Source organism: Nostoc sp. CALU 546 (assembly GCF_048836525.1).
In genome coordinates this window covers 57,672-106,446 of the sequence record NZ_JAWJTF010000021.1, presented here as the reverse complement: position 1 = coordinate 106,446, position 48,775 = coordinate 57,672, and the positions used below count along the sequence as shown (strand labels likewise).

The following is a 48,775-nucleotide window of genomic DNA, read 5'->3' as shown; positions in this document are numbered from 1 at the left end:
ACTTTTAGGTCTACTGACTGTCATTAAAGGCTGAACTCTCGGTCAGATGCAAGTGCAAGTCTTGCCATTCAGACTCAGAATTGACTCCTTACCTGCCCACACCGAACAAGCTCGATTCTTGTAGAGTGAAGCTGGGAACAGGGTGCGTGCGATTCGTTCTAACCCCAAAAGGTTATGAGCCTACTAAGGTTAGGTCTTAGGTTTTTCCTAAGATAACTCTCATTTGATGTCAGTGAGGCGTTTATTGCCAAGTCTGACCCACCAAAGGCTGGTGTGACTCGAAAACGAACCCCACGGAGGTCAACCACCAAAGTGAAAGCGGGTTGTAAGGGCTTGACTGAAAGGTGAAACAGATTAGGTTAGCAATAACCGAGTAACCAATCGAAGCCATTAGGAGTCGCCACGGTTAGCCAAGTGCGAAACTTCAGAAAAAACCTCCTAGTTCCTAGCAGTAAGGGAATCTGTACCCTCTGACTAAATCACCGCAATAATTCTCGTTCCCGCGTGCCGTCCACGAGGAACAGCCTATGAGTTGGTGATGGGGGAATTGAAGTGACCTAAAGCGACAAACAAATCAAATGTGGGAACGAAGAAAAACGACTTGATGGCTCACAACCTGGTGTGGGAGAAAATGGTTAAATCTCTAGCGTCACAAGTCGGGTAGGAGACGGACTAACAATTATCCGTCAGTTTCAAAAGTAGATGAAATGGAGTAAATCAAGCTATGACATCGATAGCAATATCAGATGATAGATGGAAGAGACTCCCCTGGAAGAAATTCCAAAAGAATCTCTTCAGATTACAAAAACGAATCTACAAAGCTCAAAAAGCAGGGAACTACAAACTAGTGCGAATGCTTCAAAAGCTAGTCCTGAAAAGCCAAGCAGCTAAACTGCTAGCAATTCGTCAAATAACGCAGCTTAATACAGGCAAATGTACGGCTGGTATCGATGGGGTGAGAAACCTCAACTGCCATCAACGCTTGACATTAGCCACACAACTAAATATCAACCATTGGCAGCACGCCAAGCTCAGAAGAGTATGGATACCAAAAACCAACGGAGAGCAAAGACCACTTGGCATACCTACCATTATCGATAGAGTGTACCAATGTCTTGTCAAGTATGCCCTAGAGCCTGCTTGTGAAGCCTACTTCAATGCAAACTCCTATGGCTTTAGACCTGCCAGATGCACTCATGATGTCCAAAAAATGCTATTCTCAAACCTCAACAGTAATGCCAAAGGTTTATTAAAAAGAATACTAGAACTGGATATCGAAAAGTGTTTTGACAGAATTGACCATCAATACTTAATGAGTCAAATCTCATTACCCAAAGCTGCAAAACTAGGCATTTTCAGAGCAATAAAAGCAGGCGTTCTAAAGGAGCGTCAAGTCACGGAAATGGGAACCCCGCAAGGTGGTGTTATTTCCCCACTCTTAGCCAACATTGCCCTTCACGGGTTAGAAGATATTGGACACAAACTAAGATACAAAGTGGTAAATGGTCAGGGTTGGGTAAATGCACTTACAGGCATTAGATATGCCGATGATTGCGTATTTATCCTGGAGCAACAAGATGATGCTGATGCTCTTAGAAAATCAATTGACGAATTTCTGAATATTAGAGGACTAAACGTAAAAGAAGCCAAAACCAAACTAGTGCAGAGTATAGAAGGGTTTGATTTTTTGGGCTGGAAATTCATTGTTCGTAAAGATGGTAGGTTCTTATGTACCCCGTCGGATAAGAACTATAAAACTGTCAAATTCAAAATCAAATCCTCTCTAAAGGACTCAAATTATACACTTGAGCAACGTATAGCGAAGGTATCCAGCATCATCAGAGGTTGGAGAAAATACCATCAATACTGCGATATGAGCCAACACGCGCTGTGGCATACAAGTCACTGGGCATGGAAATTCATTCGCAAACAGGGGCGGTTTAACCGATGGCAAACCAATGGAATTATGAAAGAAGTAGCTCCAACGGTTCCCTGGTCAGCAGCAAAATTTGTCAAAGTCAAGGGAAATAAAAGCCCATATGACGGAGACTTGCTCTACTGGTCTAAACGTAACTCCGTATTATATGACGGAGCTACAGCTAAAACACTTGCCAAGCAGAAATTTAAGTGCCAACACTGCAACCTGTCTTTTTTGCCTGATGACCTAATAGAGTTACATCACGTTGATGGCAACCATAATCATTGGAAGTCAAGCAATTTGGTAGCTCTACATCGTCACTGTCATCAGCACCAGACAATACACTCGTTAAATCAAGGTAAATCTGGGAGATAGTCGAGAGACTTATGAAACTTAAAGCCGTGTGCGGCGAAAGCTTCATGCACGGTTTGGCAGGAGAGGTGTCTGGTGGCAACATCAGCATCGACTCTAACAATCAGACGACCGTTGCGGGTTGACACTGGCGCTAACAGGGAGTTCCTATGATGAAACAGAGCCTAGAAAAGCGACTTAACAAAAGACAGGGCGCAACCCAAAATCCCCTGATCTCACTGGAGTTCATTCCCGCCGAACATGGATTGAGTAACGGCAAAGAGTCTAGGGAATCCAGTAGTCGAATTGGCTACATCTAACGGAACAATCAATCTTTCCGAGGGAACGAATAAAAACGAGTTGTGGGTCTAGGGGCTTTTCGTTCCCCAAGTAGCCCAGACGAGCGGAGGAATCCCCACAATTCGGGTAGGACAGACCGTAATTGGTCTGAGGTGTTCAGAATACACAAACTCTAGAAGAGAAAATGATTAGACACAGTTATAAAACTAGTGAATCTTGGAAAGCCTTACCGTGGAAGAAATTCCGCCGAAATCTTTTCCGCCTTCAAAAGCGAGTGTACAAAGCGGTTCTTGTTGGAGACAAGCGGAAAGCTAGGTTACTCCAAAAGCTTATTCTAAAATCAACCTCGGCTCGATTTCTTGCAATTAGACTTGTATCTCAGTTAAATGCTGGTAAAAAGACGGCAGGTATTGATGGGAAGAAATCCCTCTCATTTGAAGAACGCTTCAACCTTGAAGAACTACTGAAAATGAACAGTGGAAATTGGAAGCATCAAGGACTACGGGAAATCCCAATACCCAAAAAGGATGGGACTACCAGAATGCTTAAGATACCTACCATCGCGGATAGAGCTTGGCAATGCCTTGCAAAATATGCCCTGGAAGCCGCCCACGAAGCAACTTTCCATGCTAGGAGCTACGGATTTAGAACTGGGCGCTCTGCCCATGATGCACAAAAGTACATCTTTGACAACCTTAAATCCCATTCCAATGGAATAGAAAAACGAGTAATTGAACTCGATATCGAAAAGTGTTTCGACAGGATTAATCACTCAGCAATAATGGACGAACTCATCGCCCCCAAAGGCTTAAAACTCGGTATCTTTCGATGCCTCAAGGCAGGAGTAAATCCAGAATTTCCTGAACAAGGAACCCCACAAGGGGGAGTGGTCAGCCCATTACTAGCTAATATCGCGCTCAACGGGATTGAGAGTATACACAGATACCACGCCGAATACAAATTCGGTAAAAGTATCACAGACAACACCTCAGAAAATAGAATTGTCGAGCCATCAATCCGATACGCGGATGATATGGTCATAATACTACGTCCCGAAGATAACGCGATAGAGATACTTGAAAGAATCAGCGAGTTCCTCCGCAAACGCGGAATGAATGTAAGCCAAAAGAAAACCAAAGTTACCGCCGCGACAGATGGGTTCGATTTCCTCGGCTGGCACTTCAAAGTCCAGAAAAACGGTAAGTTCAGATGTAGTCCCTCTGTGGATAACTTCAAAACATTCCGTAAGAAAATAAAACACATCGTCAACAACTCGAATTATGGTGCTACCACAAAGGCTGAGAAATTAGCCCCGGTAGTTAGAGGTTGGAGAGTTTACCATAAGTTCTGCAAGATGGACGGGTCTAGAAACTCGTTATACCACATTCAAAAAAGAGCTTACACGGTATTTAACAAGGAAACCAAGCAAAATCGCTACTCTAGTAAGAAATTACTAGACAAAGCATTCCCAACAGTTTCCTACTCCGAAAACAAACACGTCTCAGTCAAAGGAACAAAATCACCTTACGACGGAGATACAGCCTACTGGAGCGAACGTAACAGTAAGCTCTACGACGATGAAACCTCTAAAGCTCTTAAGAAGCAAAACCATAGATGTGCCTCCTGCGGTTTAAAATTCATCGATGAAGAACGGATTCATCTGCATCACATCGATGGAAATCACGCCAACTGGAAGAAAAATAATCTGGAAGCAATTCATGAGAGTTGCCACGATTACAAGCACATGAGCAAAGGCGCAAGCTAAGAACATCGGGAGCCGTGTACACGGAAACGGGTACGCACGGATCTAACTGAGAGGTGCGGGGAATAATATCTCCCATCGACTCAAACAGATATGGGACGGTGACTATACCGTAAAAATCGAACACCTGAAATCACTGGAACTATTTGATGAAGATTGTAGATTCATGCAGCAGTTATGTTTGAGGTTACGGCAGTTGCATCAAGTGGCGACCCGTGACGAGGCTGTGGATTGGCTGTTGCAGGGGCTTGGGAAACAAGCAAAACCTTATTTATCTTCGTTGCAGGCAAAGCTGCTGGCGGCTGTTGAGAGAGAGTACAACCTTGTTTGGAAGCAGCATAAGTGATGATACAGCTAGTAAAAAGCGATCGCTTTTGGGTCTTTGGGTTGATTAATTTGTGATGGCAGCAAAAGGAAACATTATTGGTAAAGAACATGATTTTTTTCGGAACTTGCTACCATACAAGCTGTCTATCTAACAATACCGAATCACTTATACAGTAACCGGGGCATTGAATCTATGAAGCCCCATGTAAATTTCTGGCGTGAGCTAAAACTGCTCTCTTGTCAAAACTTGAGAGCAGTTTTGTATTGTCAGTCAGCAAAGCGCAAAACTGCCAACAGCTATAAGTGCCGCAAAGAAAAAAGTTGAAGTTTCACTGACTCTTAAAGAGTTACTTCTTGTTTGATAGCCAAGCTCATAGCGATATGTTTCTCGTAATATGCAGCTTCATTGATGAAGATTGGAAAAATGGAAGATTCTCCTTGATAGTCAATTACCTCACCATCAAAACCGAGAAATAATGGGTCGCCAGTATGCAAAATTTCATAGTCTTTAAATTGAATTTGAGGGTAAATCATTGCCCGAATTTGCTGAAGTTCATCTCTGGGATAATCTACAGCTTTCACTTGTTGGTATAGGGTGAAAGTTTTAGGAATTTCAGGTGTTATTGCCTGATTACAGAGTTCGATAAAATCGAGAATTGAACTAATCAAAGCTTCTGTTTGCAAGAATAATTCGGCATTGAGAGTCCCTTGAGCTACTGGACCCACTTCGATAGCAAAGCCCAATTCACAAACACTTCTCAGGTAAGGATGGTCTTGATTAGGTGGGTATTGTAAAATTTTGACTCTAATCAGGGAGCTATTTAGTTGGGAATAATCTAATTTATAATTTGGGCATGGTTAATTTCATTTTCTTTATCAAATCATCAAGTCTTGTGATTATCTAGATAATTTTGAGATGTTCATTCGTTTTTATTAGGAAATAAGGTGCGTTTCCCCTAGTCAGGGGGGTGACTTCCTGGCTTAGGCATCCACCATATACTAGGCAATACTCATATTGACTCGCACGATCACATCGTTGAAATCTTTGTCACCACCATTTGATAAATCCTCAAAGCCAAAGATGTTATTTCCTAACAAGCGAATATGATCTGCCTTATCAGCGTTCGCTCCCAAGAATGGGAAGTAAACTGCTGAATCGTTATTGGGATTGCTATCAAGTAAAGCATCAGGTCTACCATTAGCAATAATAAATGGTGCAAAGATGGAACCAGGTTGGAAAGTTCCTGTGTAAGTTGCAGTCCCTTGGTTATTAACTGTTAAGTCAATCCCTGCAACACGCCCACGAACTGCGGCTTCAGTATAACCAGCCTGTCCCGCGAAAATATCTGCTTTCCCATCTGAGTTGGTGTCAATACCACCATTTTCATCAGCTACTTGATAGAAGCCGATGAAATTGTCGAAAGCTGCTTCTCTGTTGACTACAAAATCAGCTTTTACCTGATTTGTAACATCTCGCAAATCAATAATTTCTCCTTGTGGCTTTCCTTGCAGATTTGTACCGAGAGGTAATGCATCATTAGTAGGCTGAATTTTCACTACCAGATCCTTGAAGTCAGCAGTGCTATTACCATCTGTGTCCTTCCAAGCCAGGGAAAACTGATCGGAACCCAAGTCTGTAATCTTTTGCTTTAAGGGATCAGAAAATAGTATATCTGTAAGTGGGGTGACTCCAGCAAGTACAGCATCAGTTGAGCTGTTCCTTACCAGATAAAATCTCAAGTTCTCACCAGAGTTAAATTCCAGCAGATGTGTCAGATTGTTGGTATTAAATCCATTGGGGAGATTGGCAATAGCAGAGAAAATTACTTTAGCTCTGTTCAAAGCTGCTTGGGCGTAACCTGCTGCGCTTGGTGCAATACCATTGATGTTACCTTGAGCATCGTCAACGGTAAACGCTCCTAGTTCATTGACAAGATTAGAGCTTCGTCCGGTGAGAGTAACTTGAAGTTTTGATTTGCCACTGCTATTAAAGATGTTAAAGATATCATCAGCTATTTTTGAAAGCTTGAAGGTAGGTGAGCTGTTGCTTTGTTCTACAGCTAGTACAAATGTGTCAGTTGCACTTACACCATCATTATCTGTGGCTTGTACCTCAATTGTGAAACTTCCAACATTGGCATTAGTTGCTGTACCGCTAAAGGTGCGAGTAGCAGGATTAAATTTCAGCCAGCTAGGTAAATTACTGCCATCTTTTAAAGTTGCTGAGTAAGTAAGACTATCACCTGCATCAATATCGTTGAAGGTATTGGCATCAAAAGTAAAACTGAAGGCTGTATTTGCTGGAGTGGATTGATCTGCAATGAGTTGGTCGAGTGTTGGCGCATTGTTGACAGAGACAATCGTCAAATTTACTTGAGCCGGACTAGCGGCGTAAGCTGTGCCATCAAAGCCATTCCAACTAAAGGCGATATTACCTTTAAATTGACTACTAGGCGTGAATTTGAGTTTGCCCAAATTACTGGCATTAATCTCCTGACCTTCAGTAACCGCTACGCCATCAAATTCGAGGATGCCATTGTTAGGAAGGGAAGAAATTTGAATTTTGCTGAGGCTATTACCATCGGGATCTTTAAAGGCATTATTGAAATCTTCCTCTGTAAAGAAAATGATGCTATTTAGAGATCCACTTTTACTGATGTTACTCAAGACAGGTGGTTTAAAGTTTAAATTGCTGGGAATTTCATAATAATCGATAAATTGAGTGCTTTGTATTGTACCAGTAGCATCAACAGTCACTAGTTCAAAAGTTGTACTGTTATTTGCATTTTGAAGCAGCTGATAACCAGTCGCGGTTTTTTCAATTTGTAGTAGAACGATACCCAACTGATTTACAATTGCTTCTGTTAGTGGTGTACCATCATTGAGTTTAAGGTACTGTTTTTCTTCTTGTTCATCAATAATATAGCCATTAGAGCTACTGAATAAGCTTGCTGTCCCAACTACATCGATCGCTTCAGAAATTTGATTAATAATTCCATCCCTATTCAAATCTTGTTTCAAGTCAATTTCATAAGCACTCAGATTTGCAAATGAAACTACTTGTTTGGCTATTTTGCTACCATATTGATTTAAAATCAAGAGGGAGTAAGTACTATTGCTATTTTGCCCCATTGCATAATAGTGGGCTGATGGTAACTCTGGAATATTAACAAAAACTCGTTCTACAGCGATTGGCTTCCAATCACTATTATCTTCAACCTCATAACCGTCATTTAAGATTTTTTTCGCTCGTGTTTCGTTCTTATCTTTTAGTTGATAGGTTACTTTTGTTTCTCCAGTTTCTATTTGAGAACCCAAAAATCGGTCTTTCTGTTTGTAGTTAACTAAAGCTAAAGTTACATCCCCAGTTTCTTCAACTACATCCGTTATGCCAATAAACCCATCTTCGTTAAAGTCTTCACTAAATTGACCTTCGTATTCAGCGACCTCAGCACTAGTGTTCAGACCCAAGGTGTGATCTACACCCATGTAATCTTCTACTGCATTAATCTCTGGGGGTTGATAAAAAGTTCCAGAACTAGAACTAGCTGGGTAATAACTACTAGATGCACCCATTTTAAATCTCCAGAGATACCATCTGGGATTGTTAGCATCTGGGCTTTTCCACATCACATCGACAAATCCTCTAGAAACCACATCTCTTTCAACTACTGCATAAGGAAATGAGCCTAATTCTTCTGTAATTGTTCTTAATTCAGTAGGGATAAAAGAGGCTGCGATTGCCTTCCACCCATTTCCGGGATAATTTGCCCCAAAATTATTAAATTGTCCAGAGGGCAGATTTGTGTAGCCTACTGGATAGAGAGAATCATCTGAAATGTCGTAAGATTTAAGGAAAAAATTTGGTATTCTTTCCGCCCGAATTGGGACAACAGGAATTTGATTAGTATATCCAACTTGGGTAGTCACTCTGATTAGTGGATCTCTGACAGCGTAGTAAGCCGTATACTTATTAGGATCATCTCCTAGAGGCTCTATAACCTCATAAAGAATTGTGTAATCATCTTTATCAATGTCTGAATCAATAATTTTTACACGTCCTGTAAAGCCGTCTTGATTAAGATCTTCATTGAATAATCTTTCATAATATCCGAGCCGAAAAGTATCTACTACTTCTCCTTGATTATTGCGTTCTACTAAGCTTCCACCACTAGGGTCATCAGACGGCACTTGCTTATTTAAACTGTCTATACTCCAAAGAGTGAAATCGCCAAGATCATTTTGGAAAATTACTCCTTTATAATTAGGATTAATAATATTATTCTCAGGAAATACAAGCTTTATTGGTTTTCCAGGTAACGGAGTACCTGAAGGATTAGATAAATAATTAGATTCTGGTCTTTCTTGCGCTTGACCTACCCAGTAACCTTGATCATCTTTCCATAAACCTTGTCCAAGTATATAGCCATCTATCAATATCCCAGGTTCAATATAACCTGTGCTGTTTAAGTCCTGCTGTAGTTTGGTTTCATAAGCAGCGACTTTGTTAGTGGTTATAAATGAGGGGATATAGCCAGCCTTGACGTAAGTCTTGCCATTTTCTAGGATTTTTTCTGATTCTTCCCAAACAATAAAAGGCTCAGGGTCGCTCTTCTGAAAAGGAGGTAAAAGCTTACTGAAAACAACTGTGTAGTTCCCCGATGCATCCTCTTCCGCACCGATGGGACAATATTCCCCGTAGGGAGTATTATCAAGCGTACCTTTTGGTTCGGTAATTATATTTCCGTTAGAGTCTCTTAGAATTAGTGCTTTGGACAGCAAATCAGCGCGATTATAGGGATCAACAGGATTATCTGATTCCCCTAACTCACTGGTTTTGTACAATACGTAAGTATAGGTGTTGCCCTCTAGCTTTTTAGCCAGGATGGTATTTCCTTGCTTTTCTAAAATTTCTACAATCGGAACATTATCTGGAGATATTGATAAGGGCGTTGTAATGTCACTTTGAAGATCTGATAGCGGCGAATCTGATGTAGAAAGTGATAGGGGTATAGGTACAGTAAAGCTTAATCTAGGTGCAAGAGAAGCAGGCAGTGTTTTTTGAATATTTCCAGTGCTTAAGTAAGGAATTGGCAATTTGGCAATGTCAAATCTTTGCTCATAAAGCGGGCCAATTGTTTTAGATTTACTAATTCCGAGACCATCAACTGTTGCAGTGGCTTGACCAATAATTAGGTCTGAATAGATATCAGCATACAAACCGGCACTAGCTGTCAGTTTGGGAGAATCAAAACCAATATTGAGTTTAATGTCTGCTGTGTTACCGCCTCTTGCATTTAGTTTTGCTAATGGATTGCTTCCTAAATCTATTTTTGGAAAAGAAGATGAAGATATGAGCGGTATTTTAGATGAAACTGAACCATCTTCAAATTCCAGAGTAGCAAATAAATCGCCGAAGCTAATTCCTGTATCTAATTTGAGATTTATTCCTCCCTTTAATGAGGCTGTAATGAGTTTCCAATCTATTTCAAAAACATCGAAATATTCTCTTGTTCCTGATAAAGGTGTTAGAAAAGGTTTTAGAAGGGGAATATTACTCAGAACCCTAATGAGATCAGCCTCTAAATTTACTATAGGAATTTCATTGTTAATGTTAATCCCATTCGTTGATACTTGCAGTCCTTTTTTCAGAATTTTAACAACTTCATTGTCTGTTGTTGGATAGTCCAGATTTACTTTAAACCCGGCTTCTTTAACTGCTGCTGGTAAATCAACTTTATTCTTGCCAGAATCACTAGATTCTGAACTGGAAAAATCTAAAATTGGATATTTTATTCTTGCATCACTTGTGCTAGTGTTAGGGATCAGTGTGACAGTCTTGTTGCCAAGCTTGCCGTCTAAATACCCTCCAATACCTACCTCAAACCCTGCATACAAGTTATAGTCAGGAGCAGTGAAATTAACAGTAGGTAATACGTTATTAGAGTTGAAATTGCTCTGAAGTTCTAATTGATTTCCAACTAATTTGAGTCCTAATTGACTCCAAGGAAACTCTAAATTGAGAGACCCTAAATCCAACTTCGCCTGCAAGTCTAAACCTGCTGTTAATCGAACTTCTCCTTCAAGTCCTACAGTCTTGCCTAGAATGCTTACAGAATTATCGAAGTGAGTAATCTCTTTATCCTTAACACCGATAAACTTACTGTAATCGATTGTCGGAAACCCTAAAAGGTCGTTAAATTTGATTTCTTTGCTTGCATTAGAAAAATTAAGATTAAAAGCCATAATTCCAAGTCCTATTTGCCTACAACTCAAAAAGCCAGTATATATGGCAGAGAAAAGAGATTTTAACAATTTTCTCTGCTTGTTTTTACTAAAATACAGTAAATTACCAAGTTATTAGGAAACAATGCATAAGTGTAAGCTGTGCTATCGATCTACAGAAAGTCATAGACATCGCCTCGCTTATATCTCCTCAAAGAATTTGGGGCTATGAAAACTGCTTAACTAAATACTTGCTGCCTAGTATAAAGTTTGACGTTTGTAAAGTTTGTAAAAAAGTTGGATCTTATTGATAGATATATGTAAATCTTTTCAAAAAATAAAGCTCATGATGCGAATATCGTACTTAATCTAATTTTTCTACGTGGATAAATGATGTTAGAAGAGGGCGAACGCGCAGGTTTGTGTCAAACAATTTTGAATTTTAGATTTGCGATTTACCATTGTTACTAAGATAAATATTTACATTCTCAATCCTCAAATCTGAGGTTGACAATACCCCAACAGCATATATAGAAGATACCGAAAAACCGAACACTACCGTTACAAAACTAATGATTGCTGCTGTTTTCTTGATTTTATGCATTTAAATTAATTCTCCTTTCGAGGTCTAAATAAGCGGTTTCAAATTTAGTTTGCATACTCATCTGCGATCACTTCTTCTACATTTCCTCTAAGAACTTGGGGTTACAAAAGCTGCTTAACTAAATACTTTACTGCCTGGTATAAAGATTGACGGTCGGAAAAAGGTCGGAAAAAGTCGGGTCTTTTTGAGAGATTTGCGTAAACTTTTGCAAAAAAATAGAGCTAATAGTGCGAATATTGTAGTTCATCACGTATTTTTGAGTCGGTAAATGACAGTTGAAGAGGGTATACCTACAGCGAGCGAAGCGATGTCTAGGGGGGTTTCTCCAGAACGAATCGCACTTGCAGATATCCCCGCTGAACTCCAATACCGTGTCTGATTTCAAGATGTTCGGCATTATCAAAGACTTTTAGCTTTCTGAGGGCGAATAGTACTGAATATCAGGAGAGGGAGTAACTTTATCCACAATCAAGTTGATTTTCATTCCAGAGGTATAGGTTGCTCCAGAACGGGTAGTTTGTTCAACCCGAATTTCATACTGAATCGCTTGCCCTCCTTGCAGCCACGGATCGAAGCGATCGCCTAAATTGACTTTATAAAGATTACCCCAGACTGATAAGCCTTCAGGATAGGGTGGTTGTAGAGCAAATGGATAAGAAACCTCGCTAACTTTGGAGTCGTTTTGGTACAAAATAATTGTGAATTTAACTGCTTTTAGCTCTGGTAGGAGCTTACCTTCATCTAAAAGAGTAAAGTTGCGGGGATCGCGGAAGCGATCAAGTCCCTTAAACTTAAAGCGTCCTAAGCGTTCGGGGTGAATACCTCCAGTGATAGCAACCAGGGTTTGGTTTTGCGATTCACTGAGTTTGTATTCCAATGTGCCGGGAATGTAAAATTGCAGTTGCCCTGATTCCGTAATCACAGCTTTCATCTTAGGATCTCCTAACTCTTGTGGGCGTTTAGCCGCTTGCCAAGCCACTTTAAAAGAACCTTGGACAGTTTGTAACAAGTCGTAAGTATCCCGAACATCAGAAGCATTACCCAGTACACTCCGTAGTCCTGTCTTCTCCAACCAGTTGTTCTTAAGCAGAGGAATGGTTTTATCAGTTAACAAGCTGACGCGATCGCTATAACTGATTTGTTCCTTGGGAATATCATCACCCTGAACTAACCAAACCTGACCATAACTGCCTGGTTGCCCATCTGCACCTTTGCGTCCCTGTTTACCACTCTCCCCATTTTCACAAGTAAAAGTTTTCTGCTCTGACAGACCAATATATTTCCAGCCATAACGGTAATTGGCATCCGGGGGCTGCGGCTTGGGTCGATTTTCTTTTTCATCGTAGAACGCATCGCCAGAACAGCGAAATAATTTTCGTTGGGTTTCTGTCCAGGTGGCGTTAGCTACATTAAGCGGTTTCGCCATTAATGACCAAGTGCAATAGTTTACAGTCCGGCGCGGTTGAGTACAGTTACATCCATCACCAGCCTGTCCGCCATTTCCCCCAGAACCGGCTCTCCCGCCTCCATTACGTAACACCACATTCTTTAGTTGAGAAAGTGACTCAAAGTAAAGAGTGACATTTCCTCCCTTACCACCGTTTCCCCCATCACTACCATTCCCGCCATTGCCACCTCCTGCACCGCATACGTTAGCTGCTTTTTTGGGCTGTTGGCATTCAGAGGCGTGTTCACCAGAGGTAGCAGATTCTCCGGCTTCGCCATCTGTGCCGGAGAGATCAACTGTTTGTAGTTGCTGGCTGGCGCGGATTTTTTGGTCAGATGCTGAGATGCCGTCTTGTCCGGGGCGACCATCTACTCCATCTCTACCAGCTTGACCAAAAGTTTGTACTTCAGCCGCGACGATATTGACAGTTAGACCGTTGAGAATTGTAGTTAGCAGACACAGTTTGATGATGTACTGAAGGAGGTGATTAATATTCACAGTAATAAATATGAGGCTATTATTAAGAGTTAAAGTTTTAATTAATCCATAATTTTACATCCCTTGAAATTGATTGCACTAATATAAGTTATTCTCTGATATAAAATACGATAGCTACATTTCCCGCAGGCATCGCCTAAAATTATTATCTTATGGAAACGGGATCGCTTTTTCGCTTCTTTAGTCTCAAGGAATTACTCTGCAACAATCTTCACTCTTAGACAATCTTTTTACATAATAAAATTAGTCTTTTTAAAGCCCTTGATTATCTTGTAAAGGCAAGTCTTTGATAATATCCAGCACTAGTTGATAAAGCTCTATATTTCCTTGTTGTTGATAAAGTTGTGCTGCCTTTTGGTAATTAGCCAATGCTTCCTGGTTATTTTCAAGCATATAATAAGACTGTCCCCTCAAAAGATAAGCCTTAGCATAGTTAGGGTCAATGCGAATTGCTTGATTATAATCTTTAATTGCTTGTTCATCATTGTCTAACCTAGAATATAACTTAGAATAAGAGTGTCCCCTTAAAAAATAAACCTCAGCATAGTTAGGGTCAATGCGAATTGCTTGATTATAATCTTCAATTGCTTGTTCATAATTATTTAACAGCTCATATGAGACTCCCCGACCAATATAAACCTCAGCATAGTTAGGGTCAATGTGAATTGCTTTATTATAATCTTCAATTGCTCCTTGATAATTTTGTTGCGCTACTTTCGTTAGACCTCTTGCATAAAAATCCCTGGCAGACTGAGGATCACTCAAACGAATAGAAGGATTTACTCCTGTGGGAGTATTATCCTGCTTGATTGAACTGCTACTGGAGATTTGAGATCGCATCGCCAAAAAGGTATTAATTGGAATTCCTGCATTAAAACCTGATTTCTGTGGTATTAAATTTCCTGTTTCTGATTTACTCTGTGTGGAAGTATCTGCGAGTCCATGAATTGCTACAAGTCTTCCAGCCACGTCAAATACTGGACCTCCGCTATTACCCGTCACGGTTCTGGCATCGTAAATCAAACTATAGCCATTGATGGCACTACTAGCACGAGAAACTACCAACCCTTTAGTAAAAGCAAAGTCTCTAGCTGCCCCTGATGTTCCAAATACTGCCGGAAAACCAGCAACAAAAATATCTGCGGCAATTTCCGCTTGGTCAGAATTCCCTAAAGTCGCAACTGGATAATCTTCTGTTGCTTCAAATGTGACTACTGCTAAATCAGCATCATTTTTACTTTTTTGTAAAACTTTAATATCTTTAACAGGATAATCTTTTCCTATAGAAGTGCGAACTGAGTAAGTAATATCGCTAGAACAAACAATCTCTCCTGGTCTGTCTAAAGCATCACATACGACATGATTAGCAGTTAAAACAGTGTAGGTATTGCCTTCTTTAGCAATAATTACTCCTGAACCTCCGGGAGAAGTAGTACCTTCATTGTTGATTTGGACTGTAGTTTTTTTAGCAATTTGGGCAACTTCTTGGCTATTGGCTGCATAAGTAGATGTTGGTAGAGTAACTATTATTGCTGCCACTACTGCTGTACCAAATAGCATGGAGGAATAATTATTGAATTTGTTTGAATATAAACGCATATTTCCGATTTCTCCTACTTATATAAAAACTACAAAATTCAGATTTAGTTTAACTAAAAATTAAATTATTTTAATAACTTTGATTCAGGTTAAAAAGGATCGACACCACATGATCTATAAAGATCCACAATCTTCGGTGGTGGTACATATCCCCCTTGAACAACTTGGTTCATTTGCAAAATTTCCTCATAAGTAAAGCTAGATGTCACCTTTTGAGCCGTACATAAACAGGCTTCCTTATTAAATAATTGTGTACACTCATTCATCCAGTTTTGGACAAACCAATCTGGAAAATTTCCATATTGGGATTTATTCTCTATCGCTAATTTTGTCGCACCTGGAATTTGAGACCATATCGCTATAAAGGTATGAATTGGAATTGCCGCATTAAACCCAGATTTACCTTGAGATGCCGCATCAGCTAGTCCATGAATTGCTATTACTCGACCACTACTATCAAATACAGGACCCCCACTCATTCCCGTAAGACTTAGAGCATCATGCACTAAGCTATAAGCATTTAAAGCATTGTTCTGGAAGGAAATTATTGAGCCTTTGGGAAGATTAAATTCCCTAGCTGCTCCAGACTTTTGAAAAGTAGCGGGAAAACCAGCTAAATAAATATCCTGAGTAACTTTCAATTGTTCGGAATTGGCTAAAGTCGCAACTAGATAATCTTCTGTTGCTTCAAATGTGACTACTGCTAAATCTGCATCATTTTTACTTTTTTGTAAAACTTTAATATCTTTAACAGGATACTCTTTTCCTGTAGAAGTGCGAACTGAGTAAGTAATATCGCTAGAACAAACAATCCCTCCTGGTCTGTCTAAAGCATCACATACGACATGATTAGCAGTTAAAACAGTGTAGGTATTGCCTTCTTTAGCAACAATTACTCCTGAACCTCCAGGAGAAGTAGTACCTTCATTGTTTATTTGGACTGTAATATTTTTCGCAATCTGGTTAATTTCTTGACTACTAATAGCATAAGTAGCTATTGGCAGAGTAACTACTATTGCTGCCACTCCTGCTGTAGCAAATATCATGGAACTAATCTTATTGGATAAATTATAAAATAAACTCATATTTCTTTATAATAAATTTTTAGGTAAAAAATAAGCTTTAATCACAAACCAAATTCATTTAATATTTTTTGTTTTGTTAGCAAGCTATGAATATCAGTAATAGGAATTGCCCAACTTAAAGCTTCCATTTGCTGAAAAAGCTGCTCATCAGGGACAGTACCATCAGTAAAAGTCAAAGCCTTAATACCTTGGAAGGGATATTTTAACAACCCATTAATCGCTATTAATTCTCCATTTTGATTTAAAAGTGGACCTCCACTCATTCCTTGTATAACATCATTTGTGTAACCAATTTTATAACCACCAACAAGTGTTTTTTGAAGTTGAGTTTTTAAGTTTCCAGTAGTTAGTTTAAAAGCTTTAATTCCCCAACTACGGGTTTCTTCAAATTTAGTTATTATGTCTTCATTAAAAGTAAAATGCCACGCTGGAAAACCTGCTGAGTAGACTATTTCATCATCAGAAAAAGCTTGTGATTTCCCAAACACCACTACTTGATAATCCAGATTACTGGTAAACTCTACCAGTGCTAAATCTAAGGAACCAAAATTACCTTGACTTATTCCCCTTGCTTGATACAATTGTCCATCACAAGTAATTACCTGATAACCCTTTTCTGGACTGTCAGCCACTACATGATGGTTTGTCAGAACTGTATAAGTCTGCCTGTCACGCTTAATGATTACTCCTGAACCAGTACCTGAATTAGTTAAAATTCTTACAGTTACCTGTTTGGCAATTTTTAGTAAAGATACTTCAACTTCAGAATGGCGCGTGACTGACTGCGTTGAATCATTAACATCATCCTCAGATAGAGATACAGCTTGAACGGATGAATAAGAAGATAACCCACTTAGGAGGCTGATAATCAACAATGCTAAAAAAGACCTGTAATGTATGGAATAAAACACGGTTATTGTGTTGGTAAGTAACTTTAAATAGATATAGAGATGCATACACCCCAAGTGTTATCGAGGGGTAATTATGCATCTTTACACTTTCAGTAATTACAGACCCCCACCATTGTCTGGAATCACGCCATTGTCTGGAATCACGCCATTGTCTGGAATCACGCCATTGTCTGGAATCACAGGCTCAGTGGAAGCAACACCCATAGTTAACTCTTCCCAATCTCCTAAATTGACCTGAACACGACCGCTTGTCTCACGAATCACACCACCGCTAGCGCCCTCACGACCAATTTGCATTATCTGCGAGAGAATTTCGCCTGCCCGTTGTGCATTTTGCGGTTTGAGGGTAAAAAGAACATTTGCTTCATTACAACCACGCTCTGTAGCAGAAATGACGCAAATTACGGTTTCGTTCTTCACCTTACCGTTAGCTAACAGAACATTTTTTAAACTACCACTGCTAGCAGCAATAGCTGCATTCAATTTGGGTGTAACAATATTGCAGCGATTCTGAGGTGTGTATTTTTCTCCAAAGTAGCTAGAACCATCTTGAGTCCAAATAATTAGAGGAATTGGTTGCCCTCCAGGGCGCTGCCCAACTGTACCAATACTCCCATCACTTTGAGGAACGCAACTAAATTTAGTGCCACCATTTGTAGATACTACTGGTACAGAAACGCCACTATTACTTACTGGAGGTTTAGCTTGAACTGTAGATGTAATAGTACAGGTACTAGATAGAGCTAAAGCAGCAACTAAAATGCGAGCAGTAGATTTAAATTTCATAGGTTACTCCTTAAGATTCATTGAAATATGAAACATGGAAAATATTGTATTTTGAACAATTTCTCCGGGATAATTGCTAGTTAACCTTTACGTTAATAACAATTAGCTAATGCTCATAAGAGCAAAAATATTTCCATTTGATAACAAAAAATTATAAACCTGGACCAATATAAGGTGTAGGATTAGGATTAGGACTAGTAATAATTTGTGATGATAAAACTTCTAACTGATTCGTCGCTCGATTATATTGATAACTTCTAGCAGTTAAATCGTAATGAGAATTAACACAGTATTGTTTGTTATCAATCATGATAGTTACTATCTGTCCTCCAGAAGCACATGAAGTAGGAGTTAGTTCCCAACTTTGAATTAGTGCTAAATTGGGGTCTATATTGTTTTTTGATTTGATTTCCTCAATTTTTATTTGAGCTTCAATTTCTTTAATTTTAACATCAGCCCTAATTTTTTCTTTTTCGACTTCAGACCTGCTCCCAAAATATGCCACCAAACTCTCAATTCCAGTACCGATTAATTGATTCAAACTTTGACGATTAGCAACAGCAGCATTTAATTCAGCTTTCTTTAATTCCACTGCATTATCAGCCTTATTCATAGCGATAAGAGCATCAGTTTCAATTCTGACTCTATCAGTCATTCCTTTTTCTTGAACTTCTATCTTTCGTTGCAGAGCCTCCGAAAGAATTTTTGCTTCTTCAATTCTACCTGCTTGTTGTAACTCCTCAATTCTGAAGCGAGTTGTAGCATTGATGTTTATTGCTTCTAATTTAAATCCTTCCACTATTCTTATTGTATCTTCTCTATATTTATTACCTTCAAGCTTCATCTTTTCAATTGCTTTCTCTGCATCTGCGTGAATTTCCGCAATTGAAACTGCTCCCCACTGTTTCAACACTTCATCACAGTTTTTATTGCTATATTCTTGCTTTTTGTTGCTATCAAAATTGTCCCAAGTTCGCTTCCATTCGTAACTGCCATTTCCTCCAAAATTGATTCCTTGAGAGCTAATTCCAGCACCAGCACCACCCTTTCCTTTATAATCTTGACTCTCGTATCTTTTTCTTACATTTTCAACGTATTCATTGCGAGTGGTAGAACAAAAAATAGCTAATTCTTTAGGTGGTGCGTTGACCGCTTGCGCTGGAATTACAGCAGTTATTAAAGATAATGTTGAAAACAAAAAACTAGAACTTAAAATTTTCATATTATCCGTTTTATTCCTCCCTTCTTGTAGATATAAGTGTTACGGTATTTGGTTTGAGCCAAAAATATGGTGATTGCACGGAGCGCAGTGCCAGGGGCAATCGCAACTCGCAGCCAAGGTAGGGTATTGAAACTAAAAATATAGGCAGGACAAGGTTTTTCGGTTGTATATTTGCTTAAAATATCATAAGGGTAGCAGTAGAACCGAATTCTGAGGGGGCGATATGAAAGCTAAAACATAGATAAAATAAGCTCCATAGCCCTCATACCTCGTAAATAATACTCAATCTTATTGCGGTTTAATTTCATTAATTGTTGAACAATACACCAACAATTATCTATGAAACTTACCCAAGTTTGACTATATAAACAATGTGGGCTGCATGTCGCCCCCTCAGAACCGAATTATAATGCCTGTTATGCATGGTGAGTGAAAACTCAATAGTTAGTGAGTAAGCATCAATAAGTTACTAAACAGTCAAACCTATCGAGCATTCTGACAAGCTTGAACTGCTATGGCTTCGCTTAACTCAGTTCTTACATCCTGCATTTGCCAACCTGCAAATCCTTCACTCGGAAAATGACTACATCCAGGAAAACCACTACGAGTACAGACTAATTTTCGCTCGTACATAAGACGTTTCATACAGTCGGTTATAGCTTTTGGTGAACCTCCAGCATTTGGAATATTATTAGCTGGAATGCCATTAGTTGGAATAATCATTATTGGCGTAGGCTGTGCATTATTCTTTGGACTTTGTTCAGCACAGGTTTGCTCTGCTTTTGCAAGTGCATCTGTTCTGTTAAGGTTTCCACCTTCGTAGCTATAGTAATGTTTTGCAAAAAGTTTAATACATTCAATTCGTTCGCTGGCTGAAGACTGAGCAGATGCTGGAAGTCCCTCTATTGCATACAGGTTGCTCACGACAATTCCAAAAGAGAATAAATAACGAAAAATGACACTATTGATATTTAGTGGCTGCATAGTTTTTTCAAAGATTTAAAGATTTTTAGTTGAGTATTTTCAGTTCTAGAACTGCTTATCTAAATACTCTATTACATGGTATAAACTTTTACGGTCGGAAAAAGTCGGAGAAAAGTCGGATCTTTTTGATAGATTTACGTATCATTTTAGGCAATGTTTTTCAGTTTCGAGACGGAGCGATAATACTTTGAGACACAAACTTCCAGGTACTCCAAGCTCCGTTTTAGGCAAATTTATTTTACTGTCTATGAGCTAGAAAAACCATTTGTGCAACTTATCTTTTAATGAGCGCGGTTAAATCTCGTATCAATCTCTGTAACTGTTGCTGTATAAGGTTTTTAACTACAGGTTGCCCCTGCTTGCATGAACCTTCTATTTACGCCTTATCGTGAAATCAAGACGTTAAAGCTTTTAACTCCAATCGATTTGTTCCCATAGGCTACGTAGCAGACATCATGAGAAACAGGATATTTCCCAGGTGCCCACTTACCTGCGACAACAGCATTACAGACATACAGAGCTTCACCATCTTCCCCTCCGATCACTGCACCTTGAGGTACATCGCCTGTAACAGGAACCCACTTCCAATTATCCGCAACGAGTACTTGATACCTGTCATATCCAAATGCTTGATTACCGTAAGCCACATAGCATTTTCTATGTCCAGGAGCTAACTTTCCAACAGCACTTCCGATCGAGCAGACATATAATTTCTCGCCATCGAATCCACCTTGAATAGCCCCTGGGGGAACATAACCATTTCTTGCGTTTACCCACTTATAATCTGCTAATGCTGGTTGAACAACTGTTATTACTGATGCCATGCTTAAGGCAGCCAAAGTTAATCCTGAGACCAAAAGAGTTTTTAATAATTTCATAATGCCGATTACTCCAAAAACACAGTGAATTACCAAGTTATTAGTCGAGAAAGCGATCGCTTCTCCTATATCCCACCTAAGAAGTTGGGGATATGAATACTGCTTTGCTGTTCTGTGATAGTTCTATCTTTGCTTTTTCTTACTGCTAAAGATAGAGGAATTAGCGTAAATAAAATTGCGCGTTTACGCAACAAGCTATTTGAGCAGAATAGAAGATAATAGTCAAAAAAGTAGTTATTCTCAAGCAGAGTGCTATATGTACAGAGTTTATTATTTAAAGAGGAATTTAATAAGGAGTATCTCTTACTACGGAAGTTGTATACTTTTTCAAACAATTCTATTGCTGGGAATACTGATACTTCCAGCTAGTGCGAGTCAAATCTGGCAAGGGACAGGACGGATTCTAAGTGGAATTGGAGAGGGCGGTTCAGTTGAGCTAGAGTTAGAATTTGATGGAGAGATTGTCAAATCTCTTTCCGGTCCCCCATTAGATGGGATAATAAACACAAAACCAAGTTTGAATGGGGTTATTAAAACCAAGACTGCTACCTGGCAAATTGAGCGATGCGGTGAAGAGCTATGTGTAAATTTGCAGCAATACAATCCCAAACAAACAGTCTTCTATCGCCTCCAGCCTAAGAAGTAATGAAAAAAAGATTGAGATCGATTAACACTTGGCAAATGACAGGGATTGGTTTGGGTGTTGTCTGGAGTTTCCTTTTCAATGCAGTATTTAGCAAGCTACCTATCCTTGAAAAACTAGAGCTTGGGATTCAAGATAGTCTGACACGGCTTTACAAACCCAGCGCTTTACCCCACGAGATCCTCTTAGTTACAATTGATCGACCAATCCATAAACCTGAACACAAGTTTTATGCCAATCTAGTCACGCAGCTCATGGACGAAGGAGCTAAAGTTGTAGTTTTGAACCTACCTAATTCATTGAGGCGACCTATTGATAGTAGTTTAGAAAATTCCTTCAAGGATCTAATAAAAAAATACAGCCATCAAATTGTATTAGTCACTTATACTAAAAAACTTTCTCAATCAGTTCCTTCAGCATTATCTATCTACTATCATCTGCTGCCATTTGACGATAACAGAATTAAACCATTAATTTCTCCAGCGCAAGTGCATGGATTTTTCGAGTACGAGACTGCTCTTCAAAGTTTAACCAGTCCATCTCGTCAAGCAAACTTGGCAGGATACTTTGTTTATGTAGAAAACATTCAAGAAACTCAAGAATTAAAATCAGTTGCAGTATTAGCCTTAGAAAAATTTTCTTCACCTCTAGGTAACAAAGCACTGACTCAGATTGCCCAAAGTGAGCAAACACTTTTAACTGAAACTGCCGTTGGGATAAATTTCTATGGACCTGCTGGAACATTTCCTCGCCTCAATGCTTCATCTTTTTGTAATTCCACTTCTGCACAACTGACTTACTGTAGCGCTCTTACCACTCTAGAAGCTCAGAAGGTTCGCAACAAACTGGTGCTGATTGATTTGCCTAGAGAAGATTTAGTCTCATTTGGGGTTTCCTCTCCTTTTGGCGATCGCATGTCAGTTGCAGAGGTACAGGCCAATTTGATCGGAAATTTGATGACAGATTCATTTTTGAGAACCTCTACCGAATGGTTTGATTATACGGCCACTACCCTGGGTGCAGTCTTTTTTAGTTTAATACTGACTTCCGGGATATTCAAAAACGGATCTCAATCTACTATCCGCTTAAAGAGTTGGCTTTGTCTAGGGTTTGTTGGCAGTTATGTTATTTTCAGTGTCCTCTTTTCTTGGCAAGGGCTAATTATACCTTTAGCAATACCAATCTTAACCTGGATTGGAACGGGTGTATCTGTAGCTATCTGTTTGCTGTTTTGGCAGAAGCAACAGCAGTTGATCCAGCAGCGACGAAAACTAGCCGAGCGACAGGCAGTCCTTTCTCAGGCACGGAAGTTACTCCATCGAGTAGCAGCGGACATTCATGACGGCCCTCTACAAGAACTCAAATTAGTCATGGATGGTGTCGAACTTCTAGCTATTAAACATCCAGGGATAAATCCCAACCCTTTGTTAGATAGGCTAGAAGCAGTTGGGCGCAATCTTCGTGATCAGCTCCGCAATACTCGCACGATCGCCGAGAAACTAGAGGTGACACCAGAATTGCAAACAGGTTTAGATAAGGGAATTCAACAGCAGCTACAACAACTTGTTAGTTCAGGAGAATTAACACTCAAAGTTGATGCTCATCTGCAACCTCTTTTAGAGCCTGAGTCAGACAGTACCTGGATAGATGCGCGTGAAGATATTTTTCGCTTCTTTAAAGAGGCGATCGCTAACGTCATTCGTCATAGTCAACCTCCGAACGGTACTGCAACCGAAGTTAGAGTTAGTTTGTTTCAGGAAGAAACCCTATGTACGCTAATTATTAAAAATGATCTAACTGAGCCTAAGCCTGTTGTTTTGAAAAGCACCACCATTAGAGCACACAGTAATGGTTACGGCACAAAATTGATGGCTACTATTGCTGCGGAACTACCAGACGGATATTGGGAGCGAGTTCGTTCAGCCGATGGCGGAATCCAGGTAATACTCACTTGGACTCTAAAGAATACTACTGAGGACGAAATCCAAAACTCAAGTATTTTTTCAATAAACAATTAGCTTGCGTCCAATAGCTGCCATGCAAACAGCGACGCGAGGGTTTATATTTTGCCCATCAAGATGCTCGATATCCAGCTTTGCCTTGAGACGCTGCACATAGTTCTGAGCCGTTTTATGGGACACATGCATCCGCTCGGCGATCGCTTGGTCTGTTAGCGCATGACGGCATAACAAGTCCAAAATTTCCAGATCCTGCTGAGTTAATTGCATTTCCTTCATCAGTTCCCGATGGACTTTGAGTTGTCCATCTAGAGCGCTACGAACGCCTTCCAGGAAGGCGCTTCGTCTTTCCATCTTGTTCACAACTACAAAACCCCCTTGGTGTTTACCAATCTGCGATGCTAGTTGTCTTAAAAAATTAGGTTCACTGGTATAAACAAGGATATTTACTGTGGGGTAGCGCTCAAAAATTTGTCTTAACAGTGCTAAACCTGGCTTTGCTGACTGCTCACCTCCGACAGTGCCAAACTGCAAGTCCACTACGACCAAATTTGGTAGCTCAAGCTCCAGTTGCTCAATTCCCCTATCAGGTGTATCCACGCTAATGCAAGAACACTGAGCTTCTATCATGTGCAAAAACTCGCAGTTATTCTGACCGACTTCTGGATGGTCTTCAATAACAAGAAAAAGGGGTAGCTTGCAGTCCATGTTGGGAGGAGATAATTTTGGTTTAATAGCTAACAAAATCAAGAAAAATTTTTTAGCATCATCTGAGTACTTTACTCCGCGACATTAAGCTTAACGGTCGGAAAAAGGTCGGAAAAAGGTCGGAGCTTTTTAGTAGATTTACGTAAATTTTTTGAGAAAATCAAGTTTATGGTGGGAATATCGTAGTTAACCTGGTATTTTTACGTGGGAAGATAAATGACAGTAGAAGAGGCGATCGCACTAATCGAGCAATTATTGGAAGGGGGATGCTTAACAAAACTTCAAAAGATTGTCTTCAGTCAGTCATGGGCAGGACAGACATATTTAGATATGGCTGTAGACTCCGATTACGATCATGGTCATATTAAAGATGTTGGCTCTGAATTATGGCGATCACTCTCGAAAGCTTTAGGAGAAAAAGTTACCAAAAATAACCTGCACGGAGTATTGAAGCGAACCGCACAGCGAGAAAAGGACACAAACGCCTCATCGACTCTAAATTATCAACCCTCCAATTTCCACAGAGACTGGGGAGACGCTCCTGATGTGCAAGTGTTCTTTGGACGAACAGAAGAACTAGAAACTCTACAGAACTGGATTATTCGAGATCGCACTCGATGTGTGGCGATTGTGGGAATGCGGGGGATTGGAAAGACCCATCTTTCACTAAAACTGGGATTGGGTGGGATTGGCAAAACAGACCTATCACTTCAGTTAGCCAAGGGTATCCAGGATGAGTTTGAGTTTGTCATCTGGCGATCGCTTCTCAATGCCCCTCTCCTCTCTGACCTACTTGCAGACTTAATTAAAGTACTTTCCAGACAACAGCAGACAACACTACCAGAGACAATTAGCGAACGCATCTCTTTGTTGCTCCATCACCTGAAAACCCACCGATGTCTCTTAATCCTAGATAACGCCGAAACTCTTCTGCAAGCCGGAGATCCCATCGGTCGGTATCGAGCTGATTATGAAGACTATGGACAGTTAATTAAACAGGTTGGGGAAGTGGCGCATCAAAGTTGCTTACTGCTGACAAGCCGCGAAAAACCCCAAGAACTCATTTTAATGGATGGGCCAAGTCGTCCGGTGCGCTCTTTGGTGTTACAGGGGTTAGATATCCAAGCTGGAAAACAGATTATTGCAGAGCTTGGCGATTTTACAGCTAGTGAAGAAGACTGGCAGGAGTTGATTCAGCTTTATGATGGCAATCCTCTAGCACTGCAATTGGTTAGTAAACACATACTGGAAGTATTTTTTGGTAGTATTGCCGAATTTTTAAGGGAAGGCAAGCCAGTGTTTCACGACCTGCAAGAACTCCTATCTTGGCACTTTCAACGGCTCCCCAAAGAGTGCTGTGAAGTACTGTATTGGTTAGCAATCAATCGGGAACCAGTGTCCCTAGCAGAGTTACGGGAAGATTTGATGTTATCAACTGCTAAGGCAGCACTACCTGCAACTTTGGGAGTGCTGCAACGCAAGATTCCCCTAGAGCGTACAGGAGATCGCTTCACGCTTCAGCCTGTGTTGATGGAGTACGTTACCGATCAATTAGTAGCTTTCGCTTATCAGGAAATCGTCAATCAAAGCCATGAACTTTTGAGAAATTATGCCCTAATTAAAGCCCAGAGCAAAGACTATGTAAGACAAGCACAAATTCGTCTCATCCTAACCCCTGTTATTGATAATTTAATATTAGCTCTGGGTAGTTCCAACCAGATTCAGCTTCAGGTGCAGGAACTCCTCAAAAAATTGAAACAAGAGGCTTCAACCCATTCTGGATATGCAGCAGGCAACATCCTGAATCTTCTCAGACAAATTCAAGCTAATTTCAGTAGTTATGATTTTTCTGATTTAACAATTTGTCAAGCATATTTACAAGATATAAATTTACAAGATGTTAATTTTTCCCAGTGTTGTTTTTCTAAATCTATTTTCACTCAATCTTTTAATGGGGTGATATCAATTGCTTTCAGCCCTGATGGAAAAACCCTAGCAAGTGGTAATGCCAATTGTGAGATTCATTTATGGCAAGTTGCAGATCAACAACGTCTTTTAACCCTGCAAGGACATACTAATTGGGTACGCCGGATTGCCTTTAGCCCAAATGGAGAGATACTTGCTAGTGCTAGTGAAGATTCAACCGTTAAAGTATGGCAGCTACAGTCCGGTCGATGTTGGCATACCTTATCTGAGCATACGGGCAGTGTCTATTCACTGGCTTTCAGTCCAAATGGTTCAATGCTTGCCAGTGGAAGTAGCGACCTCACCATTAGGATTTGGCAGGTGTCAGAGGGCTGTTGTCTAAAAATTCTCCACGGACATAGCGGTGGAGTGATGTCCGTTCATTTTAGTCCAGATGGCAAACAATTGGTCAGCAGTGGCTTTGACAATCTGATCAAAATTTGGGATGTTGAAACTGGAGAATGCCTTTATACGATTACGGAGCATGAGAACTGGGTTGGTGCAGCTCACTTCAGTCCGAATGGCGCGTTGCTAGTCAGTGCCAGTTGTGATAGCACGGTGAGAATTTGGAGTGCTGAAAATTATCAGTGTTTAGGAATTCTTAAAGGTCACACCGGATGGGTATGGAGGGCTATTTGGAGCATGGATAACCAGCTAGTTGCTAGTTGTGGTGCAGACCAGACTATCCGTATTTGGGATGCAAAGACTGGTACTTGTCTTCATACTCTCAAAGGTCACAACCATCAAATCTGGGGTATTGCCTTCAGTCCAGATAACCAAACTCTTGCCAGTGCCAGTGAAGACCAAACTATTAGGCTGTGGCAAGTTAGTAACGGCAAGTGTATTGCTTGCATCCACGGGTATAATAACTGGGTTAAAACTGTAACTTTTAGTCCCAATGCTCAAATGCTAGCCAGTGGGCACAGAGATAATACTTTAAGAATTTGGGACATGAAGAGTGGTGAATGTCTGCACGAGTTGAAAGCATACTCTCAAGGTTTACCAGCAGTAGCTTTTCACCCAAACTTGGAGATAGTTGCGGGGGGTAGCCAAGATGCCACGATCAAACTTTGGGATCTTAAAAGTGGTGAATGCAGTCATACTTTCATCGGCCATACAGATGAAGTTTGGTCACTCGCCTTTAGTCCAGATGGTAAGGTGCTAGCTAGTAGCAGTTTTGACCATACTATCAAAATATGGGATCTCAATCTTAGTGAGTGTCGTTTCACTTTATATGGACATACAGATCGAGTAGCGGCGGTAGCCTTTAGCCCTCTAGGACAAATTCTGGCTAGTGGCAGCGATGACTGCACGATTAGACTTTGGGATGTACAAGAAAACCGATGTATCAAAGTATTAAAAGGACACTCAGGAAGAGTAGGAGCGATCGCATTTAGTCCAGATGGTTGCTTACTGGCTAGCCCAAGTCTGGATCAAACAGTCAAAATCTGGGATGTAACTACAGGCGAGTGTTTGCAGACATTAAAAGGACATACTAGCTGGGTAATGGCTGTTAGCTTTAGTCCAGATGGTCAAAAAATTGCTAGCGCTTCATGCGACCAAACTATAAAAATCTGGGATATTGAAAAAGGAAGTTGTCTCAACACTCTGTGTGGTCACTCAAATTGGGTATGGTCAGTCGCTTTCTCTCAAGATGGTTCAATCTTGGCTAGTGCTAGTGAGGATGAAACAATTAGACTATGGGATATGCGATTGGGAAATTGTCTGCGGATACTGAAAGCCAAAAGACCATACGAAAAAATGAAAATTACAGGAGCTAAAGGTTTGACCCAAGCTCAGTTAGCAATGTTAAGAGAACTAGGTGCAGTCTAGTGCTTTGCCACACAAACTTTGCGTGGTGGCAAGCTCTTGGGCAGAGATGCCCAGGGGCAAGGGGGAAAGAACTTGTACAAATCTCTCCTCTGCTCCCTTACACAAGCGCCGACCTCCACAAGCGCAATTTTGGGGAAAGCGAACTACTAGTGATTTATAACGATTCCCATTCAGATGCAGTACAAAATTATATCGCCAAATGTAGGGGCACGGCTGAGGTTTAAGTAAGCTATTCCACATTTAACTTGCATAATATTCTGCGATCGCTTCTACGAAACTCAGCAGGCATTGGTTCTCCTGTATCCCCTCTAAGAAGTTGGCGATAAGAATACTGCTTATTTAAATATCATACTACTTGGTATAAAGTTTGATGGTCGGAAAAAGGTCGGGTATTTTTGATAGATTTAGGAGATGTCTAATTTATTCGTATAGCAATCCTAAATCATTTGTGAGAAATCACCGTACTCGTTGAGCTTAGGGAAGTCAAAAAATTGACCATTAATGGCTAACTCAAATAATGCTTTAACTACAGAAAAAGAATGACAGAAAAAATAAAACTCTCGAATCAATTTTTTTGCTTGTAGCCAAATATCTTCTACAGGATTCTGTTGGGGAGCATTTGGGGCAAAACATTTACAAGTTATCAACCATTGTTCTTTTTCCAACTCACGATTCAAAGAGTCTAAATAGTCTTGAATTGCACCAGAACGATGGTAACTTGCTCCATCCCAAATTATTATGCATATTAGCTTCTGGACGCTGTATTTGAAGATATTCCAAGAAATTAATTGTGTTTTCCGAGTCACCTTTTTTAGCTGCATAAGTAATAAATTCTTTTGTTTTATAATCTAATGCACCAAAATATGTTTGCTTATAACGAGCGTTTACAACTGGAATTGATATCCGCTCATTAGTCTGACCCCAAACGTATCCACATATATCACCCCACAAGAGATGACATTCATCAACCATGAATACAACTAGTTTTCCTACTTCTATTTCGGCTCGTCGCTCCTCCAATAACTCAGAAATTTCTTTTTTTTTAAGGCTACCTTATCTGGATCATATTTGGGATTATGAGCTTGAGTTTTCTTCCAGCTGATCCGTGCTTCTTTAAATAAATCGTAGTAGCTTTGCTTCGACTCAAAAGCCACTCCATACTCAGAGGCAATCTGGTACTCTAATTCATTCAAAGTCCATGATTCTTTTGTTTTTAGCCATTCAAATATTTCTGTACGTTGTTCTTGGCTCAAAAACCCAATACTTCCTTTATGTCTTAGCTTTAAACCCTCAACTCCGTTTTGAAAAAATGCTTTTTTCCATTTACTTATGAAACCACTAGAAACTCCCAATATCTGCATTATCGCTTCATGTTTGTATCCACATAACAACATCTTTACTGCATTTGCTCGTATAATTTCACGATTCTCCTGGCTATTTTCAATAAATTCTGTTAGTGATTGCATCCACATAACTACACCTAAATCTAGTGATGAAAAATACTTTTACTCTCTCTCAGTATTTTCTCACGAATGATTCAGGATTGCTATAGAACAAATCTATCAAAAAAGTTCTGATGCCTACCCTGGACTGCGGGGAATGGGTTCTCTTTTGGAGTACGACAACCGTAGTAACAATTCTTTATAATTCCTTAATAAGATTACAGAGCTATAGTATGCTAATTTACATCAATGCGATTTTAAAGTAGCAAAACTACTTATCAATTACAGGGTAAAATCACAGTTTTTCTGTCAATAAGTAATTATACTTTAATTTTTGTCAAAAATTGGGGTATTAAACAAAATTTTGAGGCAGGTGATGGCAAAAGCAAGCCGCTTTCTTTGCATCTACGCATCATTCATTATTTCCTCGAAAAACCTAGTAATAATGTAGATTCGATATATATTTAATTTCATCTTCAAAATAATTACGAATTGGCAAAAAATCCGGTCTTATCTGTCATGAAAGGCTGGCATCTTGTATATGGATGGCTATTTTGATGATTATTTTTAACAGTTTTGGAGGAGATATTTAAATGGTGAGTAAAGACGTTAGTTCTAAAGGACAACCTTCCAAGAGTTTTCATATTCCGAAATCTGTTATCAAAACTAGTCGTCATGAAGGCTGCTGGCATCTTGAAATTCGTAAACAAGAAAATCAAGATAGGCAAAATGAAATCATTCCTCTAGCAGAGCTACAATTAGCTGAATTACCAGCAGGGTTGCATGGCTATGCTTTTATCGTTGGGGCTTTGTTTCAATCTGAAAATAAACCTCAAGAAGATGGAACGCAACTTTACACAGGCGATGGTATGGTCTATCGTTTGGGCTTTGAAGATGGCAAAGCAATACTCAAAACCAGAATCGCTAAAACTCCTTGCTACTATGCAGATCCTGCTACGCAGTTCTATCTAGGAGATTATGCGATAGAACCCATACCATTTACCCTTTTTAGAAACAAAATACTTTCATATTTTGTTAAAAAATATAAGTGTTTCTCCTACTTCTCAGCTTTTCGCAATGGCGGGCCTAGTCGTTATAGTATTGTTTTGGGATCGAGAAATCAATTAAATACAGCTTTTTTAAAGACTAGAGATCATCTTTTACTAACAATGGATGCGGGTCGCGCCTACCAACTTGACCCAGACAGTATGGAACTATTAGAACCAGTAGGTTCCACTGAAGAATGGTGCGGCATTTTTCCGGTTATTTCTAAGCTTACATGGATTAATATTTTTGAGACTTATATTAGTTCAGCTCATTATGTTACAGATTTAAATAGCTTAAATGGTAAGCGAGATGAGCTATTTACAACAAATTATTCAACAGGTTACAATGGCAATTTTAAAAAAATTGTCAATTGGGTATTAGATAGTAGTAGTTTCCGCAAAGTAGTAAAATCATTCTATGCCTTGTTACAAATAGAGTTCAATCCCAAGCAAGAGTTAGGACGTTTTACTCATTTAATTCGTTATAGATTTGCAGACGAGCAAAAAGGGTTACAGGCTACTACGGAGCGTTGGCGATTGGTACTGCCTGATGGTGAGCCAGTACTGGTTGACCAATCTCTTCATCAATTAGCAATAACCGAGAAATATATTATTCTTGCTGATATCGCCTTCAAAATGGAGTTTTCACAAATATTTACTCCTTTTTTGTTTGGATTTTTAAGATTGTGGAAATTTAATAGAACTTATTCACTAGGTAGTTGGATTTATGCCGTCTTTTTCCAGGCAATTAAACCTCTTCCATTTGCCAGCTTATATATTGTTAATCGTCAAGATTTAGATCAGGGAAACATAGGATATTCTATAGCAGATTTACCTGGTAATCGAACAACAATTACCGTTCAAAAGGTGAGACTACCTAGAGAGATTTCGCATTTTACAGCTGACTATTTTACAGATGACTATAGTAATCCTGATAATAAAAAAATTATAATTCACGTTGGTCATGTTAACGGTTGGGATGTTACAGAATGGATTACACGCCATGATACGCCTGTTCCTGATAAGCCATTTCGTGAAGATTTAGAGGGAATGATGGTTGGTTCAACTGATTTAGGTTCTCTCGGACGATATGTGGTTGATGGCGAAACAGGAAAAATAGAAAGTTGTGAAACTGTTCAAGATATTCAATCCACTTGGGCGCTATCTTTATATACCCACCGGGAACTCAACCGCGATTCGCTAACAGAAACAGCTAAACAAGTTAAAAATATTTACTGGTTATCTTTAGGGTTTACATGGGAACTGATACCTCAACGCATTTATGATGCTTATAAATCAGATCCACGCAGAGTTGTTCCAGTTGAACAATTACCAGAGGAAAATAAACCAATTACTCTACTGCGTTTAGATACACAGCAGATGAAAATTGTTGATTCATATCATTTCCCCTCTGGAAGTTATGTTAGTTCAATGCAATTTATTCCTAGTTCTCTTCCCTGTCCTGAAGACATAGATGAGTCGATTCATGGCTTTATTGTGTGTACGGTAATGTTAGACCCAGACCCAAGTCAATCTGACCGTGCTACAGATGAGTTTTGGATTTTCCATGCCGATAATTTAAAGAATAAACCAATCTATCGACTGAGTGCTAGTTCAGATTCAAACAAGAAACCTTTGAATCTTGCCATGACAATACACTCCACTTGGCTACCAGATATTCGTCAGCAGCAGTATTCAGTAGAGGAACGTCATCACAAACGAGAAGAATCAGTGAAAAAAGATTATCAGCATTTGATTGAGAAGAAAGGCAAAGCAGTTCAAGAATTGTTTAATGACATAGTTTTTCCTGAATTTACCAAGCAGACTTTAGAGGAGGACTTTGAGAAATTTTTGTTACCTAAAGACGAGTAATAAGCTAATCGACATTCATTTTTTCAGAATCATTTGCTTGTAGTAAGTGGCTCCAGCCCTGCTTTTACGCAACTTAAAAGCTCATTAGCTTAAAACCTCATCTCTAGCGTGGAATCTTTGGAGTTCTTTAGGAACTTGCTTCAAATTACATCATGGTATTTAGGAATGACTAAACGGACAACCTCTGTGCAGACCGATTTTTCCTCCAAACAACCCAACCCTTACACTTTTGAAGATTGGAAAGGTGGGGCCCGCTCTCTTAAACAAGAGTTTGACTATTTAATTGATGATGTTGAGGGCGAAATTCCACCAGAACTTAATGGTACGTTGTTTCGCAATGGCCCAGGACTGCTAGATGTGAATGGTCAGCGACTCCACCATCCTTGGGATGGAGATGGTATGATTTGCGCCATTACTTTTTCCCAAGGACAAGCCCATTTTCGTAATCGATTTATTGAAACTGAGGGTTATCTGGCAGAACGCACTGCTAAACGTATGCTTTATCGAGGCGTATTTGGCACACAAAAACCAGGTGGTTGGTTAGCTAATATCTTTGATTTGCGGTTAAAAAATGTTGCTAATACGCAAGTAATATATTGGGGAGAGAAACTGCTGGCGCTGTGGGAAGCTGCAAATCCTTACCGCCTCAACGCCAAAACTCTGGAGACTTTGGGTATTGAAACTTTTGATGGACTGCTCCGTAAAGGTTCTCCTATTGCCGCTCATCCGAAGATTTCTCCAGGGAACTCCGCTCAAGCTCCTCGTTTGGTAGCGTTTGCTATTAATGCTGGTCTATTCTCGAAAATTCATACCTATGAGCTGGATATTGCTGGAACTGTAGTTCAACACTTGACACATCGAGTTCCAGGGTTTTTGTTTATTCATGACTTTGCAATTACCCCTAACTATTGCCTGTTTTTTCAGCCTCCGGTATCCTTCAATCCCTTCCCCTACGTTTTTGGCTTTCGCGGGGCGGCGGAGTCTATTAAGCTTCAGCCAGATCGACCCACGCGAGTCTGGATAATTCCTCGCCACGAAAGGGAAGCCGTGCAGGTTATAGAAACTGATTCTTGCTTTGTCTTTCATCACGCCAATGCTTTTGAACAGGGAGATGAGATAATTGTAGATTCCGTTTGTTATCAAGACTTTGTTGGTCTTGACCACAAACTTAGTTACCCAGATAATACTGACTTTGACCAATTACCTCCTGGTCAACTTTGGCGGTTTCACCTGAATTTAAGTCAGAAAACTGCTAGACGGGAGCTGGTTGATTCTCGGTGTGTAGAATTTCCCCAAGTCTGTTCTGAGCGAATTGGACAACCCCATCGCTGGATTTTTTTAGGTGCTGCTGATCAAGCTGGGGGCAATGCGCCTCTGCAAGCGATACTGAAAATAAACCCAGAATCGGGACAGCAAGAGTTTTGGAGTGCGGCTCCCAAGGGGTTTGTAGGAGAACCTGTTTTTGTACCGCGCTCAAGTGTAAAAGAAAGCTCTACACCCTTAGCAGAGGATGATGGTTGGGTTATCACCCTGGTTTATGATGCCGCCCACCACCGCACTGATGTTGTAATTTTGGATGGGAAATGCCTCAGCCAAGGACCCATAGCTCGCCTGCACTTAAAGCATCACGTCCCCTATGGTTTGCATGGCACTTTTGTGGGTTCGCAGATAAGATGAAATTCTGACAACGAATTTATAAGGGTTCCAGGTACCGATATTCGCGCATAAAGTAAAATTCATTGTGGAGTCTGGGTTTGAGCCAAATATTCAATTCGCACATAAATTGAAATTTTCCGACTTTGATTTAACGACAGCCCGAATGCTTTTAAAAGCGTACTTTTGAAGTGCAACAGGCTTACGCCTCACTCCAGGCGATCGCTCCGTGCCATAGGTGACCAAGCAGCTTAACTATAGAATATTTAGAAAACTAGGTATAAATTGTCATCAAAATTGAAGAAAATACCCTGAGTTATGCGCGAATTGGCACGAAGCTCAAAGCCTTGCTTCACAGTCGATTTCACTTTATGTGCGAATCGCATCGGCTGAAACCTTTGTAGTTTCGTTGTTCAAATTTCATCTTATCTGCAAACCCACAATTGGAGAACTTTTTACCCAAATATTCCGACTGTTATAAAAATCTCCACGTTGCTCCAAGGTAAAACCACCAAGCAACAATCCTAACCACACCTCTACCATCGGCATTTGCAACACACGTTGCAGTTTAACTAAACAAATCTCATCTTTAACATTTATCAGGTAGTTAGCGATCGCGTTCTGCCATTTTTGGACATCCTCATCTGATGCCAAATTGCGGACATCTTCTAAAGTTGTCACCTCATCAAGCATTGCCAAAACATTTGCTTTTTCAACAGGTGCTGCTACAGAATCACCCAACTCAGTAGGAGATGAAAATTGGTGTGGGCCGTGTGGTTTAAAGGTTTGTGGTATTTGCGGTTCAATCAAATCATCTAAATCTAGGTGCATTGTTGTCCGCACTAAACCAGCAAAGAGATCGGTGCTAACAATTGGCCCTAAAAGACTGTTGCGATCGCGGGTATCTTGCAACAGCACTTCGGCACGAGACTTGAGAATATCCGCAATCTGACTGAAGGCAAGCGCTGCGGTTGATAACTGTGCCTCCAAGGGTAAACTTTCTAGCTCGGCATCCAAACAATCCCACATAGCATCAAGGGAAGAAGTTGGTGGAGACTCGGACAACTCATCAAGCACATCCCAAATTGTTAATTGACGATATGTGGTCATCTCTAAGATTGTGGATGCAAGGGGCAAGGCCGCACTGGGCAGTAACTTGAGGTAATTTCAAACATATCCTTATATTGATACAGCGAAACACCATATTGTTTCGCAAACGCCTGCAACACCTGATCTGTATAGGCGCGGATCTTACCAGCCGTTAACCCAAAACAGTGAATTGGTTCTAAGCGACAAATAGGCTGTTGTCCCAGCCACAGTTCTGCGCCCAAGGCGTGCAATGGTTTATCCCCTGGTTCTTTATACAAATACAGCACTGCAAAATATGTTGCTGGTGGTTCGACTGTTACTGAATCAATTTCTGCTGAATTATTTTGGGAGCGGTGGCGATAGAATGAGCGGCGATTGTGGCAGACTTTTGGATTCCAACACCCGTCCCCTGCTGTTCCATGTAAAACTTTGGCTTGGGCAGTTGGTAATTTGGCGCATAGCTGACACTTGGGGTCTAACGGTTTCGGCATACCTTACTCCGCTTCTTCGCCAATCGCACGATAGTAAGCAGCGATCGCTGCTTCTTGCTCACTACGAAGGGTATAGCGCCGAAAGGCTTTCTCGCTTTGATGTCCCGTTAGCTTACGGGCATGGCTGGGGTCAACTCCCAATAGCAATAAGTCAGTGGCATAGGTGTGGCGAAAGGAGTGAGGGTGCAAATCCTCAATGTGAGCTATTTCACCGATTTTTTCCACAGCGAAGTAAATGCCGTGATAACTCAAGCGTTCACCCTTGTATGAAGCATGATGTGAAATCATCAATGGACTAAGGCTGTTTAACACCTCCCCTTGCTGTTCGCGCAATTGCAAATACTCTGCTAAAACTTCCCGACTCTCCTTTCGCAGTGGAACCAAGCGTGGTTCATTGGTTTTGGTGTCTGGTAAAAATAGCAGCTTGCCATCAAATGAGCCAACATTTAACTGCACAACTTCCCCAGCCCGGAGTCCATGACTAAGAATGTGAACGAGTGCTGTATCCCGTTGCCTTGTTTCTCCCAAGAATTCCAACGCTGACCAAACCTGTTCCATTTCTTCAGGGGTTAAACTCTGGGCTGGTGGTAGTGGCACTTTTTCCAGTTTTATCCCTAGTGTAGGATTAGTAGCAATAATTTCAGGATACGTGTAACACATCCATTTGAAAAAGCTTTTGAGTGCCGCAATTCCCGCATTGATGCTGCTTTTTGAAAGGGGATTACCTGCATCTGTACGTATTTCATCACGGAGATATTCTTTATATAGCGCAAGGTGACGTGGACGCAGTTCATGATAGTGCAGCTCACTCCAAGCCAAAAATCGTTTGAGTTCTCGTTCGTAAAGCTTGCGGCTGTTTGGTGCGAGATTGTTGCTGCGTAAAAATTCCAGAACTTTTACCCACCGAATATCGGTTGGTGGTCTTGTAACTCTAGTACGCCCAGAGAGCGATGCAGTTTCAGCGTCCAGAGGAATAAGTTTAATGGGAGGTAAGTTATTTAGTTCAGGGTTATTCACAATAATCTTGCGCGATCGCACTCGGTAGTTCTGAATTTAAAAGTTCAGTATACATGTCACTGTAAGGATAAGATGAGCAACTTTGAAAGCATAAGTTGAGCAATTACGTAGCCCAAAGCCTTTATACTACGTCGGAAATTATTTATCGAAAACAGGTTTTGAAACCATAACATGAGCAAAGGTTTTGTTTTGTAACCATAATGTGAGCAAATATATTCATACCCAGCATTAAAACTTTGGTTAGGTATAGCTGCTATGAAAACCGAAATCGAGCAACAGAGCTACTTTCTGTTTGAGTTCACTACCTCTACTTTTGTAAGCATAAGATGAGCAACCTGCTTTGAAACCATAAAGCGAGCAACTTGCTCATCTTATGCTTTCAGTGACAATACACGAATCCTGGAGAACACAAAATAACATACCCTTATCTTTTATCCGCCAAAAACTACGATTAATACCACTTCCCCCCAGACACAACACTTTCACCAATATGCGATCGCTGACTGAGCATATTGGCAACGAGAATAGAAACTATTGCGCTGCCGATGAATTTTGGTTATCCCTGGTATCGCTTATAATGCGTAAGTCAAGCAATATACAGGTTTGAAGTGCTAACTTTCAGTTATAGTTAGCCGTAACTTATTATAGGCACAATTCAACTATAGCTTTGACTTGGTGCAAAGATAGTTTACAAAAGTTGCTCAGGCGGTTGCCTTAGTTCCGGTGTCGGTGTGGGTTTGTGGGTTCGCAGACTAAGTGAAAATGACCTTGTATAACCCTTATTCTCTCGTACTATACAGCGATCGCTAATTAGAAAAGTATTTCTCCAAAGCCTTATACTGTAATGAGTTACGACCTTTTATCCTCATTTGGCGAAAAATTTCAATTAGTCTGCGAACCGACACCGATTTAATTCGAGAAGCTATCCACGCGTAGATCCCGCCAGACATCAGAAATCTGCCAGCCAGAATTGCCCACAGATTGTACTGGAGGATTGTCAAGGAATGGAACATAGTCAGCAACTCTGGGTTCTGGAGTGATTACTGGTTTCTCCTCAACCTCAACCACAGGGGCTGGAGAATTGAGAGTATTAGCTTGAAGAAGTTGGTCTTCAGCCTCCTCGATTAGCTTCATCTGTCTCAGGGTAAGCTTGTCGGATTTTTTGATGATCTTCTTAATATCTGTATCATTAGAAGTTTTCATTGGCTGTTCCCTTGAAGGCATTGGCTTAAAATTTGGAAGAGTAAAGTTGCGAGAAGTTAGGTATAAATAATTTGCACAGAATTAACAAGGTACACCAAATCGATGGGAAATACGAGTCCCTTGTTGAGGAATTTATTAATTGTGTACAAATCTCTTTTTCGGGTAGATGTCCCAGCATAATCTGTTGGACAGATGCAAGTATTAAGCGATCGCTTCTTCATCATGACTGTAACTCAAGATTGTTTTGCGCTTTTGACTCCTAATAAGCAGATAATGGATGGTTAAGAGTTCTCGCTGTGGAGGAACAGCGTTGAGAAACTTATCAGCTGAAAAAGGCACAATCTTAGTAGTAGATGACGAAGCCAGCATCCGCCGAATTTTACAGACGCGGTTAGAAATGATTGGCTACAGTGTAGTTACAGCTAGTGATGGCGAAGAAGCTTTGTCAGCTTTTAGTCTCTTAACTCCTGATTTGATAGTTCTGGATGTAATGATGCCAAAACTAGATGGTTATGGTGTCTGTCAAGAATTACGGAAACAATCAGACGTACCAATTATTATGCTAACAGCCTTGGCAGATGTAGCAGACCGAATCACTGGGCTGGAACTCGGTGCTGATGACTACATGACAAAACCTTTCTCACCCAAAGAACTAGAAGCTCGAATTGCCTGTGTACTAAAACGGCGCTCCCACAAAACTAGTATGAATACTATTCCTAACTCTTTTATAATTCATACAGGCGACCTGAAAATCGATACAAGTAAGCGGCAAGTCCATAAAAATGAGCAACGCATTCGGTTGACAGGTATAGAATTTAGCTTACTAGAGTTGTTAGTGAATGATTCGGGAAAGATTTTTTCAAGGGCTAAAATATTACGGCAATTGTGGGGCTTTGTACCAGAGATGAGTACAGACACCCGTGTGGTAGATGTGCATATTTCACGATTGCGGACAAAGGTAGAATCCGATCCCAATAACCCAGAATTAATTATTACAGCAAGAGGTAGCGGTTATTTTTTCCCACGAATTATTGATTCAGAACAGGAATAATAGAAAAATATGAGTAAGCTCATCTTAATTACAGGCATAAGTAAAGGTCTAGGTTATGCGATGACCCTAGTTAAAGGAAAGGGCCATTACTGTGCAGTACTAATAGATTTAGATGCATCTAAAGTGATTACTATGTTAAGCGATCGTACAAAAACGGTAATAGCTGAAGTACTTACAGGGTGCGGAGTTGAAGTTTTAGAGCGAATAGAAGAATTAAGTATAGATTTATGGCAAGGGTATAAAAATTTAGTTATAGAATTAATGCCAAATGCTCAAGTCGTAGCAGATAGATTTCATGTGATGACACAGATAAGTAAAGAGTTAGATACACAAATAAAAAGAGAGAAGCGCAATGTAGAAGAATTAATCAAAAAAAATAAAATTAGCAGCAGATAAAGTTGAATGTCAACAAATATTAGAAGGATTAAAGAGTAGCAAATATCCGTTGCTTAAGAATGAAGATAACTTAAGCGAAGAGCAATTGAATAAACTGATTCAAGTTAAAAGTGTATCTCCAATGTTGAAAGTAATGTATGAACTCAAAGAAAAATTTCGGAAAATTTTTAATAACACTAATGATTGGTATGCGGGAGTCTTTAAACTGGGCTGGGGGAACTCTGCTATCAAAGTAGATGAAGCGAAAGTGCGTTTTTCTACAAGTGCTGCACCAAGTTTTGCCTTCATGCATCCTGATATATCCAATCACGACCAGCAACAATAGCTGCTGATGCTGTATTGTAAAGCTTTTGCTCGCCAAACACCGCACCATTGTCACTGATGCTCCGAAACTGCCAACAATGCGCTTCGGTGTAAAATACGACAAGAATAAAGTTATTTGTACAGATAACAGATAAAGGAGTGAATTTTAGGGGTAGTCATAATACTGTCATAATACTAGTGCTTGCTGTACTTTGTACAAGGCTATCTATCGATTAGAAGGACACGGAGAGAAGTTGCGTGCGGGGATAGAGGGACATGGAGAGTTCTTTCTTTGCGTCTCCCACTCTCCGTGTCTTTTCTCCTGCCTTATGGTTTGAGTACAACTTTGATACAGTTTTCCTTCTTGTCTTTGAAAATTTCGTAACCCCGGGGTGCTTCATCTAAGGGTAGACGATGGGTGATCACGAAAGATGGATCGATCCTGCCATTTTGGATGTGATCGAGTAACGTGTTTAAGTACTTATGAACGTGCGTTTGTCCCATTTTGAATACTAAGGCTTTGTTCATGGCAGCACCCATAGGTATTTTGTCTACAACGCCGACATAAACACCAGGAATTGACACGTGACCGCCTTTGCGACAGTCAATCATCACTTGCCGCAGCACATGGGGCCGGTCTGTTTCCAGACGCACTGCTTGCTTTACTTCGTCGTATACTCCTTCTAGACCCGTCCCGTGTGCTTCCAACCCCACAGCATCAATGCAAGCATCTGGGCCGCGTCCACCTGTCATTTCTTTGAGGGCTTCACCAACATCTACTTCCTCATAGTTAAGGATTTCTGCTTTGCCTTGATCTTTAGCCATCTGTAGGCGTTCGGGAATTCGATCGATAGCGATGACTCGTTCAGCACCAAGTAGATAAGCACTTCTTATTGTGAATTGTGCGACTGGGCCACACCCCCAGACTGCGACAATATCACCGGGCTGAATATTACAGTTATCTGCCGCCATATATCCGGTGGGGAAGATATCTGTTAAAAACACTACTTGTTCGTCTGTTAGTCCATCAGGAATCTTAAACAAACCAGTATCGGCAAAGGGAACGCGGGCATATTCAGCTTGACCACCAGCGTAGCCACCTAGCATATGAGAGTAGCCAAAAATACCAGAGGGTGAATAACCCATGAATTTTTCTGCTAACCAAGCGTTTGGGTTAGAGTTATCGCACAATGACCAGAAGTCATGTTGACAGTACCAGCAGTTACCACAGGCGATAGGGAATGGTACAACCACGCGATCGCCTATATTTAAATTTTTGACGGCACTGCCTATTTCAACGACTTCCCCCATCATTTCATGACCAAGGATATCGCCCTTTTCCATTGTGGGGACGTAGCCGTTATAAAGGTGTAAATCAGAACCGCAAATTGCTGTTGTCGTGATTTTAATAACAGCATCACGCGGATTAATGATTTTTGGATCGGGTACTGTTTCCACCCGTACATCGTTGGCACCGTTCCAGCAAACTGCTTTCATAGCCATTAATCCTTTGTTGATAGTTAGTTGTCAGTGGTTATTTTCCTTGTCTCCTCTGCTCCTCTCAGCCCCCAACGCAAGGCTGTAACCTAACTTTTATGCAGTGATCTTTTCTTTGGCTGAACAGATCGAAGCCATGCTTGGCTTCTGTTAGAGGTAAGTGATGCGTGAACACAGCAGATGGATCGACTTCGCCCTTCAATACGCGATCGCCTTTTTTCAATTTCTTGACTTCATTGCCAATATCAACGATTTCTCCCATAAACTCGTGACCAATAATGTCACCCGGTTCCATCGTCGAGATGTAGCCATTGTAGATATGCAAGTCAGAACCGCAGATGGTTGCTGATGTAACTTTGAGGATGGCATCGCGGGGGTTAATTATTTTTGGGTCTGGCACTGTTTCCACCCGCACATTGTTAGTGCCGTACCAACAAACAGCTTTCATAGCAATATTTATTAACCTCGCGGTTGACCTTCGGTTGTGGCAATCTCGCCTGCTTCCATCAGCATTTTGAAGCGGCGTAAATCTTCTTTAATTTGCAGTTCTGGGTCTTCGCCAAATAATTTAGCGATGTCTGCGACGGGCTTCGCCAACGCAGCTCCAATCGCACCTCCAGGCGGGGTAAATTCTCGGATTGTTTTTACCTCAGTGCCACGATCCCCAGGTGCTGGCTTGAAGTGGACGCGACCAGAGGTTTCAATTGCTGCGCCTTCAACCGAAGTCCAGGCAATCAATTCGTTTTCTCGGTCTTCGGTAATGACTACATCCCACTCAACGCTTTCATTTAAGAATCCTTTGCTAATCCAGTGCGATCGCTTCTCGTCGTATACCCTCACCTCTTTGAGATGCTTGATAAAGCGTGGCAAGTTATCAAAGTTACGCCAAAAGCGATAAAGTTCCTCTACTGGTTTGTTAATGGTTAAAGTCTTTTCAACTTTGATCCGTTGGTTCATGACTGTACTCATGACCGTTGCCTCTTGTGTTTGCTATATGTCTTTTAATTATCAAACTTGGGACAAATTGATTTGTCTTAACTCTTCTATTACTTAGAGTTGTAGTTAAAAAAAAATTACTTATACTCTTTCAATAGTCTTAGTTGTTCAATAAATTGATACTTCAAAAGTAGTAATTGGCAGTTACAATATTTGTATATAAAAACACTTATAGCGGTTATCAGTCTTCTGAAGTACAGTAGCAACAGTGAGTAAACCAACCGAGTAAATTCTCTATCGTCACTTCTGCGAATGCCGTATCTAATGCCTGGAGTAAATCAGTGTATGTCCTTGCACCGATACGACGGAGAATGTTCTTAATCTTAGACCAACAATTCTCAATCGGTGAAAAATCGGGAGAGTAGGGGGGGAGATAAATGAGGCTCGCGCCAGCAGCGATGATCAAAGCTTCAAGTTCATCACTTTTATGGATCGAGCAGTTATCCATTAGAACGACTGCACCAGTCCAAAGCTGAGGTACGAGCTTTTGAGAGATGAAGGCATCAAAGGTCAAGGCATCGATAGAACCTAAACCACTCCACTGGGTCAGCAGTCCTTTTAAGCTAATGGCACCAATTACCGAGACATTTTTCCCTTTACGGTTGGGCTTTTGAGCATAAGCTCGTAGCCCTGGTAAGGCGCGGGCACATTTGCGGATGAAGGACAGATTCACCCCCGATTCATCTAAGAAAATCAGATTTTCCACCGGTATCCCCCTCAAGAGTTTCCAGTACTCAAATCGGGCTAGTTGGACTTCATCAGTGTATTTTTTCGTGGGGTGGAGACTTTTTTTTTGAGGTTGAGGTGAAGTTGAAAGCGAACCATCCGATTCACCGTGGCTACCCCAATTAAGACCTCTGTTTTCTCGTAAAGTCGTTCCCGCAATTCGCTTAAGGTCGCATCCGGCTGTGCTGTGACGAGTTGGCGCAGGATTTCGATCTGTTCGGCATTCAACTTTGTTGGTGTCTGCTCAGTCCGTACCTTGGGGCCTATCGTACCCAATTCTCGATGGCGTTTAAGTAAATTTTGCACAAAACTTAAAGTGACACCAAAGTTTTTAGCCAGTTTTCGTTGGGAAATGTTACCGCAGGCATAAGCATCAACAATTTTCTGACGCAAGTCGAGAGAGTAGGCTTTCATCGCCACCAATTATCTGTAGAATTGCTGTCTCCTAGTGTACTGAACTAGACTAATAACCGCTATAGCTAATTTACAAAATAGTTGCTTTTTCAGAAGCAGAAATGGTGTTAGCACAACGCTAGCGAGCCTTCTCCCAAAAAGCAGAACAGCGCGAACGCATCTAAACATTGAATATTGAATGCTCAAGGTATGATTGTGAATTGTTGGAGGACACCGTACTCCCAACGGACTTTTAAAGATGTATTATTAACATATAGCGGTTCTCAGTGCTGTCGATGAGCATCGAGCTTGGCAATATTAAGGGCAGTGAAACTGGCATTAAAATGAAAGTCAAGCTTTTTGACATCACGGGCTTGACAATCACTTAGCCCGGTAAACTGTTTAGCATCGCGGAAGATAAATTCGGGTTCTTCATTACTTGTTATGCTAAAAACGCTTATAAAATAGCTCAGATTCCTTACTGGGCAAGAAAGATAGCTTTTAACCTGTGATTTTTAGCCTTTGGAATAAAATCAAGGCTAAAACTGCCCAAAAGCCTTGCTATTAAAGGTAAATTCCGAATTTTCCTTTAAAGTTCAGCATAACATCTACGGAAGAGCCTAAATTCGATTTGAAAACGCAGTTTGTAGAAATGATAAATCTCGTCTGCCGATTGGTTGATATCTGTTTTGCGTTTAGCCCCCGTGCTTTCTGTTCACCCTCAAACACATATCGCAGATTCGCGTCTCGACGAAGTTTACTAATCACATCCAGTTTGAGCGCCCTTACCCCCGTGACAAATGGCTCCTTGGTATATGCTCCATCCACAGTCAGGTAACGAACTTGGGAAGGTAATTGAGGTTGAGTAATTTCCAGGTGGTGGAGATAGTAATCCATCCGCGTCAGGTCGGGACAGAAGCCTCGGTCAAAGGTTTGTTCCGCCAGCAACCCATAGCCATCGATACGGTGCAAGTTTTTTCTAATCAGCACCTTAATGGTTCGATAGCTTTCTTGTCGATTCCCTCAACTAAAAATTGTCCGGAGTATTGCTTTAAGGATGGGAGACTTTCCTTTAACTTGAGGTAGGAGCCAGCCAGAGGGCTAAGTTTCGCACATAGGCTTTAATATGTTCAAGGGCTTGTGGGTTTTGCTTCATCCCATCTCCAGGGGGTTCGGTTACAAAGCTAGGTGCGCCCATATCAACATCCCAATTGTAGTCGGCGAAATGGTGGAAGCTTGATTCAGCGATCGCACGTCCTAAAATATTTCCTTGTTCATCCTGGGTACTTTCAAAAGCAACTACTAAGTTGAAGTCCCGACCGGAGACTGAGCTTGTACCCAAGGCAATTACTCGTGCATTCTTCTCGTTTGCAGGCACACCTACGGCTCCTTCATGGGGATGAGCCGGAAAGAATTCAATCTCCTCAGAAGGTGATGTAGGATTCTTGAGTAAGTCATGAATAGGTTCTATGAGAGTAATTTTCTCGTAGTCACCATTTAACCCAGAATGGAAGTTGGGCCAGGAAATATACTTAGTGTAGATGTCATCAGGGTAGTGGTGTGAGGGATCGGGATCGGGATTCTTACTGTGAAAGTAATGGGCTGCGCCGACACCACCAAGATTGCAAACCGAACAACCTACATCCTGATGGTCACGGCTGACCAATAAACCGCCGCCGCGCTGACGGAAGGCACTGATGCTCTGACACTCCTTTGGAGTTATGCCATCCCCTACATCCACAGCAAACAGCCACAGTTCATCAAAATCTGAATTCTCTAGCGTACTTAAAACTGGATCGTTTTTTTCAGCAGTATTTTCTCGATCCCTTGCTGTTACCTGGTACAGGGGTTCCCCAGTGTCACTTTTCAACGAAGCTAAATAGTCCTTTAGCAAAGAAAATCGCCCAATATACCAATCATCTTCATTGGTGGGAATTGTTGTCTGTAACAGAATTTGAATCGGTTTAGTCATGATCTCACTCCCTAGGGTTCCTCTCGTAGCATGAGCTAATTACTAGATCAACGTGGGAATTGTAGCGAGATAATCTAAGCAAAAAATGAGGACGTTTAAAGACCAATGCTTTTGTGAAAGCAGAGATAAGTGTTTCTAAACGCAATTTAGTATCAGTATCTGCTCAGATTTTCCTTAGATTTGCCAACTAACGTTAGGGCAGATTCGTTAAGAAGATAAGGAAATGGGAAAAATTGGACAAATCCTAGATTCAGGCTTGGTTAACTGATTCGTCTTTGTAGAGAGGTATAAGACCTATGGTTAACAAAATTGTAACTACATTTGAACAAGACCATAACCGACCAGAATCAAAAGAATTTTATTGGAAACATTTTCTCTATAGTCTAGTTTGGCTGACGGTACTAATGCTGGGATATGGAGGATTGGGATGGACTCTCTGGCTCGATCGCCATTTCTCGACGATTGCAATACCGATGTTCATTTTGACAATTGCCGCAGTCCGTGCCTGCATACTCACTGGCTTTCCCGTCTGGGCGGGATTGTTATCTCTCACATTCGGTTCTGCATGGATTCTAACTGGAGCATCGATATCAAGCGGATTATTGGGCTGGGCAATAGCGATCGCTCTATCCTGGATTGGCATTTTTACCCTGGATATGGCATTAGACCAGTCCGTCGAAAATTTGCTGGAAATAGAGTTAAGTCGAACTGAGGTTTTCCTGATTCTAACAGCCGTCTGCGCTACTGGCGCTATTGCGGGATGGATACTCCCAATTTTTCTCACTTGAATACAGGGCATGTTATGGAACTGGGAATGATAGGACTAGGACGAATGGGAGCTAACATGGCACACCGTCTAACCCAGGCTGGACATACCGTCATTGGGTACACTCGTCAGCCACAAAAAGCAGAGGTGCTGGTTCAGGAAGGAGCGATCGCCCGTGGTGTAACATCATTCGTTGAACTCATCGAAGCACTCACGCCACCCCGCGCCGTCTGGCTGATGCTACCCGCAGCGACAGTAGATGCTACCCTACACACTCTCATGCCGTTTCTAGACGCTGACGACATTATCATTGATGGTGGCAATTCTCACTACATTGATGACATTCGTCGTGCAGATCAATTAAAAGTCAAAGGAATTGAATACATTGATTGTGGAACTAGCGGCGGCATTTGGGGGGCAGAACGCGGCTACTGTCTCATGATTGGTGGCGCATTGGCGGTGGTGAAATATCTTAACCCCATCTTTGCAGCGCTGGCTCCTGGTGTATCAGCTGCACCGCACACCCCTGGTCGTGAGTTAATGGGGGGAACAGCTGAACAGGGCTATTTGCATTGTGGCTCTCATGGTGCAGGGCACTTTGTCAAAATGGTTCACAACGGCATTGAATACGGCATCATGGCAGCTTATGCCGAAGGGTTGAACATTCTTCACCATGCCAATATTGGCAAACAGTTGCATCAAGTCGATGCAGAAACGGCTCCCTTGCGAAATCCGGAATTCTACCAATACGACTTTAATCTCGCAGATATAGCAGAGGTGTGGCGCAGGGGGAGCGTGATTAGTTCTTGGTTACTTGATTTAATCGCGATCGCCCTTCTCAAAGACCCCGACTTAGCCAACTTCGAGGGGCGCGTATCTGACTCTGGAGAAGGTCGATGGACACTAATGGCAGCCATTGAAGAAGGAGTTCCTGTTCCCGTCCTTAGTACAGCCCTCTACACACGATTTAGCTCTCGCGGTCAATCAGACTTTGCCAATAAACTCATCTCTGCGTTGCGCTACGAGTTTGGTGGGCATCTGGAAAAATGACACGGGAACGCGAGGACGCGGGGATTTTAATCAGCTTTCTTCTCCTCTGCTCCTCTGCTCCCCTGCCCCCCTGCTTCCCCTGCTTCCCCTCTCCGCGTCGATATGGAGGTTAATCATGGCAGCTTTACTCTCCGATGCCCTGGTATTTTTTGGGATCACAAGTGATTTAGCCTACAAAAAAATCTTTCCTGCCTTACAGGCGATGATTCAGCGCGGTCATTTTGACATTCCAATTATTGGAGTGGGTAGGCGAGATTGGAGCATCGAACAATTACGATCTTATGTGCGTAAGAGCCTGGAGGAACAGGTAGGCGTTGATGAGGCAGCTTTCCAGAAACTGTGTTCATTACTTTACTATATTTTTGGTGATTATAGCGATCGCGCCACCTATGATAAATTATGCCAGGTACTCCAAATAGCTGAAGCTCCTCTGTATTACTTAGCCATTCCTCCCAGTTTGTTTGCGACGGTTGTCGAAGGGTTAGGTCAATCAAGTTGTGTAAAGAATGGTCGCGTTATTGTAGAAAAACCCTTTGGACGCGATCTAGAATCGGCTAGAATGCTGAACTGCATTCTGCACTCTATCTTTCCCGAAAGTCATATTTTTCGGATTGACCATTACTTGGGAAAAGAACCAGTCCAAAACCTTCTCTACACTCGCTTCGCCAATTCATTACTCGAACCGATTTGGCATCGCGTCAGTATTGCCAGCATCCAAATCACGATGGCTGAAAAATTTGGCATCGATGGACGGGGACAGTTTTATGAAGAGACAGGCGCTATTCGGGATGTGGTGCAAAATCATCTACTTCAAGTGACGGCGTGTTTAATGATGGACCCGCCCATCAACGAGCAGCATGAAGCCATCCGAGATGAAAGAGCGCGATTGCTCAAATCCATAGATCCAATCGAACCCTCAAATGTAGTGCACGGGCAGTACAAGGGCTATCGCCAAGAACCTGGTGTAGCTCCTGATTCCAAGGTCGAAACCTTCGCGGCAGTTAAGCTCAACATTGATACTTGGCGCTGGGCTAGCGTTCCGATTTACATTCGTGCAGGCAAATGTTTACCGAGTACAACTACTGAAGTTGTGGTCAGGCTCAAGCGTCCGCCGCAGGATGTTTTTGGCGAGCGTGCCTTTGGATTAGCAAATTATTTCTACTTTCGTCTTAGTCCAAATGTGCTGACTGCGATCGGCATTCGCTCTAAAACCCCAGGCGACGGAATGGTGGGTAGCGAAGTCGGACTAGTCGCTCAAGTCGAGCATGGCAATGAGATGAATCCCTACGAGCGGCTTTTGGAAGATGCCATGAAAGGCGACTCCATGTTATTTGCTCGCCAGGATGAAGTAGAAGCACAGTGGCAAATTGTCGCTCCTATCCTAGATCGAGCAACCCCTGTTTACGAATACGCACCTCATACCTGGGGGCCTCCTTTGGCGGATAGCATGATTCCCCCAGATGGCGGTTGGCATAATCCTAATGAGACGTGATATCTTCCTATAGTGTACTCGAAGAGTTGGTATTGGTTTTCAAGTTTACTCATTAATGCATCTCTCCCATGTCTCAAATCGCAATTATAGAAGCCTTCGCCGAACTAAATTTCCGGCAGTCCCATTTTTTTCATCACCTCTAGCAGCAGAACAACATCATCAGTAAAAGATGCTCTGCTTCATGATTGTGTACTTAATCATTAGGTGAGCGTCCGGTTCACTATGTCTTGTCACGCTTTTTGAACCCCAGAAAGAGCGTGAGTGCATTAAAATTATCCACTGAATTTTTGATTCAGTGGTGCTTCTAGGTCGTGAG

The 48,775-nt window shown here is 41.1% G+C and carries 37 protein-coding genes and 2 pseudogenes; 13 read left to right on the top strand and 26 right to left on the bottom strand.

The genetic code is table 11. From position 1 onward, the window contains the following. Positions 1 to 724: 724 nt before the first annotated feature. Entirely contained in the window at positions 725 to 2,293 is a 1,569-nt protein-coding gene (gene ltrA / locus RRG12_RS13365; RefSeq protein ID WP_420759624.1) for a group II intron reverse transcriptase/maturase, read from the top strand. On the opposite strand, the gene RRG12_RS13360 is transcribed toward ltrA, so the two are convergent. After that, positions 2,272 to 2,418, bottom strand: a complete 147-nt coding sequence (locus RRG12_RS13360) for a hypothetical protein (protein WP_420759623.1) — start codon at positions 2,416 to 2,418, stop codon at positions 2,272 to 2,274. The genes ltrA and RRG12_RS13360 overlap by 22 nt on opposite strands. A 21-nt stretch (positions 2,419 to 2,439) precedes the next feature. On the opposite strand from RRG12_RS13360, the gene RRG12_RS13355 reads away from it, so the two are divergent. Then, positions 2,440 to 2,589 (top strand): hypothetical protein, encoded by a 150-nt coding sequence (locus RRG12_RS13355; RefSeq protein ID WP_420759622.1) that lies wholly within the window; start codon positions 2,440 to 2,442, stop codon positions 2,587 to 2,589. A 164-nt stretch (positions 2,590 to 2,753) separates the two neighbouring features. Beyond that, positions 2,754 to 4,334 (top strand): group II intron reverse transcriptase/maturase, encoded by a 1,581-nt coding sequence (locus tag RRG12_RS13350; RefSeq protein WP_420759621.1) that lies wholly within the window; start codon positions 2,754 to 2,756, stop codon positions 4,332 to 4,334. Positions 4,335 to 4,495: 161 nt separating this feature from the next. On the opposite strand, the gene RRG12_RS13345 is transcribed toward RRG12_RS13350, so the two are convergent. From RRG12_RS13345 to RRG12_RS13295, 11 genes are all read right to left on the bottom strand, one after another. Next, positions 4,496 to 4,768: a hypothetical protein gene (locus tag RRG12_RS13345; RefSeq protein ID WP_420759620.1), complete on the bottom strand. Its 273-nt coding sequence runs from the start codon at positions 4,766 to 4,768 to the stop codon at positions 4,496 to 4,498. Between the two features lie 229 nt (positions 4,769 to 4,997). Then, positions 4,998 to 5,471 (bottom strand): aspartoacylase, encoded by a 474-nt coding sequence (locus tag RRG12_RS13340; protein ID WP_420759627.1) that lies wholly within the window; start codon positions 5,469 to 5,471, stop codon positions 4,998 to 5,000. A gap of 186 nt (positions 5,472 to 5,657) precedes the next feature. Further along, positions 5,658 to 10,904, bottom strand: coding sequence for a DUF4114 domain-containing protein (locus RRG12_RS13335; RefSeq protein ID WP_420759619.1), 5,247 nt, complete (start codon positions 10,902 to 10,904; stop codon positions 5,658 to 5,660). 992 nt (positions 10,905 to 11,896) lie between these two features. Next, positions 11,897 to 13,432 (bottom strand): hypothetical protein, encoded by a 1,536-nt coding sequence (locus tag RRG12_RS13330; RefSeq protein WP_420759618.1) that lies wholly within the window; start codon positions 13,430 to 13,432, stop codon positions 11,897 to 11,899. A 252-nt stretch (positions 13,433 to 13,684) separates the two neighbouring features. Next, entirely contained in the window at positions 13,685 to 15,031 is a 1,347-nt protein-coding gene (locus tag RRG12_RS13325; RefSeq protein WP_420759617.1) for a tetratricopeptide repeat-containing serine protease family protein, read from the bottom strand. An 89-nt stretch (positions 15,032 to 15,120) separates the two neighbouring features. After that, the gene (locus tag RRG12_RS13320) at positions 15,121 to 16,077 is read right to left on the bottom strand and encodes a S1 family peptidase (RefSeq protein WP_420759616.1); all 957 of its coding nucleotides are present in this window, start codon (positions 16,075 to 16,077) and stop codon (positions 15,121 to 15,123) included. 80 nt (positions 16,078 to 16,157) lie between these two features. Next, on the bottom strand, positions 16,158 to 17,027 hold the full coding sequence (locus tag RRG12_RS13315; protein WP_420759615.1) for a S1 family peptidase: 870 nt from the start codon (positions 17,025 to 17,027) through the stop codon (positions 16,158 to 16,160). Positions 17,028 to 17,123: 96 nt separating this feature from the next. Beyond that, entirely contained in the window at positions 17,124 to 17,813 is a 690-nt protein-coding gene (locus RRG12_RS13310; protein WP_420759614.1) for a COP23 domain-containing protein, read from the bottom strand. 151 nt (positions 17,814 to 17,964) lie between these two features. Continuing rightward, the gene (locus tag RRG12_RS13305; RefSeq protein WP_420759613.1) at positions 17,965 to 19,035 is read right to left on the bottom strand and encodes a hypothetical protein; all 1,071 of its coding nucleotides are present in this window, start codon (positions 19,033 to 19,035) and stop codon (positions 17,965 to 17,967) included. A gap of 483 nt (positions 19,036 to 19,518) precedes the next feature. Further along, positions 19,519 to 20,019 (bottom strand): hypothetical protein, encoded by a 501-nt coding sequence (locus tag RRG12_RS13300; RefSeq protein ID WP_420759612.1) that lies wholly within the window; start codon positions 20,017 to 20,019, stop codon positions 19,519 to 19,521. A gap of 383 nt (positions 20,020 to 20,402) precedes the next feature. Next, a complete protein-coding gene (locus RRG12_RS13295; protein ID WP_420759611.1) occupies positions 20,403 to 20,843 on the bottom strand; it encodes a DUF3421 domain-containing protein in 441 nt (146 codons plus the stop codon). Positions 20,844 to 21,237: 394 nt separating this feature from the next. Here RRG12_RS13295 and RRG12_RS13290 point away from each other — a divergent pair, with 394 nt between their 5' ends. After that, complete coding sequence (locus tag RRG12_RS13290) at positions 21,238 to 21,543, top strand: hypothetical protein (RefSeq protein ID WP_420759610.1); 306 nt, start codon at positions 21,238 to 21,240, stop codon at positions 21,541 to 21,543. A gap of 11 nt (positions 21,544 to 21,554) precedes the next feature. Next, positions 21,555 to 23,558 carry a CHASE2 domain-containing protein gene (locus RRG12_RS13285; protein WP_420759609.1) on the top strand — a complete coding sequence of 668 codons (2,004 nt, stop codon included), beginning with the start codon at positions 21,555 to 21,557 and terminating at the stop codon, positions 23,556 to 23,558. On the opposite strand, the gene RRG12_RS13280 is transcribed toward RRG12_RS13285, so the two are convergent. Beyond that, positions 23,544 to 24,206 carry a LuxR C-terminal-related transcriptional regulator gene (locus RRG12_RS13280; RefSeq protein ID WP_420759608.1) on the bottom strand — a complete coding sequence of 221 codons (663 nt, stop codon included), beginning with the start codon at positions 24,204 to 24,206 and terminating at the stop codon, positions 23,544 to 23,546. The genes RRG12_RS13285 and RRG12_RS13280 overlap by 15 nt on opposite strands. Before the next feature lie 216 nt (positions 24,207 to 24,422). Here RRG12_RS13280 and RRG12_RS13275 point away from each other — a divergent pair, with 216 nt between their 5' ends. Then, positions 24,423 to 28,004: an eIF2A-related protein gene (locus RRG12_RS13275; RefSeq protein WP_420759607.1), complete on the top strand. Its 3,582-nt coding sequence runs from the start codon at positions 24,423 to 24,425 to the stop codon at positions 28,002 to 28,004. Between the two features lie 437 nt (positions 28,005 to 28,441). Here RRG12_RS13275 and RRG12_RS13270 read toward each other — a convergent pair whose 3' ends face one another. Beyond that, positions 28,442 to 28,825 carry a hypothetical protein gene (locus RRG12_RS13270; RefSeq protein ID WP_420759606.1) on the bottom strand — a complete coding sequence of 128 codons (384 nt, stop codon included), beginning with the start codon at positions 28,823 to 28,825 and terminating at the stop codon, positions 28,442 to 28,444. A 174-nt stretch (positions 28,826 to 28,999) separates the two neighbouring features. Continuing rightward, positions 29,000 to 29,470, bottom strand: a complete 471-nt coding sequence (locus RRG12_RS13265; RefSeq protein ID WP_420759605.1) for a helix-turn-helix domain-containing protein — start codon at positions 29,468 to 29,470, stop codon at positions 29,000 to 29,002. A gap of 569 nt (positions 29,471 to 30,039) precedes the next feature. Between RRG12_RS13265 and RRG12_RS13260 the strand changes: the two genes are divergently transcribed. After that, entirely contained in the window at positions 30,040 to 32,364 is a 2,325-nt protein-coding gene (locus tag RRG12_RS13260) for a carotenoid oxygenase family protein (RefSeq protein WP_420759604.1), read from the top strand. Positions 32,365 to 32,529: 165 nt separating this feature from the next. Then, the gene (locus RRG12_RS13255; protein WP_420759603.1) at positions 32,530 to 34,041 is read left to right on the top strand and encodes a carotenoid oxygenase family protein; all 1,512 of its coding nucleotides are present in this window, start codon (positions 32,530 to 32,532) and stop codon (positions 34,039 to 34,041) included. A 396-nt stretch (positions 34,042 to 34,437) separates the two neighbouring features. Here RRG12_RS13255 and RRG12_RS13250 read toward each other — a convergent pair whose 3' ends face one another. From RRG12_RS13250 to RRG12_RS13235, 4 genes are all read right to left on the bottom strand, one after another. Beyond that, the gene (locus RRG12_RS13250) at positions 34,438 to 35,127 is read right to left on the bottom strand and encodes a hypothetical protein (RefSeq protein WP_420759602.1); all 690 of its coding nucleotides are present in this window, start codon (positions 35,125 to 35,127) and stop codon (positions 34,438 to 34,440) included. A 2-nt stretch (positions 35,128 to 35,129) separates the two neighbouring features. Further along, positions 35,130 to 35,597, bottom strand: a complete 468-nt coding sequence (locus tag RRG12_RS13245; RefSeq protein ID WP_420759601.1) for a hypothetical protein — start codon at positions 35,595 to 35,597, stop codon at positions 35,130 to 35,132. Positions 35,598 to 35,600: 3 nt separating this feature from the next. Beyond that, positions 35,601 to 36,617 (bottom strand): tyrosine-type recombinase/integrase, encoded by a 1,017-nt coding sequence (locus RRG12_RS13240; protein ID WP_420759626.1) that lies wholly within the window; start codon positions 36,615 to 36,617, stop codon positions 35,601 to 35,603. A gap of 906 nt (positions 36,618 to 37,523) precedes the next feature. Further along, entirely contained in the window at positions 37,524 to 37,817 is a 294-nt protein-coding gene (locus RRG12_RS13235) for a hypothetical protein (protein WP_420759600.1), read from the bottom strand. Between the two features lie 277 nt (positions 37,818 to 38,094). Between RRG12_RS13235 and rpaB the strand changes: the two genes are divergently transcribed. Then, positions 38,095 to 38,868, top strand: coding sequence for a response regulator transcription factor RpaB (rpaB, locus tag RRG12_RS13230; protein WP_420759599.1), 774 nt, complete (start codon positions 38,095 to 38,097; stop codon positions 38,866 to 38,868). A gap of 60 nt (positions 38,869 to 38,928) precedes the next feature. Next, positions 38,929 to 39,496: pseudogene (locus RRG12_RS13225) on the top strand (ISL3 family transposase); the annotation flags it as partial. 398 nt (positions 39,497 to 39,894) lie between these two features. Here the strand turns inward: RRG12_RS13225 and RRG12_RS13220 are convergent. From RRG12_RS13220 to RRG12_RS13190, 7 genes and pseudogenes are all read right to left on the bottom strand, one after another. Beyond that, entirely contained in the window at positions 39,895 to 41,064 is a 1,170-nt protein-coding gene (locus RRG12_RS13220; protein ID WP_179076027.1) for a zinc-dependent alcohol dehydrogenase, read from the bottom strand. 199 nt (positions 41,065 to 41,263) lie between these two features. Beyond that, positions 41,264 to 41,512: pseudogene (locus tag RRG12_RS13215) on the bottom strand (alcohol dehydrogenase catalytic domain-containing protein); the annotation flags it as partial. Between the two features lie 11 nt (positions 41,513 to 41,523). Then, the gene (locus RRG12_RS13210) at positions 41,524 to 42,033 is read right to left on the bottom strand and encodes an SRPBCC family protein (protein ID WP_256874658.1); all 510 of its coding nucleotides are present in this window, start codon (positions 42,031 to 42,033) and stop codon (positions 41,524 to 41,526) included. Between the two features lie 208 nt (positions 42,034 to 42,241). Then, positions 42,242 to 42,781 carry an IS630 family transposase gene (locus RRG12_RS13205; RefSeq protein WP_420758872.1) on the bottom strand — a complete coding sequence of 180 codons (540 nt, stop codon included), beginning with the start codon at positions 42,779 to 42,781 and terminating at the stop codon, positions 42,242 to 42,244. 23 nt (positions 42,782 to 42,804) lie between these two features. Next, positions 42,805 to 43,200 (bottom strand): helix-turn-helix domain-containing protein, encoded by a 396-nt coding sequence (locus RRG12_RS13200; protein ID WP_420758873.1) that lies wholly within the window; start codon positions 43,198 to 43,200, stop codon positions 42,805 to 42,807. A 543-nt stretch (positions 43,201 to 43,743) separates the two neighbouring features. Beyond that, on the bottom strand, positions 43,744 to 44,169 hold the full coding sequence (locus tag RRG12_RS13195) for a hypothetical protein (protein WP_420759598.1): 426 nt from the start codon (positions 44,167 to 44,169) through the stop codon (positions 43,744 to 43,746). Between the two features lie 82 nt (positions 44,170 to 44,251). Then, positions 44,252 to 45,151, bottom strand: a complete 900-nt coding sequence (locus RRG12_RS13190) for a hypothetical protein (RefSeq protein ID WP_420759597.1) — start codon at positions 45,149 to 45,151, stop codon at positions 44,252 to 44,254. Between the two features lie 296 nt (positions 45,152 to 45,447). Here RRG12_RS13190 and RRG12_RS13185 point away from each other — a divergent pair, with 296 nt between their 5' ends. The 3 genes from RRG12_RS13185 (at position 45,448) to zwf (ending at position 48,459) form a co-directional block, all read left to right on the top strand. Then, positions 45,448 to 45,939: a hypothetical protein gene (locus RRG12_RS13185; protein WP_420759596.1), complete on the top strand. Its 492-nt coding sequence runs from the start codon at positions 45,448 to 45,450 to the stop codon at positions 45,937 to 45,939. A gap of 14 nt (positions 45,940 to 45,953) precedes the next feature. After that, complete coding sequence (gene gnd, locus RRG12_RS13180) at positions 45,954 to 46,967, top strand: phosphogluconate dehydrogenase (NAD(+)-dependent, decarboxylating) (protein ID WP_420759595.1); 1,014 nt, start codon at positions 45,954 to 45,956, stop codon at positions 46,965 to 46,967. Positions 46,968 to 47,082: 115 nt separating this feature from the next. Beyond that, positions 47,083 to 48,459 (top strand): glucose-6-phosphate dehydrogenase, encoded by a 1,377-nt coding sequence (zwf, locus tag RRG12_RS13175; protein WP_420759594.1) that lies wholly within the window; start codon positions 47,083 to 47,085, stop codon positions 48,457 to 48,459. Positions 48,460 to 48,775: the final 316 nt, after the last annotated feature.

Bases quoted from the DNA above. Each gene is read 5' to 3' on its own strand.
- RRG12_RS13295 (WP_420759611.1), bottom strand. From the start codon at position 20,843: ATGGCATCAGTAATAACAGTTGTTCAACCAGCATTAGCAGATTATAAG.
- RRG12_RS13265 (WP_420759605.1), bottom strand. From the start codon at position 29,470: ATGCAATCACTAACAGAATTTATTGAAAATAGCCAGGAGAATCGTGAA.
- RRG12_RS13320 (WP_420759616.1), bottom strand. From the start codon at position 16,077: ATGATATTTGCTACAGCAGGAGTGGCAGCAATAGTAGTTACTCTGCCA.
- RRG12_RS13335 (WP_420759619.1), bottom strand. From the start codon at position 10,904: ATGGCTTTTAATCTTAATTTTTCTAATGCAAGCAAAGAAATCAAATTT.
- RRG12_RS13350 (WP_420759621.1), top strand. From the start codon at position 2,754: ATGATTAGACACAGTTATAAAACTAGTGAATCTTGGAAAGCCTTACCG.
- RRG12_RS13250 (WP_420759602.1), bottom strand. From the start codon at position 35,127: ATGACCACATATCGTCAATTAACAATTTGGGATGTGCTTGATGAGTTG.
- RRG12_RS13255 (WP_420759603.1), top strand. From the start codon at position 32,530: ATGACTAAACGGACAACCTCTGTGCAGACCGATTTTTCCTCCAAACAA.
- zwf (WP_420759594.1), top strand. From the start codon at position 47,083: ATGGCAGCTTTACTCTCCGATGCCCTGGTATTTTTTGGGATCACAAGT.
- RRG12_RS13200 (WP_420758873.1), bottom strand. From the start codon at position 43,200: ATGAAAGCCTACTCTCTCGACTTGCGTCAGAAAATTGTTGATGCTTAT.
- RRG12_RS13185 (WP_420759596.1), top strand. From the start codon at position 45,448: ATGGTTAACAAAATTGTAACTACATTTGAACAAGACCATAACCGACCA.
- rpaB (WP_420759599.1), top strand. From the start codon at position 38,095: ATGGTTAAGAGTTCTCGCTGTGGAGGAACAGCGTTGAGAAACTTATCA.
- gnd (WP_420759595.1), top strand. From the start codon at position 45,954: ATGGAACTGGGAATGATAGGACTAGGACGAATGGGAGCTAACATGGCA.
- RRG12_RS13305 (WP_420759613.1), bottom strand. From the start codon at position 19,035: ATGAAAATTTTAAGTTCTAGTTTTTTGTTTTCAACATTATCTTTAATA.
- RRG12_RS13325 (WP_420759617.1), bottom strand. From the start codon at position 15,031: ATGCGTTTATATTCAAACAAATTCAATAATTATTCCTCCATGCTATTT.
- RRG12_RS13300 (WP_420759612.1), bottom strand. From the start codon at position 20,019: ATGCAGCCACTAAATATCAATAGTGTCATTTTTCGTTATTTATTCTCT.
- ltrA (WP_420759624.1), top strand. From the start codon at position 725: ATGACATCGATAGCAATATCAGATGATAGATGGAAGAGACTCCCCTGG.
- RRG12_RS13260 (WP_420759604.1), top strand. From the start codon at position 30,040: ATGGTGAGTAAAGACGTTAGTTCTAAAGGACAACCTTCCAAGAGTTTT.
- RRG12_RS13190 (WP_420759597.1), bottom strand. From the start codon at position 45,151: ATGACTAAACCGATTCAAATTCTGTTACAGACAACAATTCCCACCAAT.
- RRG12_RS13245 (WP_420759601.1), bottom strand. From the start codon at position 35,597: ATGCCGAAACCGTTAGACCCCAAGTGTCAGCTATGCGCCAAATTACCA.
- RRG12_RS13345 (WP_420759620.1), bottom strand. From the start codon at position 4,768: ATGTTCTTTACCAATAATGTTTCCTTTTGCTGCCATCACAAATTAATC.
- RRG12_RS13280 (WP_420759608.1), bottom strand. From the start codon at position 24,206: ATGGACTGCAAGCTACCCCTTTTTCTTGTTATTGAAGACCATCCAGAA.
- RRG12_RS13275 (WP_420759607.1), top strand. From the start codon at position 24,423: ATGACAGTAGAAGAGGCGATCGCACTAATCGAGCAATTATTGGAAGGG.
- RRG12_RS13355 (WP_420759622.1), top strand. From the start codon at position 2,440: ATGATGAAACAGAGCCTAGAAAAGCGACTTAACAAAAGACAGGGCGCA.
- RRG12_RS13210 (WP_256874658.1), bottom strand. From the start codon at position 42,033: ATGAGTACAGTCATGAACCAACGGATCAAAGTTGAAAAGACTTTAACC.
- RRG12_RS13235 (WP_420759600.1), bottom strand. From the start codon at position 37,817: ATGAAAACTTCTAATGATACAGATATTAAGAAGATCATCAAAAAATCC.
- RRG12_RS13310 (WP_420759614.1), bottom strand. From the start codon at position 17,813: ATGAAATTTAAATCTACTGCTCGCATTTTAGTTGCTGCTTTAGCTCTA.
- RRG12_RS13220 (WP_179076027.1), bottom strand. From the start codon at position 41,064: ATGAAAGCAGTTTGCTGGAACGGTGCCAACGATGTACGGGTGGAAACA.
- RRG12_RS13270 (WP_420759606.1), bottom strand. From the start codon at position 28,825: ATGCAGCTAAAAAAGGTGACTCGGAAAACACAATTAATTTCTTGGAAT.